Origin of the sequence: Corynebacterium sp. HMSC14H10 (assembly GCF_001807105.1) — a bacterium.
Taxonomy (GTDB): Bacteria; Actinomycetota; Actinomycetes; order Mycobacteriales; family Mycobacteriaceae; genus Corynebacterium; species Corynebacterium jeikeium_D.
The window spans coordinates 10,589-68,259 of the sequence record NZ_KV787412.1 but is presented as its reverse complement, the minus strand read 5'-3'; the positions used below and the strand labels follow the sequence as shown (position 1 = coordinate 68,259).

The window sequence follows — 57,671 nt, the reverse complement described above, 5'->3', positions numbered from 1 at the left end:
TGGCCTCGTGGACGCCCTGCTCTTCATTGACTTCATCGTGGTAGTTGATGAAACCAAGGTTTGCGCGGTACCACTCAATAGCGGCATCAAAATCCGGGACTGCGACGCCGACGTGATCGACAGCGACTACGTACTTATGGGGAACGGGAATCTGTGTCTCACTCATAGTTTCCAGGGTACTCGCTATTATCGGCGGCATGATTGTCGCATTTTCTGTTGCCCCCACTTTCTCCGATCCCGAGCAGGGAATGGCGGAGGCGGTTGCTGAAGCCGTGCGTGTTGTGCGCGAATCCGGCCTGCCCAACGAGACCAATGCCATGTTCACCCTAGTTGAAGGCGAATGGGATGAGGTGATGGATGTCATTAAGCGAGCTACGGAAGCAGTCAGCCGTGTCAGTCCGCGTACTTCTCTGGTCATCAAAGCGGACATTCGCAACGGATATACCGGGCAGCTGCGTGCGAAAGTGGATGCGGTCGAGGATGCGCTGAAAGCCACCGACTAGTCTCTTGTTCGGATTGGACACGTAGGCTCTACATAGGTCTTTACATAGGCTTTACGACGACACTGGAGAGGAACCCCTTTGACGATGCCAGCTGGACATGGTCACGCACATGGCCATTCTCATGGTCACTCGCATGGAGCACACGGTCACCGCGAGTGCTCGACTCCGCCGCCACCACCCGGCACGGTTGATTTGGAGCAGCTCCACCAGCGCGCCGAAGCCGAACGTAAGCGCCGAGAGGAGATCGAGCGGGCAACCAGTGATCAGGGAAATGGGCTTCCTCCTGTAGTTGAGATTGTCCCGCAGACCCTTGAGGCAGAAGTCGTTCTGCGCTCGGAGCAGGTCCCGGTTATTGTCTTGATCGGCATGGCTGGAGCAGCTGATTCGTTGCGTCTTCGGGCTGAGCTAGAAGGCATGGCCCGTGAGGCTAATTTGAACTGGATCCTGGCGTGGGCAGATGCTGAGGAGCATCCGCAGCTGGCCCAGGCATTCGGTGTGCAGGCAGTGCCGACAGTCACGGCTGTGGCTATGGGCAGTCCCATTGGCATGTTTGTCGGCGAGAAAACCAGGGATTGGCTGGAGCAGTGGCTGGCGCAGGTTATGAAGGCCACTCGGGGTCGTCTCAAGGGGTTGCCGGCGGGAACTCGTATGGCTGGGGAGGGCAGCGGGCCGGAGGCTCCGGAGCCGACTGACTTCTTCGGCAATCCCGTACCCACCGATGACCCGCGTTTGGAGCAGGCTGAAGAGTTGCTCGAGGAGGGCGATTTCGACGGAGCGTTGGAGCTGTATGACGCTATGCTGCAGTCCGAGCCCGCAAATCAGGGGCTGAAGCGCGCTCACGCGAATGTGTCCTTCTTCGCCCGCGCTGCCAAAATCGATCGCAGCGCAGATCCAATTGCAAAGGCCGACGCTGCGCCGAAGGACGTCGCGCTCGCCCTCGATGCCGCGGATGTCACGATGCTTGTCGACGATCCAGCGAAGGCGCTCGATCGTTTGTTGAAGTTGCTCCCGCAGGTGTTTGGCGATGACCGTGAGGCCATCAAGTCGCGTCTACTAGAGCTGCTTGTGCTATTCGATACCGCAGATCCAGTGGCATTGGATGCACGCCGGAGGATGGCTAGCGCACTGTACTAGGAGTACTGGACTAGGGGCACTGTACTAGGAGCCTGGAAAGCGCTCAGGCTCCTAGCTTGAAGCGTCGGTGTATGGCCAGTCATCCGGAGCCATGAAGTAGTAGACGCTGCCCATTACAGCGGCCATAAACGCCATTAGCAACAGGAAAAGTGTTGCTTTCATTGCCACATGACGCTCCGCATACCAGGCGTAAAAGGCGTCCAATTTTGCTGCCAACCAGATGTTCAGGCGACGTGTCGGCGGATGCACCAACGAGAGAATTCCCAGTGCAACAAAGATGCAGAGCCATCCGGGAGCAGGAGTTGGCAAAATGATAATGCCAACAATGAGCAATACGAAGCCTGCGACGAGAAGAACCGGGGAGAGTACCGGCCCATACCAGGTGTTGCGCATATGGGCATGGCGAATCTGCATGCGGTCCATCAAGCGATGTACCTTTTCCTTCATTGCGATTCACTTCCTCCGATTTTCGGTGCCGTGCGCTATTTCTAGCAGCGGTCTCGGACGAGGCATCGTTGAAGCATTAAGCATCAAATGTGCAGCTCAACTGCCTGGGTGCACCGTTGGACATTGATTCTTTTAATCATGTCTATATTTAATCCATTGTTGCACAAAAGCTGCGCCCCAGTGCAACGAGATTTTTCGGAAGGTGGTAATCTTCCAACAGTTCTCAGTGGTTTACAGCAGTTACCACTGCATCTCATCCACCTGTTCACCTCAGACAGTTCATACTGCGCTAGGTGCCTTTGGTCTTCAGTTTTCTGCAGCCAGGAGTTTTGCATGCGACTTCGCCCCAAAGCCCTTCGCGCTACTTCCGCCTCGGTCATTGTTGCGCTTTCGGCCTCGACTCTGTTGGCGGGGTGCACCATCGATGTCCCAAGCACCACCGGGTCCAAGGCCACCACTGCTACCACAAAACCTAATGCTCCAGATAACGGTTGGGATGCTTCCGAGGAAGTCACCTGGTCTGATGCACAGGACGTCCTCGATACTGCGGCTAAGAGTTTCTCCGACAACTATGGCATTGATTTAGGTGTCTATTTGCGTGTCATTGACGGTCCATACAAAGGGCTCACGGCGTCGGTAGGCGAGGATACGAAGGAGTACTCCGCATCGACCATCAAGGCTCCGTTAGTGGTTACTGCGCTGAAGAAATTCGGCGATGACCTAGACAAGACGGTGACGGTCGATTGGGACAATGGTGTTGGCGGAAGCGTGATTGGCCCTGGCCAATACACGCTCGACGGGCTGTTGCAGTACGTGATGCGGTATTCGGACAACACCGCGGCGAATGGGTTGATTGACGCTGTCGGTGGTTTCGACGAGGTCAACAAAACCATCAAGGAAGCCGGTGTTGATGACAAGCGCTACCACCTGGGCAACAAGTTCAACATCCCCAATCCCAGCGGTGATCGGTCCTGGTTTACTCCCTCTCAAGCTGCGCTGTTCATGGCACGTCTCCAGGAAGTGGCCGATGGCACCTCAAAGCACAACTTCATTACCAAGGACACGGCACAAACTGCATTGACCTACCTCACTTACGGTGGTTCGCAGAAGTTTGTGATGTACGTCGGCTCCGCAGTCCAGAAGACCGGTGACACTGCCGAGGGCGTTAATGACCACGGTATTTTGTACACCGCAGCCGGCCCCATCGCTTACGCCATTACGACGCGCTTTGATGAGGTGCCGCTCAATGAGCTTACCGACGGCCTGCTCGGCCAGCTGGGTTCCCAAATAGCCCAGCTTCTGCCGGATTACAATCGCCTTGGTAAGGATGGCAAGCCACTGACTGCTAAGCAGGCTGCGACGTGGAGCGCGGATGAGGATGGCGACGGCATTCCTGATCGTATCGGAACCGACAGCATGGATGGATCCGGGTACATCGATGATTCAGATTCTGCGAATTACAACGAATCTTTGGAACCTGACTGGTTCAATCCGTTCCGTGGATAGGACCTGGATACGCTCCCCAAAACAAAATTGCCCGTGAGTCAGGTTTTCAGGCTGAAACTCAGATCACTGAAAACCGTGCAGCACGGGCAATTCCTATGTGATTGTCTTTTGTTTGGCTGGATTCGGGACTAGCCCTGCCACTTCAGCCAAACGGCGGTGTTGGCCGGCAGCACCAAATCAATCGAGTGAGCCTGGCCGTTCCAACCGTGCTCGACCGCGGTCACAGTACCGTTTTCACCGTAGCCGGAGCCCTCGTAACGCGATGCGTTTGTGTTCAGAATCTCCGTCCATTGGCCACCGCGCGGTACGCCAATCTTGTAGATTTCCTGCGTGGTTCCCGACAGGTTATAGACGCAGGCGACGACCGAGTCATCGGTGCCGTAACGGACAAAGGACACAACATTGTTTGTGGAATCATCCGCGTTAATCCACTGGAAGCCCTCTGGGCGGTCATCCTGGGTGTAGAACGCTGGGTTTTCCTTGTAGATGGCGTTGATGTCCTTAACCAGCAGCTGAATGCCGCGGTGGAATTCGCCGCTCCAACCTTCGAGGTTGTCCCAAGCCACGGACTCATCGTGGTTCCACTCGTGGTTCTGGCCAAGATCCTGACCCTGGAATAGAAGCTGCTTGCCCGGGTGCGCCCACATGAAGGTCAGGAAAGTACGTAGGCCTGCGGCCTTATCCCAATCGCCGCCCGGCATGCGCTCCCACAGCGAGCCCTTGCCGTGCACGACCTCGTCGTGGCTAATCGGCAGAATGAACTCTTCCGAGTAGGCGTAGACCATAGCGAAGGTGAGCTCATGGTGGTGGTAGGAGCGGTAAATCGGCTCCTTGCTGAAGTACTCCAGCGTGTCATTCATCCAGCCCATGTTCCACTTCATAGAGAAGCCCAAGCCACCGTGCTCGGTAGGTGCGGTCACACCCGGCCAAGAAGTAGATTCTTCGGCCACGGTGAGGAAGCCCGGGTTGTGCTTGTGTACCGTGGCGTTGAATTCCTGCAGGAACTGAACAGCATCGAGGTTTTCACGGCCACCGTACTGGTTCGGCAGCCACTCGCCTTCATTGCGGGAGTAGTCCAGGTACAGCATGGAAGCCACTGCGTCGACGCGCAGACCGTCGATGTGGAACTCTTCTGCCCAGTACAGTGCGTTGGCGTAGAGGAAGTTGCGTACCTCGTTGCGGCCGAAGTCGAAAACGTAGGTGCCCCAGTCGCGCTGCTCGCCGCGGCGCCAGTCCGGGTGCTCGTAGCAAGCCGTGCCATCGAAGCGGGCAAGTGCGAACTCGTCCTTCGGGAAGTGCCCCGGAACCCAGTCCATGATGACACCGATGCCAGCGGCGTGGAAGGCATCAACTAGACCGCGGAACTGATCTGGGGTGCCGAAGCGGCTGGTCGGAGCGTAGTAGCCGGAAACCTGATAACCCCAGGAACCGGTGAACGGGTGCTCACATACTGGCATGAACTCCACATGGGTGTAGCCCATGTCGACCACGTAACGCACCAGCTTCTCCGCCATAACCTCGTAGCTCAGGCCCTGCTTCCAGGAACCCAAGTGGACCTCGTAGATAGAGATGGGCTCTTCGGTCCAGTCTGTGTTGGCGCGCTTTTCCATCCACGCTTGGTCGCTCCAGGCGTAGTCGGAGGTCGCAACAATCGACCCGGTAGCCGGTGGGAGCTCAGCAGCACGCGCCATCGGGTCGGCCTTATCGCGACGCTGTCCCTCCGGTGTCGTGATGGCGAACTTGTAGACTTCGCCCTCACCCACACCCGGGATGAACAGCTCCCAGATACCTGCGCCACCCATAGAGCGCATTGGGTACTGCGCGCCGTTCCACATACAGAAGTCACCGACCACGGCGACGCCGCGTGCGTTCGGAGCCCAGACCGTAAACGAGGTGCCTTCGACCGTACCCAGCTCTGTGTCGTAACTGCGAAGGTGAGCACCGAGAACCTTCCACAGTTCCTCATGACGTCCCTCGCCGATTAGGTGTAGGTCACCAGCGCCGATAGTGGGGAGGAAACGGTAGCCGTCGGCACGCTCTACGGTCTCGCCGGAGTCCCACGTAATGCGCAGACGGTAGTCGAAGTCATCGCCGCCGGGGACGAGGGCGGTGAAGAAACCGTCGCCCAGGTTCTCCGCTTCAAACTCGCCGCGCGTGCTGACGACAGTAACTGCCTGAGCGCCGAAGACCCTCGTGCGAATAACCGTGTCACCGTCCACGACGTGTGCGCCGTAGATGCTGTGCGGATCGTGATGGGTGCAGTAGCGCAGGCGATCCATATCGCCGGAATCAATTGCGAGGCGGGGATCTGTGTGGGCTCCCATGGAAGGTCCTTCCGAAGCGTTTCTAGGTAGGTGAATGTGAAGTTGTTGAGTTAAGTTTTAAAGAAATAGAGGGAGGTAGGGGACAGTGGGCTGCTAACTCACCCGCCAGCCTAACGACGAATCGTTGCGACAGTGGTCAGGTCAGCGGCCCACTAACCCCGAAAGTTCCCAGCAAGCGTTCTAGCCCTCGTAGTCGGGGACGTCGCGCCAAGCCAACTTGTGGCGGAGCTTGACATCGATTTCCGGCAGCTTGATGATGTGCGCAACGTTTTCCCACGGTGCCAGGCGGACGTAGTTGTCCTTGCCCCAGTTGAACTGGTTGCCGGTAATCAGGTCAGTGACATCCATGCGGTCGTGGTTGCGGAGCCCGATGCAATCCATGTCGAGGTGCACGGTAGCTTCCTGGGCATTCCACGGATCGAGGTTGAGAACAACGAGGATGGCATCGCCGGTGACCGGATCGAGCTTCGAGTAAGCCAGCAGGTTGTCATTGTCGATGTCGTGGAAGTGCAAGTTGCGCAGCTGCTGCAGAGCAGGGTGCTCCCGACGAATCTTGTTCAGCGTGGCAATGAACGGCTCCAGCGAGTTGCCGGTGGCCAGTGCCTGGTCGTAATCGCGGCTGCGGAGCTGGTACTTCTCGCTGTCGAGGTACTCCTCGGAGCCCTCCTTGACCGGAACGTTTTCAAACAGCTCGAAGCCGGAGTACATGCCCCACAGCGGAGACAGGGTTGAAGCCAGCGCGGCGCGGATGGCGAAGGCGCCACGGCCGCCCTTGACCAGGAAGTCATGCAGAATATCGGGGGTATTGACCCATAGGGATGGGCGAGCGATGTCCGCATGGCGGGTAATCTCCTCGCCGAATTCGGTCAGCTCTTCCTTCGTAGTCTTCCACGGGAAGTAGATGTAGGACTGAGTGAAGCCAGCCTTGGCCAGGCCGTAGAGGCGGGCCGGGGCGGTGAAGGCCTCGGCGAGGAAGATGACCTCCGGGTTGGTTTCGTGAACGGTTTCAATCAGCCATTCCCAGAAGTTGCCCGGCTTGGTGTGGGGGTTATCCACGCGGAAGACCTTGACTCCACGCTTGACCCAAAACTTCACTACACGCAGAACCTCTGCGTACAGGCCCTTGGCATCGTTGTCGAAATTCAGCGGGTAGATGTCCTGGTACTTCTTCGGCGGATTCTCGGCGTAGGCAATGGTGCCGTCCGGCAGCACGGTGAACCACTCCGGGTGAGCCTTAGCCCAGGGGTGGTCCGGTGCACACTGGAGCGCTAGGTCGATAGCGACCTCGAGGTCGCGCTCCTTAGCAGCCTTGATGAATTCCTTGAAGTCCTTTTCGTCACCGAGGCTCGGGTGGATGGCGTCGTGGCCACCTTCTGCGGAGCCGATAGCCCACGGAGATCCGACATCGCCCGGTTCCGGGGTCAGGGTGTTGTTGCGACCCTTGCGATTGATTTCACCGATTGGGTGAATCGGGGGCAGATAGACCGTGTCGAAGCCCATGCGCTGAGCGCGATCAAGCTGTGCAACCGCAGTCTTGAATGTGCCGTGCAGCAGCTCGCCATTTTCGCCGTAACCACCGTTGGAACGGGGGAAGAACTCATACCAAGAGGAGTACAGGGCTTCGCGGCGGTCAACCTTGATCTTGCGGGTCTTTCCGCGGGTCAAAAGGTCGCGCACCGGGTGCGCCTGCAAAATGGCGCGGGTTTCGTCGGAAAGCGCGGCTGCAATGCGGGCGCGAAGATCGCCGTCGCCGCGCAGACCTGCGGCGATGGAGCGTAGGTGGTTGCGGTGGATAGCAGCGGCACCAGCGGCGGCGCGGTCGAAGAGAGCGGCGCCAATTTCTAGATCATTAGCGAGTTCAGCTTCGCTCTGACCCGCCTCGAACTTCTTGGTGATAGCGTTGCGCCACGTTGCCATCGGGTCGGACCAGGCATCAATGCGAATGGTCCACAGCCCGGGAACGTCTGGGACGAAGGTGGCGTTGACCTGATTTGGATCATGGTCAGAAAAGTGCATTGGAATGCGCTGTGAGCGGGAAGCAAAAGCTGATTCCTTCGGTCCCTTGACGTTGAGCGTGGCGTTCATCGCGTCATGGCCTTCTCGCCAAATGACGGCAAAGGTTGGGACGACTTCACCCACTACGGCCTTCGATGGAGTTGCACCACCGTTGATTTGAGGACGGATGTCATCAATACCGATTCGACCAGTCATAAAAGACGTTCTCCTAATTGTCGGCGAGCTAGGTGAAAATCGAAGCAAAACCATCTCGAGTGAACTCGATTTGCTCTCTACCGAGGATAGATGAGAATGTCCAAGCGCACATTTGGGCAAAGTTAGGGCACCATGGATGTGTGGCTGAATTGGAAGAAGACTTTAACGAAGATTTGCTACTCGACTTTCGCGACGTAAACCTCATCCGTGGTGGCCGTACGCTGGTCGGGCCGGTCGATTGGCAAGTAGAACTTGACGAGCGCTGGGTCATCATGGGGCCGAACGGTGCAGGCAAAACTTCTTTGATGCGCATTGCTGCAGCGGAGGAATTCCCGTCTTCAGGGGTGGCCCATGTGATGGGCGAGCAGATTGGGCGCACCGACATGCGTGATTTGCGCACCATGATTGGTTTGACATCATCGTCGATTGCTCACCGCATTCCCAATGACGAAAAGGTCGCGGACCTTGTTATTTCCGCCAGTTACTCCGTCCTGGGGCGCTGGCGTGAGACCTATGAAGAGATGGATTTCGAACAGCTCTCCGAGATTCTCGAGCGCATGGGCGCTGAGCATCTTGCAGACCGCACCTGGGGCACTCTCAGCGAGGGAGAGCGCAAGCGCGTACTCATCGCACGAGCCATGATGGTCAACCCCGAATTGCTGCTTCTCGACGAGCCGGGAGCCGGGCTCGACCTGGGCGGTCGCGAGGACCTGGTCGGTTACTTAGGCGAACTCGCACTCGACCCGGATGCGCCGGCGATGGTGATGATTACGCACCACCCGGAAGAAATTCCGTACGGCTTCACCCATGCGATGCTCCTCGACGAAGGCAATGTCATCGCACAGGGGCTTATTGACGACGTCCTGACCAGCGAGAACCTGACCAGGGCTTTCCACCAGGAAATCGTCGTCGATCGCATCGATGATCGCTACTTTGCGCGCCGGGCACGGCCTGCTGGAAAGCACCGGAAGAAGTAGACGCTCATGGCGGTTCCGACACCTGAAACCCCGAATACGCCCGCGTCGCCGAAACTGGCAGCGACCGTGTTGCTGCTCCGCGACACCCACTGCGGGCTCGAGGTCTACGTTCAAGAACGCGTATCCTCAATGCGCTTTGCGGCCAACATGACCGTGTTTCCTGGCGGTGGAGTAGACCGGCGTGATTTCCCAGCTGTCGCGAATGAGGTCATGGCCGTGACCGGACCGTCGGAAGCCGACCCCGAGTCGCGGATCGCGCAGGCTTTTAACGTCGGTCGCGCGCGGGCGCACGCGCTCACCTGCGCGGCCGTGCGTGAGACCTTTGAGGAAACAGGCACTCTGCTGGTTCGCGATGCTGGCGGTGAGATTGTCGCAGATGGCCACCGCTTCCACCGTCAGCGACGACAGTTGGAAGCCCACGAGTTGTCGTTGACGGATTTCCTTAGCAATGAAAATCTGGCGCTCGATGCCGAACTCGTCAGTCCTTGGGCTAACTGGGTGACACCCGAATCCAACCCCATTCGCTACGACACCTATTTCTTCCTCGCCGCGCTTCCCGACGGTCAAAGGGCCGACGGTGACACCTCTGAGGCATCATCTTCAGGCTGGTTCCGCCCGACTACGATTTTGGATGGATGGCGCCGTGGGCTACTTGGCCTCATGCCTCCGACCTGGGCGCAACTGACTCGCTTGGACGGTGTCAGTACTGTGGCGGAGGCTCTCGAGGCGGCCAGAAACACTCCGGTGCGACGCACCAGTAGTGACTTCCTCGGGGAACCTTTTATGGATGAGTACTTTGCCGTTGCCACCCACATGGGGCATTTGCGCAAAGGTATGAACCGTTAGCCGACTACTCAACCCCCGTTAACCGGCTGATCCCTAGTTGGAAGGAGATAACGAGTGTCCCTGTCCGCTGCAGAGGTGGCCGCTGTTGCTGCTCACCCGAAGTGGCTAGATGAGGCCGACCAGCTCGCGCTCACTAAAAAGTCTCTGATTGCAGACTCCGCGCATCTACGCCAACACTGTGGCGAGTTTGGTCGCGCGGTCATTGAGGTCGCGGCAGCTCGGCGTTCGGCGGTCAGCAAACTGCCAGGGGACTGGATCTTCTCTTCCGAAGCAGCGCAACAGGCCACGCCCTTTGTCGTCGCGATGGCTCGCGCCCGTAGGCTTGCGCATCTCGGTGTCGAAGCAGTGGCCGATGTGACCTGCTCCATCGGTACTGAAGTGGCAGCAATTGACCACCTGGGCCTGACCGTTGTCGGGTCTGATCTCGACCTTGCACGGCTGGCCATGGCGCGGCATAACGTCGGCAAGAACATTTTCGCGCAGGCCGATGCTTTGCAACCGGCCTTTGACGCACCCGTCATTGTCGCTGACCCTGCACGCCGCTCCGGGGGCCGCAGGATCACCAACCCGGAGGACTTGCTCCCGTCGCTGCCGGCGCTCATAGCCGCCTGGCCCGACAAAGAACTAGCTATCAAATGTGCGCCGGGCCTCGACTTCAGCGAGTGGAGCGGGGAAGTGGCTGTCACTTCGGTGGACGGTGCGGTCAAGGAGGCGTGTCTATATACGCCGGGGCTGGCCGGAGTTACCGATGGGCAATCCGTAACGCGATCGGCGATGGTTATCCAGACCGTCGATAAGCACAGGCCGTTAGAGTTGTCGGCGGTGGACGTGCAGACCTACGACGACACCATGCCTGACGACGTCGATGTGCGCGCTGCCGGCCGGTACATCATTGATCCGGATGGGGCGATTGTGCGCGCCGGGCTGGTGCGGCATTTTGCGGCGGCGCATGGGCTCTGGCAGCTCGATGAGCGGATTGCGCACGTCAGTGGCGATGTTTTGCCGCAGGGGATTGCCGGGTTCGAAGTTATTGAGCAAGTGGGGTTGAAGCAGGTTCGCAAGGCACTGGCAGCGTTGGATTGCGGATCGGTGGAGATTCTCGTGCGCGGGGTAGACGCCAACCCCGACGCGTTGCGCAAGCAGTGGAAACTTAAGGGCTCCAGGGCATTGGCGGTGGTTGTCACGCGCATCGGACGGAGCGCGACGGCGTTTATCTGTCAGCCCCGGGAGATCGGTTAAGGACCGCTTTACGACGGAAAACTGGTGGGGGTAGCCCGTTGGGGATCGGTGTTTGCTGTCGGCGAATACTGCGGAGATAGCTGCAGTTGATTGCGTACTATTAACGTCTGACATGCGGAAATAGCATGTTGGCGGGCGGGCTGTGCTCGTGGTGTAGAAAAAAAATTAAAAAAATAACGACATTGTTATCTGGATCACCTTCGCATTGGCGATAGGTTCTGTTATCTTCAACACAGACGACCTAGAGCGTGGCCTGGTTCACTTTATTGTGAGGCGGCTTGCGAAGTAAGGTCAGATAAACGTTCACCAGTAATCAACCAGTAAGGACGACAGAAAAATGCCGAACATCGTGGTTCTGGTCAAGCAGGTTCCGGACACCTGGTCCGAGCGTAAGCTCACCGATGACAAGTTTGTCCTCGATCGTGAGTCTGCAGACGCAGTTCTCGACGAAATTAATGAGAACGCTGTTGAGGCTGCCCTGCAGCTGAAGGAAGAGCACGGCGGAAACGTTACCGTCGCAACTGTTGGCCCGGATCGTGCCATCGAGGCACTGCGCAAGGCTCTGTCCATGGGTGCAGACGACGCCGTCATTCTTTCGGACGACGCACTTGAAGGTTCCGACGCTGTTCAGACCGCATGGGCTCTGTCCAACGTCATTGACACCCTCGAAGATGTTGACCTCATCGTCACCGGTAACGCCTCCACCGACGGTGGCACCGCTTCCGTCCCGGCTATCCTCGGTGTCTACCGCGACCTTCCGGTTCTGACTCACCTGCGTTCCGTCGCTATCGACGGTGACTCCATCACCGGTGAGCGCGAGGTCGAAGACGGCATCTACCAGCTCAAGGCATCCCTGCCGGCAGTCGTTTCCGTCACTGAGAAGGCTAATAGCCCGCGCTTCGCATCCTTCAAGGGCATCATGGCCGCTAAGAAGAAGCCGGTCACCGAGCTGACTCTGGACGATGTTGCTGCTGAGGCAGAGCAGGTTGGTCTCGAAAACGCTGCTACCGGTGTCACTGGCTCCACTCCGAAGCCGGCTAAGACCGCTGGTGAGCGCATTAACGATGAGGGAGACGGCGGCGCCAAGCTGGCCGAGTACCTCAAGGCCCAGAAGTTCATCTAAGGCGCTTGACGCGAATAGAAGACAAATAGAGATACAAGTAGGAGAAAGATCACTATGACCGACGTCCTCGTTCTCGTCGAGCACGCAAATGGCGAGCTGAAGAACACCACCGCTGAACTGCTGACCGCTGCTTCCGCATTCGGCACCCCGGCCGCAGTTGTCGTGGGTACCCCGGGTACCGCTGCTGGCTTCGCAGACACCCTGGCCTCCTACGGCGCTGGCGAGATTCTCGCTGCTGAGTCCGACGATGCCGACAAGTACCTGATCACCCCTGAGGTTGACGTTCTCGTCGGCCTGGCCTCCGAGCGTGAGGTTCCGGTGCTGGTTTCCGCTTCCGCAACCGGCAAGGAAATCGCTGGCCGCGTCGCTGCGCTGACCGGTTCCGGTCTGCTGTCCGACGTTGTTGCTATCAACGATGACGCTTCCGTTAAGTACTCCATCTTCGGTGGCGAGTACATCGTCGACGGTGTCGGCTACGGCGCATCCCCGGTCTACGCTCTGCGTCCGGGCTCCGTTGACCCGGAGGAGAAGTCCGGTTCCGCTGACGTTACCGAGATTGCATTCCCAGAGATCGGCAACAACGCTGTCGAGATCGTTTCCTTCGCACCGGCTGAGGGCGGCGACCGTCCGGAGCTGACCGAGGCTAAGCTGGTTGTTTCCGGTGGCCGCGGTGTCGCATCCGAGGATGGCTTCAAGAACGTTGTTGAGCCGCTGGCAGACGTTCTCGGCGCAGCTGTTGGTGCTTCCCGTGCTGCTGTTGACGCTGGCTACTACCCGGGTCAGTTCCAGGTTGGCCAGACCGGTAAGACCGTTTCCCCGGACCTCTACGTTGCTCTGGGTATTTCCGGTGCTATCCAGCACAAGGCAGGTATGCAGACCTCCAAGACCATCGTTGTGGTCAACAAGGACGAAGAGGCTCCGCTGTTCGAGATTGCTGACTTCGGTGTCGTCGGTGACCTGTTCGACGTTGTCCCGCAGGCTATCGAGAACCTGAAGTAATACGCACTTGCCTTAAGGCTGCTAGTTGCGTAAGGCTGCTGGCCGAGAGTCAACTCGGCTAGCAACTACCCGCTCGGGGTGGGCACAGATTTCCTGTCTGTTCCCGCCCCGAGCATTTTTTGGTCCTACTCATCTGTTCGTGCAGACAGTGAGGTTTAACTATGGCGGATAGTGAGCATAAGGCGCACGCAGCGTTATACTGCCTGCATGCTTAATGACCACATCGTTGCCGCTCCGGACGAGAAGAGTGAAATGAAGTCTGCTGCGAAGACCCGTTACTTTGTGGATCATGCCGCGACTACACCATTGCGCCCAGAAGCGCGCACGGCAATGGTCGAGAACCTAGGTCTGGCCAACCCCTCGGGGCAGTACGCCACCGCACGCATTGCGAAAAAGGTTCTGGAAGAGTCCCGAGAAGAAATTGCAGAGCTGCTCAGTGCCGATCCCATCGAGGTAGTTTTTACTTCCGGTGGAACTGAGGCCGACAATCTAGCGATTTCAGGCCTGTACTTCAAGGCCTCTGGCTCGGACATTGTGGTTCCACCAATCGAGCACGATGCAGTGTTGAAGACATGCCACCATCTGGAAAAGGAACACTGGGCCAAGATTGTTGAGGCTCCTGTAGGTGCTGATGGTCGCGTTGACATGGTGCAGTTCCCGGAGATGAGTCGGCAGAACACCGCGCTGGTGACGTGCATGTGGGCGAACAATGAGACCGGCACCATCCAGCCGGTGGAGGAGATTGCCAAGCGGGCGAAGGATGCTCGCGTGCCTTTCCATATCGATGCTGTGCAGGCAGCCGGACATCTGCCCATTGATTTCCACGCAAGTGGCGCCACTACAATGGCCATCTCCGCGCACAAGTTCGGCGGTCCCCGTGGGATTGGGGCGCTGCTTGTTCGTCGTGAAGCGAAACTTACCCCGCATAACAACGGCGGCGGGCAGGAACGCGGACTGCGTTCGGGCACGCAGGACGTGGCGTCGGCGGCGGGCATGGCGGCAGGACTGCGCGCGGCGGTGGACACGATGGCGGCGGACGATGAGCGAATCCGCGGTCTGACGCAGCAGCTCATCAGGGCAATCATGCACATCGACGGTGCGATTATCCACACCAGCGAGCTCGCTTTGCCGGGGCATGTCTACGCCAGCTTCCCGGGCGCGGAGGCCGATAGTTTGATCATGCTGTTCGATGCGGCGGGAATTGACTGTTCTACGGGATCGGCATGTAGCGCGGGCGTTAATCGTCCCTCGCACGTGCTGATGGCGATGGGCGTTTCGGAGCCGGAAGCGCGGTCGTCGATTCGTTTTACGCTGGGGTACACCTCGACGCAGGCGGATGTCGACGCCGTCATTTCGGCGCTGCCGGAAACGGTCGAGCGGGCGCGGCGTGCTGGCATGGCTTAGTTTTTGCCCCGTGGTGGTACGGTGACACGTGCACAAAATCTAGAGGGGAAAGGTTGCAACGCAATGCGAGTTCTTGCAGCAATGAGCGGTGGTGTGGATTCGTCCGTGGCTGCGGCGCGTGCATTGGCCGCAGGTCACGAGGTCGTCGGCGTGCACTTGGCGCTGTCGAAAGATCCGCAGTCCGTTCGCGCCGGATCCCGCGGCTGCTGTTCGCTAGAGGACTCCGGCGATGCCCGCCGCGTCTGCGATGAGCTGGGCATTCCTTTCTACGTCTGGGATTTCTCCGAGCGCTTCAAGGAAGAGGTCATGGATGACTTCTACGACTCCTACGAGCGCGGCGAGACGCCGAACCCATGCCTGCGCTGCAATGAACGCATCAAGTTCGCCGCTCTACTAGAGCGCGGCATCGCGCTCGGCTTCGACGCTGTGGTCACGGGGCACTACGCTTTGCTTGGCGACGACGGCCTGTTGCGCCGCGGCCGCGATGCGAAGAAGGACCAGTCCTATGTCCTGGGCGTGCTGGATCGCGAGCAGCTGCAGCGCTCGATGTTCCCGGTAGGAAACACCGAGAAGCCAGAGATTCGTGAAGAAGCCCGCGGGATGGGACTAGGCACTGCCAACAAGCCGGACTCTTACGACATCTGCTTCATCCCGGATGGCAATACCAAGGCGTTCCTGGGCGCGAAGATTGGCCGTCGCCCGGGCACCATTGTGGATAAGGAAACTGGCGACACCGTCGCTGAGCACGACGGTGTCTACGGTTTCACCATTGGTCAGCGCAAGGGGATTGGCCTGGCGGGGCCGATGCCGGATGGCAAGCCGCGCTATGTCACCGGCATTGATGCAGAGACCGGCACGGTGACAATCGGCACGGCTGCGGACTTGAATGTCAACGTGCTCGAGGCCGACCGTGCCATCTGGCTGGCCAACCCGGATGAAGTACTCGCTGCCTCGGAGGCCGGCAAGCTGCAGGTGCAGGTGCGTGCGCACGGTCGCCCCATCGACTGCCGTATTGAAGTGCTGGCAGGACCTGACGATGACATCACCGGACGCGGTGGCGCCTTCCGGCTGCGCCTGAGCGATCCGCTCCGTGGTGTCGCTCCTGGCCAGGCCGCTGTTTTGTACCACACTGACACTGCGGGCGACTACGTGCTGGGCTCCGGCACGATTGTCTCGACCGCCCGTGAAGAGGACTTGTCGTGACCTCCTTTGTCGGCCTTGGCCCGATGCCGGGCCGCAATCCACACGAGGCGGCAGAGATTGTCATTGGCGAATGCCTGGAAGGTCACCTCACGCTACCGACGTTGCCCGCCCGTGGGTTCGGCGCCGATGCCGTCGGTCGCACGGCCGCCCTCATGGCTGACCTCGTCGTCGACAGGGGAGCGCGCTCCTGGAAAGTCGCCGACCGTCGTGGTCGCGCGAGTGCCTTGGCCACTGATTATCTCCACCGAGACATCGACGCGTGCGAGGAAGCGTGGGGACGCACCCCGCAGAAAATTCGCCTGACCGCTCTCGGCCCATGGACGATGGCGACTTCGGTGGAAAATGCCGCAGGCCATCTCATCGCCGTTGACCGCGGCGCCGTGAAGTACTTCGCGCAGTCGCTGGCCGCGGGATTGGCTTCCCACATCGCCGATGTCCGTCGGCGTTTCGACAGCGACATCGAAGTACTTCTGGCAGAACCCGCACTCGGCGCAGTCGTACAGGGCAAAATCAAGGCCCCGTCCATGCTGATGGGCAACGCGGGTTATCTCCCCGCCCAGGGGCACCGCGAGATCGCGGAGATCTTCCTCGAAGTCACAGGGCCGCTGCGTGACGACGACATCGAAGTGACCATCGCGCTGTCGAGCCCCGATGGCCTGGCTGTTCAGGCCTTGGCGGATTCCGGTGCGGCCGGAGTGTGGCTACCTCGCAAAGAACTGACAACCACGCAGCAACTGGATTTTGCGGCTGCCGTGGTCGGTGCCGATATGTCCCTGGAGCTGGGTATTGTGCCAGTGACGGTCACGGAGCGAGAAGAGCACACGGGCGTCCCGGTGGCGACACCGGCTCGAGCACTCGCTGAGCAAGCAGCGCTGTTCTGGGATGAGCTGGGCTATTCGCGCCTACAGATTGCTGAGAGCCTGAATCTGGCGCCGATGGGCGGCTTTGCTGCCAGCTCCAATGGAGAAGCACAGGCGCAACTCGGCGCAGGCCGTAATGCCACGGAGCTTCTTCGTCGGGCAGCCGGTGACTTGGCTCGCGACGAATAGCGACCTTATTCCACCAGCGTATTGAGGTAATCGGCGAAGTAGGGAAGTGTGAATTCCACGTATCCCGTCGACGCTGACACAATCAGCTCGCGGTAAATCAGGTCATGGCGAAGCTGTGAGATGCCAGAGAGTTTGCGTCCCATGGTCTCTGCGATGGCGCTCGTGGCCACGGGCTTTCCATTGGGGGAGAGGCTCGCCATCGCTTTGAGAAAATCAATCTGGCGAGGTGGTACTTTTCGCAGGCTGGGCGCATGAACTTGCAGCCCGATGCGGCGGATTGATTCCGCTGCCGCATCCGAGACATGCTGAGCGGTAATGGTGTCCGAGTGGGCCAACCTGGCCTTAGCCCAAGCGACTGAGCCAATGGTCTGTATGAGATACGGGTAGCCGTGGCTGAGTTCAGCGGCCAGCTCGACGGCATCCTCAGTCATCGCACGTTCGCCGAGTTCTGCAGTTCTGCGAATGATGTCCTTGGTGGTCTCCACGTCCAATCGGCCCAGAGACACGCGCTCGGCACGGCGTAAGAATGTTGCGCCCTCTAGCTGGAGCAAGTCTTCGATACCGCTGGGCAGCCCGGCTGCGACAAAGGCAATCTCCGCATCGTCGCGATTTAGGTCCTGGATTGCATGGGCAATTTCGTTGAGCTGTGCGGGGTCTGCACTTTGAACCTCGTCGAGAGTGAGCAAGATGCCGGATCCCTGTGGCATGAGGAGAGCCGAGAGATCCTGAAGTTGGCTGAGCAGATTCCTGCCGGGCTCGGGCTGAGAAGTGCTGACTTCCGTCTTAAACCCGCCAATGCCGGCGATGGACAGGCCGGTGAGGTGACGGCCCTTGCCCGTCGGTGCACTGTCAATGGCACTGAAAGTGCGCGGAATGGTGACATCGGTGAGTTCAGAAATCATTTCAGAGCCGATGTGAGCACGCAGCACAATCCATCCCAGTTGCTTTGCTGCGGCTTCAAACTCGTTGAGAAGTACCGTCTTACCGATTCCGCGGGTACCGGAAATTAGCGCGGTTCGCCAGGGATTACCGGGGCCTTCCGCCAGAGCCAGCTCAAACGAGTCCAGCTCGACATCGCGCCCACCGATGATGGCCGGGGATCGGCCGAATGTGGGGTGGAAAGGATTGCGTGGGATGGAGATGGCCTTGTCGCCGCGAGTGGTCACGCATCAATCATAGCAATGGATAATCCACATCGGCTTGGATAACTTGGATATTCCGCCGAATTTTGGATATTCGATTTCCATTGGATAATCACAAAACTCTGGATATTGGGAGAGCCGGGGAGGGTGAGGGGGCCGCTGCTCAGTCCATCGGCCACCCGAAGGTGAAGTCCGACGTATCCTTACCTTTTTCGGTCAGGTACTGCTGCAGGTTCTTCTTGTACTGGTAGTACGCGACGGCCTGCAGCTCCATCAGCTCTTCTCCCGATTTTTCGGTTAGCTCCCGGTAGTGGCGCGCCATCACCCATGCGATGCGCGCAGCCGCCAGAGCATCTTCGGTGGCATCATGTGCCCCGTCCAGGCGCACCTGATAATGGCGGGAGACATCAGTCAATGTGCGTTTTTCACGACGTTCCGGATCAAAATAGTGGTCCAGCACAAAGGGGTCGACGACGAGGCCGTCAACGGTAAAACTGGGATCCTGCGAGCGCAGTACCGTCAGATCATAAGCCGCGTTATAGGCCACTACGGTCAGACCATCGCGCCAGGCAGCTCGAAGGCCGGCAATGGTATCCGCTAGCACTTCATCGTGCGGGCGCCCCTCCGCGCGAGCTTTTTCAGTGGTGATGCCATGCACATCAGACGCAGCTTGCGGAATTTCGACACCGGGATTAGCGAGCATGATGGTGGAATCTTTGCCCTGCTCAGTCAGTCGGACCAGTGCGGAAGTGACAATCTTGCAGGTGCGAGGATCCGTGCCGGTAGTCTCCAGATCAAACGCGAGCATGCGTCGCGGATCGAAATTATGCATGTCTCAACTGTAGCGGAGAGTGCGGATTCGCTGAGGGGCAGGAACAAGGTCAAGAGAATTTCCGTGTCCCCCGGCGCATCCGGGCAATGACATAGAATGAGCGACGTGACTTCCTCGACCGATGAGAACTCCGACCTGTCAACCTCCGATTTGTCTTCGTTTTCCAGCGCCCCCGCCTCCGAGCCGGCGCCGGCGGACGTCCGGGAGAAGTGGCAAGATCTAGCAACTCGCATTCGTGAAAACGCTGCGCTGTACTACACCGCGCAGCCGGTTATCTCCGATGCTGAGTACGACGAGATGTTCCGTCAACTGCAGCGGTTAGAGGAGCAGTGGCCCGATCTGGTGGTGCCGGACAGCCCCACCCAGCAGGTCGGCGCACAGGTCGAAGCGCCTGCCGACGGGGAAGTATTCGAGCCTGTTGAGCACCTCGAACGCCTCTACAGCTTGGACAATGTTTTCGATGAGCAGGAGTTGCGCGGCTGGCTGGCCCGCACCCCGGCCAGCACGTATCTGACCGAGCTGAAAATCGATGGCCTGTCTATCGACCTGGTCTATGAGAAGGGCCGCCTTGTCCGGGCGGCCACCCGCGGAGACGGCCGCGTGGGGGAGAACGTCACCGCCAATGCGCGCACTATCGAAGATATTCCGCATGAAATCAGTGGCGAGAACATTCCCGACGTGCTCGAGGTGCGTGGTGAGGTCTTTATCTCGTTGGAAGAGTTCGAACGCATCAATGCTGATCGCGTCGACGCAGGCCAGAAGCCGTTTGCCAACCCCCGTAACGCCGCCGCCGGTTCCCTGCGACAGAAGGATGTTGCAGAAGTGGCGAAGCGTCGCTTGTCCATGATTTGCCATGGAATTGGTCATATCGAGGGCTGGCGTCCACAGTCTCAGCACGAGGCCTATCGTGCCTTGGACGAGTGGGGTTTCCACGTGTCGCCGTATACAAAGCAGGTTCATTCCGCGGATGACGTCGTCAAGCAGATGCAGTACTGGGGCGAGCACCGTCACGATGCCATCCACGAGATGGACGGGCTTGTGGTCAAGGTTGACTCCCTTTCCGAGCAGCGCGCGCTGGGCGCGACCTCGCGGGCGCCGCGCTGGGCGATTGCCTACAAGTATCCGCCGGAAGAGGTCACGACTGATCTGCTGGACATTAGAGTCTCCATTGGACGAACTGGTCGTGCGACGCCATATGCCGTGATGAAGCCGGTTTTCGTGGCCGGGTCAACTGTCGAGATGGCGACGCTACACAACCCTTCTGAAGTGCACCGAAAGGGTGTGCTTATCGGGGACCGTGTGACTATCCGCAAGGCCGGTGACGTGATTCCAGAGGTGCTCGGTCCCGTGGCCGATCTCCGAGATGGTAGCGAGCGAAAGTATATTTATCCGACTCTCTGCCCGGAGTGCGGTACTCGTTTGGCTCCGGCAAAGGACAGCGATGCCGATTGGCGTTGCCCCAATACCCGCTACTGCCCAGGTCAGCTGCGTCGTCGAATTGAATTCCTCGCCTCCCGCTCCGGGTTTGATATCGAAAACCTGGGGGAGAGGGGCGCTGCCGATTTGATTCATCGCGGCGTGCTTGACGACGAGTCCCGCCTCTTCGACCTCACCGAGGAAGATTTGCTCGGCACTGAGGTCTACACTACGGCTTCGCGGAAAACCCTGAACGCCAATGGTAAGAAACTGTTGGCCAACATCGAGGCAGCTAAGGATAAAGAGCTGTGGCGCGTATTGGTCAGCCTGTCCATTCGTCATGTGGGCCCAACAGTGGCGCGGACCTTGGCACAGAAGTTCGGCTCGATGGAGGCGCTGCGCGCTGCGAGCCGCGAGGAGATTTCGGCCATCGATGGCATTGGCGAGATCATCGGCGATTCCGTGGCTGACTGGTTCGAGGTGGACTGGCACCGCGAGGTTGTCGAGCGCTGGGAAGCTGCCGGTGTGCGTATGGCCGATGAGGTCGCCGATCGTCCAGATCAGGTGCTAGAGGGATTGACCGTGGTAGTCACCGGCTCTTTGGAGGACTTCACTCGCGACAGCGCGAAGGAAGCCATTATCTCCCGTGGCGGTAAGGCCGCAGGGTCGGTGTCGAAGAAGACCGACTACGTGGTGGTTGGCGAAAACGCCGGTTCCAAGGCCACAAAGGCCGAGGAGCTGGGCTTGCCCATCCTCGACGAGGATGGGTTCAAGCGGTTGCTGGAAACCGGGCAGGCCTAGCTGGGGCTTGGCCCAGCCAGGATTTGGTCCAGCCGGGGCCTAAATCTTGGTCTCTTCCAGCTTCCAGACCTCATTGGCGTAATCGCGGATGGTGCGGTCGGAGGAGAAGCGGCCCGAACGGATGATGTTCAGGAAGCACTTCTTGGCCCATGCCAGCTCGTCGCGGTAGTCTTCCGCCATGCGGTCGCGGGTCTCGCGGTAGTCAGCGAAGTCGCCGAGGACGTAGTAAACATCGGCCGGCTCGTACCCGTTGGACTCCAGCAGCGAGAAGTGCAGGTCGTGGAACATTCCGCTGCCACCGTCAGAAAAAGTTCCGTCGACAAGCGAATCGACAGCGCGCTTGAGCCCCGGCACCGTTTCGTAAGTGCCACGCGGGCTGTAGGTGCGGCGCAGCTCCGGCAGTTCCTCTTCCAGCGCACCGAAGATGTAGGCGTTCTCTTCGCCGGCGGCGTCGACGATTTCGACGTTTGCGCCGTCCATGGTGCCCAACGTCAGTGCGCCGTTCATCATGAATTTCATGTTCGAGGTACCCGAAGCCTCCTTACCGGCAGTGGAAATCTGCTCGGAGACGTCGGTGGCCGGGATGATGTGCTCTGCCGGGGTGACGTTGTAATTCTCAACGAAAGCGACCTGCAGGCGACCGTCCATGTCCGGATCGTTATTGACCTTGTCCGCGATAGCGTTGATGAACTTAATGATGGCCTTCGCGCGAACGTAGCCTGGGGCGGCCTTGGCACCGAAGATGAACACGCGCGGTGGCACGTCCAGCGCTGGGTCTTCCTTGATGCGGTAGTAGAGATCGAGGATGTAGAGCGCGTTGAGAAGCTGGCGCTTGTACTCGTGCAGACGCTTAATCTGGGTATCGAAGATGGCGTCCGGGTTCACCGAAATACCCTGGCGGTGCTCCAGCCAGGTGGCGAAGTCCTTCTTGTTCTCGTGCTTGATGTCGAGAATCTCACGCAACACGGCCTCGTCGTCAGCAAACTTTTCGAGCTCAGCGAGCTTGTCCAAGTCAGTGACCCAGGCGTCCGAACCCGACAGGCGAGTCAGCAGTGCCGACAGGCGCGGGTTGCACTGGTTGAGCCAGCGGCGCGGGGTGACGCCATTGGTCTTGTTGTTGAAGCGCTCCGGCCAGATATCGTGCCAGTCCTTCAACGTTTCGCGCTTAATGATCTCCGTGTGCAGGGCAGCAACACCGTTGATGGAGTACGCGGCGTAGCAGGCGATCCACGCCATGTGGATGCGACCGTGAGAAATCGGCGCCATGTAGTCAATCTTGCCCTGGTCGAAGCCGCGCTCCGCCAGGTCTTCGCGGAAGCGGCGGTCAATCTCGCGGGTGATCTCCAGAACGCGGCCGAAGAGACGGTCAAAAATGGAGTATTCCCAGGTCTCCAACGCTTCTGCCAGAACGGTGTGGTTGGTGTAGGCGAAGGTGTTGGACACGACGTTCCAGGCGTCGTCCCAGCTCATATCGTGCTCATCCAGGAGCAGACGCATCAGCTCTGGGATAGCGAGCACCGGGTGGGTGTCATTGAGCTGAATGGAGTTGTACTTGTGGAAATCGCGCAGGTCCTCGCCGTGATTCTCGATGTAAGAATCGATCATCGTCTGCAGCGAAGCGGAGACGAAGAAGTACTGCTGGCGGACACGCAGGACCTTGCCGTCATAGGTCGAGTCATTCGGGTAGAGCACGCGGCACAGGTCATGGACGCGCTCCCGTTCGACAATGGCGTCGGTGAAGCGCTGCGAGTTGAAGGCGTCATAGTCGAACTCACGCATCGGCTCCGAGTGCCACAGTCGCAGCGTGCCGACGTTATCGGTGCCGTAGCCGGTAATTGGCATGTCATATGGAACAGCGCGCACCACCAAGTCATCAAAGGTGACAATCTTGGACAGTTCCTCGCGACGAATGACGAAGGGGTAGCCCTCTTCCATCCACGGGTCCGGGTGCTCATCCTGGAAGCCATCTTCGAAGGTCTGCTTGAACAGACCGTAGCGGTAGAGGATGCCATAACCGGTCACCGGCAGATTCTGCGTGGCACAGGAATCCAGGAAGCAGGCGGCCAGACGACCCAGGCCACCGTTACCGAGAGCGGCGTCATGTTCGGCCTCGAGCACGTCTGTCAGATTCTTGCCGTACTTTTTCACGGCAGCAGAGGCCTCATCCACCAGACCTGCATTGAGCAGGTTATTCAGCAGGGCGCGACCCATGAGGAACTCGGCGGAGAAGTAGTGCTGCTGGCGGGTAGCAGCGTATGCCTCTGTGGTGCGCTGCCAGTTGTCCGCTAGGTTATCGACAACAACCCGTGACAGACCGGACCAGAATTCCATCTCAGTGGACGACTGGGGGACACGGCCGGACTCGGCACGAATGTGGGATCCGACGAGGTCACTCAAGTTCGACATCAAAGAAGCTCCTTATTGACTGGTATCATTTCCAGACTTTACCGCTAAGCGTGAATCACTGCGCTCCATAGGGGAGGAGCCTTAGGGTAAGAGCTTCGAGCGGAAGGGAGCTGCCCTCAGAAGAGGGCAGCCCATTAGCCGCTGCTAGTCGATAATCGCGCCGACAATCGTGCCAATCCGTCCCAAGTGCTCAACCTCACTTGGTAGGAAGTCCGGCCCGCCGGGCCGGCCAATAACGAGAACGAGGCCCTTGCCCATCGGAGTGGCGGCAATGGAGGAGTCCATAACTGTCCAGTCCTCCGGCAGCCACGTTTCTTCGTCCGGATCGAGGTTTCGCGGCGAGTCAATTGGGGCTTCCGGCAGAGTCCGGCCGTTATCCTCTGGAGCAGCGGTAGAGGAAGCGCGACGTACCCAGCGGCCATCGCTCTGTTCGCCGAGGACGATAGCCCAGCCGGCAGTCATAGTCTGAGGCAGGCCGTCGACGACATCTCCGAGGGCACGATCTAAGTTTTTCGTGTGCTGCGAGAACTTGGCCAGCAGTGCAATCTGTCCGCGGCGGTCGACCGAGCCGGAGAAAGGCCTAATTGAATCGACTTCCACTCCGCTAATGGACTGAGCCGCTGTAATCAGTGTGTCTGGGAGCAGGCCCATGGGCAGGTCAACCACGATGTCGTCAACAACAACGCCATTAGCGCCGTAATCTACGACATCGACACTGCGAATATCACCTTCTACTTCGCCCAGGGCAGCCGCGACGTAGCCAAGTGCGCCTGGTTCGTCGGGAAGCTGGATGCGAAGGAGGTAACTCATGGCTGTGTGCACAACCTTTCGAATAATTGATAGTGATTGTTGCGGTGTAACTATAGAAGTAGTGATTTAGGCTACAGGGTAAACCTTTGAAATGTAAGACCCTGCGGACAACTGCTTGGCGACAACGACTACTGTTGGCAAGTACAGCCCGCTCGCGCGGTTCAAAATCAGTTTCAACTAAACTTCTGTGCACTAGCTTCGTACGAAGAAATGAAAGGGGTACTAGCGTGCCAGCTATCTCACGCGATGAGGTCGCCCGCCTAGCGCGATTGTCCCGTCTGGCTCTGACTGACGCGGAACTCGACGAGTTCGCCGGTCAGATCGACGGCATTATTAACCACGTCCAGGCCGTTCAAAAGGTGGCTGCGGATGACGTTGAACCGATGAGTCACCCCTCTTCGCTGTCCGGTGTGATGCGCGAGGACGTCGTCAAGCCGACGCTGACTGCGGAGCAGGCGCTGGACCAGGCGCCGTCGCAGGACCGCCAGCGCTTTGAAGTTCCCCAGATTCTTGGCGAGTAGGAGTACGTGGAAGAAATGACTGCAGCTAACCCGAATCTGCATGCCGCTGTTGCTGAGGACCCGATTCTGGGGCTGAGCGCTTTCGAGCTCGCACAGAAGATTCACGCTCGTGAGCTGACCTCGGTAGAGGTCACCCAGGCGTTCCTCGACCGTATCGCGGCAATTGATGAGGACATTCACGCATTCCTGCACGTCGGTGCCGAAGAGGCCCTGGCTGCAGCTCGCAAGGTCGATGAGTCGCTGGATGCTGGCGAGGAGCCGGCCTCCGCGCTGGCCGGTGTTCCGCTGGCGCTGAAGGATGTCTTCACTACCACCGATGCGCCGACCACCTGCGCTTCCAAGATGCTCGAGGGCTACATGAGCCCTTACGACGCAACGGTTACTGCCAAGCTGCGTGCAGCTGGCATCCCAATCCTGGGTAAGACCAACATGGATGAGTTCGCCATGGGCTCGTCGACTGAAAACTCCGCTTACGGCCCGACTCACAACCCGTGGGATGTTGAGCGCACCGCAGGCGGTTCCGGTGGTGGCTCTTCTGCAGCCCTGGCCTCCGGTATGGCTCCGCTGGCTATCGGTACTGACACCGGTGGCTCGATTCGTCAGCCAGCAGCTCTGACCGCAACGGTCGGTGTGAAGCCGACCTATGGCACGGTATCCCGCTACGGCCTGGTCGCTTGTGCCTCCTCGTTGGACCAGGGTGGCCCGACCGCGCGTACCGTTTTGGACACCGCGCTGCTGCACGAAATCATTGCTGGTCACGACGAGAATGACTCGACTTCCACGGAGCAGCCGATTGCCGATGTGGTTGCTGCTGCCAAGGAAGGTGCTACCGGTGACCTCACGGGGGTTAAGGTCGGCATCGTCAAGCAGTTCGACCGCACCGAGGGTTACCAGGCCGGCGTACTGGACAGCTTCCACGAGGCCGTCGACAAGCTTAAGGAAGCTGGCGCAGAGGTGGTCGAGGTCGATTGCCCGAACTTCGACCACGCACTGAGCGCGTACTACCTGATTCTGCCGTGTGAGGTCAGCTCCAACCTGGCTCGTTTCGACGGCATGCGTTACGGCCAGCGTGTTGGTGATGACGGTTCGCACTCGGCCGATGAGGTCATGGCTATGACCCGTGCCGCTGGTTTCGGCGATGAGGTTAAGCGACGCATCATCATTGGTACCTACGCGCTATCGGTCGGTTACTACGATGCCTACTACATCCAGGCACAGCGCGTCCGTACCCTGATTCAGCAGGACTTCGAGCGGGCCTTCGAACAGGTGGATGTCCTGATCTCGCCGACCACTCCGACCACTGCGTTTAAGTTGGGCGAGAAGGTTGACGACCCGCTGAGCATGTACATGTTCGACCTGTGTACTCTGCCGCTCAACCTGGCCGGCATGTGTGGCATGTCCGTGCCGTCGGGCCTGGCTGAAGACACGGGTCTGCCGGTAGGCCTGCAGATTATGGCTCCGCGCCACGGTGACGATCGTCTGTACAAGGTCGGCGCTGCCTACGAAAAGGTTCGCGGCTCGATTGCATAAAAGCGCTCAATAAGCGTTAGTCGGTTTTCTGCAACCGTCGTTTTCTCACTGAAGTGGGAGAGCGGCGGTTGTTGTCGTGTCACGGGAAGTTTCATACATGCGCAGGAACGCAAACATGGAGAGAGTCAGAATTAAAAACCCACCACGATTTATGCCTTGGATCTATGGGCTGGTCATTGTCATAGCCATTGCCGTCAGTCTGGTCGCTGCGGTGGTCTTCGGCTCGGCGGATATCACCTGGTCCACCACGACACAGGTCATTTCGCATCACATCTTCGGCACTGAGCTCGATGAATCTGTGCCCGCCAGTTCGGACACCATCGTCTGGAATCTCCGCGCTCCCCGGGGAATTCTCGCAGCGATTGTAGGGGCGGGGCTAGCTGTCTCCGGTGTGGCTATGCAGACATTGGTCCGTAACCCGTTGGCAGACCCATATCTGCTAGGTATTTCCGCCGGCGCCGGTGCCGGTGCGACCGCGGTGATTATCTTTGGTGCTTTCTCCGGTAGCCCCATCGCGCCGCTGACATTCGGTGCACTCCTCGGTGCAGTAATGGCCACCCTCGCGGTCGGTGCTTTCGCCACTGCAGGCGGTGGGCTGACTCCGCTGCGTTTGGTGCTCTCCGGCGTTGTGCTCTCCGCTGCGTTTTCCGCGCTGAGTAGCTTCATGGTCTTCGCTGGGCCAGACCCGAGGGCCGCGCAGTCCGTGATGTTTTGGATGCTGGGCTCTGTTGCCGGTGCGACATGGCTGAAGACGCTCTTCCCGCTCATTGTCCTCATCGCAGTACTGTTGTTTTTCCTGGTCAAAGCCCGTCATCTGGATGCGCTGGCAACTGGTGAGAGCACCGCAGCGGCCGTAGGTATTGATGTTTCTCGGCTACGCACACAGGTATTTGTGCTCCAGGCTGTCCTCGTTGGCACGCTCGTTGCGGTCTCTGGCGGCATCGGGTTTGTCGGCCTGGTGATTCCACACTTGACCCGCATCTTGGTAGGGGCCACGCACCGCGTTGTCCTACCGGTTGCTGCCCTCATGGGTGGACTGTTTCTCATCTGGGTGGACATCATCGCGCGCGTAGTGGGCGGAAGCCAGGAAATGCCGCTGGGAGTAGTCACGGGATTGGTTGGCGCACCACTTTTCCTCTACCTCATGAGCCGCTCGCACTACAGCTACGGAGGTGCTGAGTAAATGAGCGCTCTACAAAAATCTGTACTCGCCGCTAAAGATGTGCGCTGTGATATCGCTGGGCGCACGATTGTCAGCGGAGTCAACCTCAACTTCGGTGCAGAACCCATGACCGCCATCATTGGTGTTAACGGCGCGGGTAAATCCACGTTGCTGCGTGCGCTCGGTGGAATCACGAAACCGGCCACGGGCGAGGTCGAGATTAACGGCAAATCGATGAGCTCAATCAGCTCGAAGCACCGCGCCCGCGATTTGGCTTTCGTCGCGCAAAACGAGGTTCCACCCGCCGAAATGCGCGTGCGCGACTTTGTCTCCCTGGGGCGCTTGCCCTACCAGCGCCTTTTTGGTGGCAACACTGCCGAGGACAATTCCCACGTCGACCGTGCGCTGGAGCTCGTAGGTCTGGAAACGGTCGCGCAACGCCTGTGTGGGCAACTCTCGGGTGGGCAACGTCGTCGCGTGTGTCTGGCGCGTGCCATCGCCCAGGACTCGCCAATCATGCTTCTCGACGAGCCCACTAACCACCTCGACGTGCGCCATCAACAATCCGTCCTCCGCCTGGCCCGCTCCAGCGGAGCGTGTGTCATTGCCGCGATCCACGACTTGGATCTGGTGATGAACCACTTCGACCGCGTCATCGTGGTCGCGGACGGCGGTATCGCGGCCGACGGCATTCCCGCAGAAGTGCTTACCCGCGACTTTGTCGCCCAAATCTTTCAGGTTGAATCCTGTCAGCTCAATTCCCCCGCTGGCCGCCGCCACCTCGCAATCGATAGCGAGCTGGATGCTGCCACCATCAACTAGGAGTACTCCCTTGAATAACGCACATGCTTTCCGACGTCCCCTTCGTGCCTCAGCAGCTGGTATCGCTGTGGCTGCTCTGGCATTCGGAGCCGCCGCCTGTGGCTCTGATGAGGGAACGCAGGCCTCGTCGTCAGGCCTTACCCTCACCAACTGCGGTGAAGAAGTCAGCTACCCGGGTGTAGCTAAAAAGCTGCTGATTAATGACGGCAATATTGCTTCGCTGGCGCTGGCTGTCGGTGCTGCGGATGAGATCACAGCGGTGAGCTCTATGGCCTCGCATCTGCCGGTGTTGACCGCAGCTTATGGCGATGCAATTGCGCAGAAGCCAGAAGTTGCGAAGGAATACCCGAATCTGGAGCAGGTCATTGCGGCCGAACCGGATGTGATGCTGGCGGGCTGGGGCTATGGCTTTAGTGAAGACAAGGGCATTACCCCGGAATCGCTTTCCGAGCACGGTATCGGTGCCTACACCCTGACGGAATCTTGCCGTACTGGTGACGCAGCCTCGGCGGGCAAGGAAGGCAGTGGCGACCCGGGGCATACTCGTGGTCTGGTGGATCCGTGGGAAGCTGTCAAAATTGATTTGAAGAATATCGCTACCTTGACCGGACACGACGGTGAGGGCGACAAGGTTATTGCAGATATTGATAACCGACTGCAAGCCCTGGATGCCGCGCCAAAGGGAGATAAGAAGCCAGTGGGCTTCCTCTTTGATTCTGTCGGTGAAGCACCAATTACCTCGGGTTCCTTTGGCGCACCGCAGGGCATCCTGGAAAAGGCCGGTGCAATCAATGCGACCGAGTCGATTAAGGACACTTGGACTACGACCTCCTGGGAGCATGTCGCGGAGATGAATCCTGACTTCATCGCGCTTGTGGACTACCCAGGTCAGACCTTCGAAGAGAAAATCAAGGTTTTGCGCACGAATCCGGCAACGAAGGATCTCGAGGCGGTCAAGGAGAACCGCTTTATTAACCTGCCGATTGCATTGTGGACGGAGTCTCCGCTGAACGTCGATGCCGCAGAGTACGTGCGCAAGGCGCTCGAGGAATATGGTCTTGTGCCGGCGTCGGAGGTGACGACGAAGATGGAGCTACCGTCTGAGCTACCAGGGCAGGAGTACCTGCAGAAGTAGTTTCGACCAAGGCCGTCAAGCACGAACTGACTAACGCGACTAAGGTGGGCATCATGCGAATTGCGACCCTTACCTCCGGTGGAGATTGTCCCGGTCTGAATGCCGTTATCCGTGCAATTGTCCGTACCAGCTCGAGCGAGTACGGCTCAACCGTCGTCGGTTTTGAGGACGGTTGGATTGGTCTTATGGAAGACCGTAGGGTCCAGCTTTACGACGATGAGCGGATTGACCGTATGCTGCTGCGTGGCGGCACGATGCTGGGCACCGGCCGCGTGCATCCGGACATTCTCATGTCTAACCTCGACCGCATCAAGGAAAATCTCTCTGATGCGGGCATCGATGCCCTGATCCCAATCGGTGGCGAAGGTACGCTGAAGGCCGGCAAGTGGCTTTCGGACAATGGGGTGCCGGTCGTCGGTGTTCCGAAGACTATTGATAATGACGTCAACGGTACGGACTACACCTTCGGTTTCGACACGGCTGTGGCTGTTGCCACCGACGCGGTTGACCGTCTGCACACCACTGCGGAATCCCACCAGCGCGTCATGATTGTTGAGGTCATGGGTCGACACGTGGGCTGGATCGCTTTGCATGCGGGTATGGCCGGCGGTGCTCACCACATTGTCATTCCGGAAAAGCCATTCGACATCAACGAGATTGTGAAGTCGATGGAGCGCCGTTTCCAGATGGGTGAGAAGTACGGCATTATCGTCGTCGCTGAGGGCGCCACCCCGAAGCCGGGCACCATGGAGTACGAAGAGGGCGGTGTCGACCAGTTCGGCCACCAAACCTTCAACGGCATTGGTCAGGTTATTGGTGCGGAGATTAAGAAGCGCACCGGGTACGACGTTCGCACCACGGTGCTGGGTCACATTCAGCGTGGCGGTACGCCGACTGCGTACGACCGCGTGCTTGCTACCCGCTACGGTGTCCACGCCACCCGAGCAGTACACGAGGGGGACTTCGGCAAGATCGTCGCTCTGCACGGTGAGAACATCGAGCGTATCGACATCGACGATGCGGTTGCTGAGTTGAAGGTTGTGCCGGATGGCCGTTACCGCGCAGCTGCTGCGCTGTTTGGTTAAACGCGTCGGTTAAGCACGCGTTGCTAAACATTTAGGCACATCTTCGTAACAAAATAGGCATACTGCCCGAGCTGGTGTATCAATCACCAGCTCGGGCAGTATGCTTTGTAAGGTTCCGGTTTTTGAAAAATAGACTTATATTTAGGATTTTCTCGTTATGTGGAAAAGAGCCACAACAATCGCGATGGCCTTTGTCGGCCTAACTGTCGGTGCCGGATTCGCATCCGGCCAGGAAATGATGCAGTACTTCGTGGCATTTGGCACTAACGGCTTGTGGGGCGTGGTACTTGCCTCCGTCGTGATGATTGCCAGTGGCCTGGCAGTGCTGTCAATTGCCAGCTACTTGCAGGCTGATGAGCACTCCGAGGTCTTCGACGTAATCACCCGCAGTTGGGTTTCGAAGATTTTGGATATCGCCGTGATGATCACGCTGTTCTGTACCGGCTTCGTCATGTTCGCCGGTGCCGGTGCGAACTTGAACCAGCAGTTCGGACTTGAGGTGTGGATTGGCGCCGTCATCATGGTTGCCCTGACTTTGGGTGTAGGCATGCTGGATGCCGACAAGGTCAGCCGCGTGATTGGCATGATCACTCCATTCATTATCGTGTTCCTGCTTGGAGCCGGTATCTACACTTTGTTCACCACCGACACGTCGATGTCGGAGGCCGCGCAGTACACCAATGAACTGTCGACATCGCTGCCACACTGGTCTATTTCTGCCCTGAACTATGTCGGTTTCTGTGTGATGGTGGCCGTATCGATGTCGATTGTCATCGGCGGTAGCTACCTGAACCCGCGTGAAGCTGGCATCGGTGGTCTCATGGGCGGGAGCATCTATGCAGGTCTGCTGACGCTGGTGACCTTTGCCCTCTTCTTCAAGGTCAAGGATGTTGGCCACGAAGATATGCCGACCCTGGCAATCGTCAATGACATCCACCCGGTCCTGGGTACCGTGATGGCAATCATCATCTACGCCATGATTTTCAACACGGCCATTGGCATGTTCTACGCGCTGGGCCGCCGCCTAACACGCAATACCCCGCAGCGTTTCCGCCTGGTATTCATCGTGACGGTGCTGATTGGTTTTGGCCTAAGTTTCTTTGGGTTCAAGGCCCTGGTTGGCTCCATCTACCCGGCCCTTGGCTACGTCGGTATCGCTCTTATCGTGATTCTGTGTGGTGCGTACCTGGCTGGACGTAACAAGCTGATGGAGGAGTCGAAGCGTCGCGGCCGTATCCGTAAGCTCGCACGCCGGAAGATGCACCCGAACAAGAAGTTCACCACCGCCGATCAGAAGAAGCTCGACCGCGCTTTGGCCAACTCCAACATTTCCAACGTCGATCTTCAGGAGAGCGTCCGCGACGACATCGTCGAGGAACTGGTCAGCGACGATAATGTTGAATTCACCGAGGATGACGCCGAGCGCATCGTAGAAAAGGATAATGAGCGCCTGGAGAAACTTTCCGAAATCGAGGAAGCCTCCGATGATGACAATCCTCGCGAGACCGCGAGGGACTCCTTCCCAGGCGAGGCCACAGCCACTGCGCCGAAGAAGCTTGCCGGACAGACTAAGAATGCATTCAAGCGCGTGGCTCACCCTAAGCCGAAGAAAGAAAAGTAACTAGCGCGACTAGGCAGCTCGAAAATTTAGGCAGCTCGAAAATAGAAGGCATCGCACCGGTAGGGAAGGGCGATGCCTTCTTCGTATGTGTGCCCCAAGTGTTCGTGGAGATACCAATGCAAGTTCGCCTCCACCTTGGCGCGAGTGGCGGGCTTGGAACGAAGCCAATAGGAACGGGTTCGTGCCAGCAGCACGATGTCCTCGATGGTCAGTGTCTGCTCCCAGGCCAGACGCACCTCATCGACTAGCTCCAGCTCCGGGCCAACCTCGGGGTAGAAGCCGGGACGCAACACGTCGCCGGCGTGCATTATGCGGCTGAGCCGATGCACCCACGGTACGGAAACATCCAAGGTGTTCCACACCAACATAGCCACGCTATCCGCGCGTAGCACCCGAGTGAGTTCTTTACTTGCAGCTGTCGGGTCCACCCAGTGCCATGTCTGCGCACATGTTGCTACATCGACGCTGTTGGACTCCAGTCCCGTGCGCTCCGCAGTGCCTTCCAGGCATTCCGCCGCTGGCACATTGTGCATCAGTGCTTGCCGCATCGCGGTGGAGGGATCGAGTGCCAGCAGGGTGGCATCGCGGTAGACGTCGGCAAGCGAGGCGGTGAGCTTCCCAGTGCCGGCGCCGATATCGGCGACTACCTGTGGGTGCGGTGCGAGACGGGTAAGCGCTTCGATGACGGTTGGAGGATATCCGGGGCGCACGCGGTGGTAGCCCGTGGCTCCGTCGGCGCTTTCCTGCAGGTCGTTGTCGAAAGTAGCGCCTGCGCGGTGGCGGTCAGCGGCGTCGCGGAACGTTGGCGTATCGCGTGCTGACGTCGGTGGAATCGGTGGGTGTTCGTTAACTCCGGGCACGACTTATACCCTAGGGCACGCCTGCGGGGCCATCGCTAGTAGACTCTACAAACATGACCGCTGCATACGCTGATGACTTGATGGACTTTGATGAGGTCCTCGAACGTTTTGACCCGGTAATGGGCATGGAGGTTCACGTCGAGCTCTCGACGAATACCAAGATGTTCTCCTCCTCCTCGGCGCACTTTGGTGCCGAGCCGAATAGCAACGTCGATCCCTGCAGCCTCGGCCTACCTGGCGCGCTGCCTGTGGTTAACCGTCAGGGCGTTGAGTGGGCCATCAAGATTGGCCTGGCGCTGAACTGCGAGATTGCTGAGTCCTCCCGCTTCGCGCGCAAGAACTACTTCTACCCGGACCAGCCGAAGAACTACCAGATTTCGCAGTACGACGAACCAATCGCCTACGACGGATATCTTGACGTTCAGCTTGACGACGGCACGGAGTTCCGTGTCGAAATCGAGCGCGCTCACATGGAAGAAGACACCGGCAAGCTGACGCACTTGGGCGGTGCCGATGGTCGTATTCACGGCGCCACGCGTTCGCTGGTGGACTGCAACCGCGCAGGTATTCCGCTGATTGAGATCGTTACTAAGCCAATTCTCGGTGCAGGGGAGCGTGCCCCAGAGGTTGCTCGTGCGTACGTTTCTGCGCTGCGTGACCTGGTGAAGTCCCTCGGTGTCTCCGATGCCCGCATGGACCAGGGCTCGATGCGTGTGGACTCCAACGTTTCCCTGCGCCCAATCGGCCAGGAGGAGTTCGGCACTCGTACCGAGACTAAGAACATCAACTCCCTGAAGTCGGTTGAACAGGCTGTTCGCTACGAGATGCAGCGCCAGGCTGCTGCGATTACTAATGGCGAGGAGATCGTTCAGGAAACCCGCCACTACCAGGAGACCGACGGCACGACCTCCAAGGGCCGCCCGAAGGAATCGCAGTCGGATTACCGCTACTTCAACGACCCGGATCTGCCACCTGTGATTGCGCCGCGTGAGTGGGTGGAGGAAATCCGCGCAACTCTGCCGGAGCTGCCGTGGGTGCGTCGTGCCCGTATTCAGGAAGAGTGGGGTCTGAAGGACGAGGAAATGCGCGACCTGGTTAACGCCGGCGCTCTCGACCTGATTGTCGACACCGTTGAGGCTGGTGCCGGCCCGGCTGAGGCTCGTTCCTGGTGGGTCGCTTACCTGGCGCAGAAGGCCAACGAGGCAGGCGTGGAGCTGGCTGAGCTCGCGATTACCCCGGCACAGGTTGCACGTGTGATTGCACTGATTGAAGAGGGCAAGCTGACCAACAAGCTGGCCCGTAAGGCCGTTGACGGCGTGCTCGCAGGCGAGGGCGATGTTGATGAGGTCGTTGCTGCCCGTGGCCTGGAGGTCGTTCGCGACGACGGTGCTATTGAGAAGGCCGTCGACGATGCACTGGCTGCTAACCCGGACATCGTCGAGAAGTACCGAGCTGGCAACAAGAAGGTCGTCGGTGCCATCGTGGGGCAGGTCATGAAGGCCACCCGCGGCAAGGCAGACCCGGCTCAGGTCAACCAGCTGATTGCGAAGAAGCTGAGCTAGCCTCCCTGAAAGCTAATCCGGGGAACCGCCGGCGGCACCATCGCTCGGCAGTCTGACGACGCGCTCGTCGGACTCCGACGGTTGTGCCCCGGCGGTTTTGTTGGTCGTGGCACCCCAAACTTCAATACCCTGATTTGCTGCGACAGCCGCTACATACGAGATGTGGCCGAAGTCGCCGTCGACAAGCACTTCAGGGGAACCCTTGACCTCCCACGCCGCGTCGGGCCCACTTGACTTCGGACCCACCGGCATGGAGATGACCTTCTGCGCGTCTGGGATGGCAATGACCACGCGGTCACCCATCACTGCGCATCCACCGATGGAATCGTTCAGGTCCACACCGCCGAGGGGATTAATCACAGGGCCGGTGAGCTGAACCAGCTGTGGGGTGCCGTCGAGAATGGCGGTTGCCAACGGCGGCATTCCGTCCGGACCATGGCAGAACTGCTGAAACTCAATGCCTGGATCTCCCACGAGCAATTTGCGCGGGGACAGGGTGTCCGAAGTTCGGTCAAAATAGATTCCGAGAATGCCGGGCTCGCTGAGGTCCGGAAGTTCGCGCACATCAGCGGTGCTGCCCTCCACGAGGGTGACGCGCGCAATGGTGTCGTCGTTACGCAAAACAAAGACCTGACGGTCCTCTTCAACCGAGGGACTGGGCAGCAGTTGTTTTGCAGGGGCGCCGAGCCGTGCGACCTCACGCGGTGTCTTACCCGGTGCGACAACGGTGAGTGCACCGTCGTCGGTGGCGACGAGAGCCTCCCCAGGGCCGGTTGAGGCTAGCGCGGTGGTAAGCGGTAGGCAGGCCGCGAGAGTGACATCGTCGAGGTCGCAGGGACCTTTGTCTTTGGCTTTGCTTTCCGTGGTTGGGACCGGGGTAGAGGGCAAATCAGGGGAGGAAAACTTCGGCATGGCAATGCCTGTCGGTTCCGACTTGTCTTCAGTAAACGGTGACTCAAGCGCGCTCGAGGCACTCATGCAGCCGGAAAGAGAGACCATCCCGACGACACCAGCGGCGAGCGCAGCACGACGACGCCGCCCGCGAGCGCGAGCCTGTGCACTGCTGGTGTGGACGAGGTGGAATCCCATAGGCATACACAATACAGCCTCGTTTCCCGGCCACGCCTGCGACCAAAAGTGAGGCAGTAGTTTTAATGTGGACGATGTGAGCGACTCAGAGAAGTACCCGAACGACCGCGCCCTCGAGAATGTGGAGGACGGATTCGATGACGATCTCGACGTCCCGACCTACCGCAAGCTCGCTGAGCCAATGAACGAAGAAACAAACCGTGACGACAGCGACAACACCGCAACGCAGATTTTTCCGGGTGTGCCGGAAAAGCGCGTAGAGGAGGAGTCGGAGGCGGAGGTAGACCAAGAAAACCTGCCGCCGGAAGCCGAGACCGATAGCGGTGCTGAAGCCGAGGTGGAAACCGAGTCTGAAACAGAAACAGTGACTGAGCCGAGCCCCGAGCCGGAGCCTGAAGTTCAGGAAGCCCCGAAGAAGCGCTACGACGCCTACGCCGCTGCAGGCCGCACGGCACCTCAGGTGATTAGCCCTGCCGGTAAGCCTTCGCCGCGGGATGAACAGGCCGAAACTGAATTGGCACCCGCGGCCGATAAAGAGTCGGAGGTAGCCCCGGAGTCGGAGGCGACCGAAATCTTTGAGCAGCCGGCCCGTAGCGAGCGCGTTGATTCAGATGAGGATTTCAGTCAGCCGACGCAGGCCTTCTCGGCTTCTGAAGCGGCAGCAGCGTCCGCAGCGGGAGCTACTGCAAATAAGTCGGAAGCACAGCCAGTATTCGACGATGAGGCGGAGCCGACCTATGACTCTTCACGCAATTCCGCTGCTGAGACTCAGTATTTCGATGAATCGGATTTCGCTGAACCGGCTGCGTCCCGCGATACCGCTGGTGCAGCTGGCGCCGCTGGTGTTGCAGGAGCAGGCGTAGGAGCCGCCGGGGCAACTGCTGCTACGACTACCGCCGCTGCTGACGACGATGAAGACACGGACTTCTACGACGACAACGAACCGGAGTTCCGTCGCGGTACCACTGACTTCGGCCTCCTGCTGCTGCGTCTTGGATTGGGCGCGCTACTGCTGGTCCATGGTCTGACAACGCTGCTCGGCTGGGGCAACTCCGGTGGCACCACTGCGCTGGAGACACAGTTTAGCCAGAACAACTTTGCCCTCGGCCCTGTAATGGCCACTGCCATCCCAACGGTTCAGCTCATCGCGGGTGCCCTGCTCATCTTAGGGCTTGCGACACCGCTGGCCGCAGCATTGGCGCTGGCATTGTCCGCCTACCTCAGCATGTTTGATGTGGCTACCTCTGCCAATGGCGTGAATATCGTCGGCCAGGATTCCAGCAACCTCCAACTACAGCTGTTGATGACCGCCATGGCGCTTGGCTTGCAGTTCACCGGCCCGGGCCGCATCGGCATCGACTTCGGACGCGGCTGGGCTCGTCGACCACTGGCATCGTCGTGGATCTTCGGAATTCTGTCCATCGCCGCAGCAATTGGCCTGTGGTGGCTGACGACCGGCACGCTGCCGTTTGTTGGCTAAGGCGGCTCGCAGCTGCACAAACAGTCGAGCGACCTAAACTAGGTTCTCGGTTAGGGCCGGGGTACAATGCCCCCTATGCCAAAGTCGAGACACGTACTAAAGACCACCCTCGCGGTGGTCTTTTTCATGTCTTCGATAGGCGCTACAACGTCGATTCACTCACCTTCGACAGCCGCTGCCGGCGAGCACAATGAGGTTGCAGCCTCCGTCTCGTCGGCAAGCGTCTGGCCGACACATCAGGTGAGTCTGCCACGCATGAACCTCAACGCCGGAGGGTTGATTGAGACTGACCCGCGCACGCAAATGGCGGTGAGCTACGAGCCGGTGGGCGTGGGGTACAGCAGCCAGGCATCGCAACGCCCGCTGCCGGCGCTATCCCTGATTAAGTTGTATATCGGTCAGTATGTGCTCGAACACGGCACTGCCGACGATGCCGAGCGCGTCGAAAAGATGATTTCGCGTTCCGACGACGATTTGGCCGCCGACTTTTACCGGAAGTACCCGGAATCGGTCGATTCCATTGCGACCGAGTACGGCCTGTTCAACACTTCCGGCGGAGAAAAGTGGGGAGTATCGAGGACCACCGCGGAAGATGTGGTGTCTTTTATTTCCCAGCTTCGTCTGAAGCATCCTAATTCTGAGGTGCTCGAGGCGATGCGACACTGGTCGCCGATTGCTGCCGATGGCTATCGACAGAATTTTGGTCTTGCCGGCCTGCCCGGTTCTGAAGGCGCGAAGATGGGCTGGTCCAACCGGCGTTCGTGGCACTCTTCCGTTGTTTTTGGCCCCGGATATGTAATGGCGGCCATTACCGAGGGTGGCAAAAATGCACACACCGAGGACGTCGCTGAGGGGATTGCCGACGTCGAGTGCCGGGATTTGGTGAAGCCCACGCGGAAGACTGGGCGCAAAGCTACCCTAGAAACGCCAAAGGCCCGTGCGGTAAGCACAGGCCTTTAAGCGGGTTTGATCTAGCTAGTCGACAATGCGGACCGCGCCCTTATCCGCACTGGACGCCATCTTGGCGTATGCGCGCAGCGCCTTGGACACCTTGCGCGGACGCGGCTTGTGCGGAGTAAACGGCTTGTCGCGCTTGAGCTCCTCATCGCGGCGAGCGGCCAGCTCCTCGTCGGACACCTGAATTTCGAGGCGTCGTTCAGCGACATCGATGTACACCGGGTCGCCGTTGCGGACGAGACCGATTGCACCGCCGGCAGCGGCCTCCGGGGAAACGTGGCCGATAGACAGTCCGGAGGAACCGCCGGAGAAGCGACCATCGGTGACCAGTGCACAGACCTTACCCAGGCCAGCGCCCTTGATGAATGCGGTCGGGTGCAGCATCTCCTGCATGCCCGGGCCGCCGGAAGGACCCTCGTAGATGACAAAGAGAACTTCGCCCGGCTGCAAGGTGCGGTTCAAGATGACCGAGACAGCCTCTTCCTGGCTCTCTACGACGCGAGCGGTGCCTTCGAAGTGGAACTGATCCTCGCCGATACCGGCGGTCTTCAGGATAGCGCCGTCCTCGGCGATGTTGCCGCGCAGGACACACAGACCGCCTTCCTTCGTGTAGGCGTGGTCGAAGTCGCGGATGCAGCCATTTTCGGAGTCCGTATCCAGGCTCTCCCAACGGTTGGATGTGGAGAACGGCTCGGTGGTGCGCACGCCGCCAGGGGCTGCGTGGAACAGTTCAATCGCTTCGTCAGTGGCCTTGCCGCCGCGGATATCCCAGTTGTCCAGGTGCTCCTCCAGAGATGGGGAGTGAACGGAGCGGACATTCATTTGCAGCAGGCCCGCGCGGCGCAGTTCGCCGAGGATGGCTGGAATACCACCGGCGCGGTGGACGTCCTCCATGTAGTAGTCCGAGTTCGGTGCCACCTTGGACAGACAAGGCACGCGGCGCGAAATCGCGTCGATGTCAGAGAGATTGAAGTCGATCTCGCCCTCCTGGGCGGCAGCGAGAATATGCAGCACCGTGTTGGTGGAACCGCCCATGGCAACGTCGAGCGTCATTGCGTTGACAAAGGCATCGCGGTTGGCGATGTTGCGCGGCAGCACGGACTCGTCACCATCGTGGTAGTAGCTCTTCGCCAAGTCCACAATCAGTTCACCGGCGCGGGTGAACAAATCGCGACGGGCCTGCTGAGTCGCCAAGGTAGAACCGTTGCCCGGCAGGGACAGGCCGAGGGCCTCGGTCAGGCAGTTCATCGAGTTTGCGGTGAACATACCCGAGCACGATCCGCAGGTCGGGCACGCCGAGCGCTCGATGTCGAGCAGATTCTTGTCATCGACCTTGTCGTTCGCGGATGCAGAAATAGCCGAGATGAGGTCAGAGCCGGGCTTGACGACGCCATCGATAACAACCGAAGATCCCGATTCCATCGGCCCGCCGGAAACGAAGACCACCGGGATATTCAGACGCAGAGCCGCATTGAGCATGCCCGGCGTGATCTTGTCACAGTTGGAAATACAGACCAATGCGTCAGCGGTGTGAGCGTTGACCATGTACTCCACAGAGTCAGCAATAATCTCACGGGACGGCAGCGAGTAGAGCATGCCGTCGTGCCCCATCGCAATTCCGTCATCGACAGCAATGGTGTTGAACTCACGGGGGACACCGCCTGCTGCGGTCACAGCTTCTGCGACGATGTCGCCAACGTCCTTCAGGTGCACGTGCCCCGGAACGAACTGAGTGTAAGAGTTTGCAATTGCGATAATCGGCTTGCCGAAGTCGCTATCGGTCATGCCAGTTGCGCGCCATAGGGAACGCGCACCTGCAGCATTACGGCCGGCAGTGGTGACTTTAGAGCGAAGGGGAATCATGGGGGCTGCCCTTCCTAGATAGGGTGCAAGGTAATTAATTATCCATATTAATCACAAAAAGCCCCTAATGTCTCATTTCGTGGTCACTAGTGTCCGCATAATGAGATTTAGGGGCTTTGTGGACTGCTTATATGTTACTCGGCAGTGGTGTCACTTTTAGGCTTGGCACCTTTGGCTTTAGCGCTTTTAGCCTTGGCATCGGCCTCAACCTCACTGACCTTCTTCATTACCGAGTAGCCATCGCGGTCGAAAACCTCGACCTTGTCATTTTCCGCCATGCGAGCCGAAGCAATCGGATCTGGAATCAGACCGCCGGTGGCTTCCTTCAACTCCGGTAGCGAATTAAAAGAGATGGCCGGCAGGGCGATGCGCTCATCGGACTTGGTCACTGCAAAGGCGCGACCGCCCTTGTTGAAGAAGATGCCCGCAAATTCGCTCCAGGGCACCGAGCGGCGCTTGGCCAATAGGTACACCGCGGTGATACCGCGTGGTCCCACAGTGGTGCGTACTCGGAAAATCCAAAGCGTATAAATCAACGGTGCCAGGAAGGTAACGGCCAGCCACGGGGCAAAACCGGTGGCAATTACACACAGCACGAGCATGAACGCAACGATGAACAGATGCGTCTTCTGTGGGCGAAATCGCTGCGTCGCAATTTTTGGCTGTGGAGTCGAGTCAGTCATGGCCTTTGATTGTAGCGGGTAGTTCGGATTCGCCAATGCACGGTGGGCGGTTGCGCGTTATTGCGTATCAGCGGAGTTCGGTTCCGCGTTGTTAGTGGAGTCTGTCGACTGTGATCCGCCAGTGTTCTCGTTGTCGGTGTTGCTCTGAGTAGAGTCTGGCTCGGTGGAGGTGGCGGTCGAAGGTGCGCGGTTCTGCGTGCTCTGAGGCTGCTGTGAAGTCTCGGACGGCTGATTCTGTGATGTCTGAGTCTGCTGTGAAGTCTCGGTGGGCTGCACACTCTGTGTGGTACTAGTCGGCTGGTTCGATGACTGCGGAACCGACGACTCTTCCGAGTCCTCTTCCTGTGTCGTTACCCGATCGCTCCACCTGCTCGGTGCCAACCATCCAGATGGGCCGTCCTCAGTTTCGACTGTCATCAGGTTCAAAATGAAGAGGATCAGTAAGGCTACCAAGAGCACAATCGTCGAAACGCGAGCGCGTCCACCTGCGGAGAGGATTCGACGAACCTTCTGGCGCGTCGTGAGTGTCTTCCAGTCAGGGTGGCTAGCCAGTTTGCGGATGACATTGTTGCTTCCGCTGTCTTCCTGCTCGCGTCGGGCATCATCGAGGTTGGCACCTGCATGTGGCAGGTCGGATCGCTCGTTCCCGACTTGCTTGTCGACGGTCTGAGTTTCCATCAGCTTGGTTTCTGCGGTATCCGGCTGGACAGTAGTGTTCGCTACCGCTTCGACAATTTCGGTTGGAGCACTGTCGCCGTCGTCAAGCTGTTGTTTTTTCTCTTGCTTAGCATCGGCCTGTCTAAGCTGTTCGATCATCGTGTCATCACGGACGTGGCCGGTGATTTCTTCGGCGGGGGCAAACGGAGTCTGTTGGGCGCGCTCGCCGTAGTCATCCCACCAAGTGTCGATGACTGCGGCGCGGATGGCGCGCTCGATGAGCCATTGGTCGCCCGGTTTGCAGTCGACAATCAAGCGCATAGTGACGGTCCACGGCAGGCCCATAACCGTTGGCGGGTTGAGTTCCGTGGAGGACTGCAGCTTGATCTCGGAGAGAACTGCGTCCTTGACGGAGTCCAGTGTGATTGCACGCTTGGCGGCGGCGACAGTGCGCTCTTCCAAATCCTTAATGGAGCCACCGGCGGTCATCGGTACGGGAACTTCAACGACAGCACGGGACCACTGTGAGGAGTAGTTGATACACATACGTGCCTCGGAGTTCGGAACGATGATTTCCTCGCCGTTAAGGGTTCGGATGGTGGTGGCGCGCAATGTCATATTGACCACGTCACCCTGCACGGTCCCCGAAGGGGCGTGGAACTCAACCCAGTCGCCAATGCCGTACTGCTTCTCGGCAATGATGAACAGTCCGCCAAGGAAGTCGGCGATGACTCCCTGTGCGCCAAAACCAACAGCGGCGGAAACGACCGTCGCGGGGATAGCGGCGGCGGTCAGTGAGATTCCGAATTTCGACAGAATCGCGATGATTAAGACGAAGTATGCAATGACTTCGACGATGTAAACCACAGCGCCAATCAGTGCGCGCCGTCCCTTGGACTGCTCCTCTGAAGAGGAGATGTTTCCGTCCGCAATTGCCAGAACGAAACGTCGGATACGGGGAACAAGAATTAGCAGAATGGCCAGACATGCGATGGCAAGGCCGTTATTGGCCACCCATTGCCATGTCCGTAACAACATGTATTGCAAGAATTCCATGCCATCCACCGTAGGTCGTTCGCCTTAATATGCGCTGAGTTTAAAGGTAAAGAATTATGCATAAAGACGAGCTTTGGACTTGGGGCTTGCGGGGCTCGGGCGTGTAGGGCTTGGGTGTGCAGGCTTGGGTGTCCCCGGGGTCGTGGTCGGGGAGTTTCTGGGTAGAGTGATTCCCAAAGTTGGGGCGGGGTTCTCGTTGGAATCGGGTGGGTGCTCGGGGTGTGATACGGATGGCGTGTCCAATTGACGGGATTGACTTCTCACTATGTGGACGTTAGGGTTGTAGCCAACGCCACATTCGTAGCTTCTTTGCGTGAATGTGTGTTGAGTAGTTGCCCACCATGATCCAGGAGCGAAATCGTGAACGCGCACGAGCAGCACACCCCATCGCCCGCCCAATTCGCGGCTAAGGCGCGCACCAGCGCCCCCGAGCGAATTTCTGGTGCACAAGCCATTGTCCGATCCCTTGAAGAGCTTGGTGTCGAGGTAGCCTTCGGTATTCCCGGTGGTGCAGTGCTTCCGCTCTACGATCCGATTTATGACTCGGAGAAGCTTCGTCACGTCCTGGTGCGCCACGAGCAGGGAGCTGGCCACGCTGCCACTGGTTACGCGCAGGTTTCCGGCAAGGTTGGTGTCTGTATCGCGACTTCCGGCCCGGGTGCTACTAACCTGGTGACCCCGCTCGCGGATGCTCAGATGGACTCCGTTCCGGTTGTCGCTATCACTGGTCAGGTCGGTCGCCCGCTGCTGGGTACTGACGCTTTCCAGGAGGCTGACATCCGCGGTGTGACCATGCCGATTACGAAGCACAACTTCATGGTCACCGAAGCTGAGGACATCCCGCGCGCGCTCGCTGAGGCATTCCACCTGGCTTCTTCTGGTCGTCCAGGTCCGGTTCTGGTCGATGTCCCGAAGGACCTCCAGAACACGATGATCGACTTCACCTGGCCGCCGGAGATTAACCTGCCGGGTTACCGCCCGGTGACAACTCCGCACCAGCGTCAGATTGACGAAGCCGCTGAGATGATTGCTGCGGCAAAGCGTCCGGTGCTCTACATCGGTGGTGGCGTCATCAAAGCCGATGCTTCCAAGGAGCTGGTCGAGTTCGCCGAGCAGACTGGGGTTCCGGTCGTGACCACGCTGATGGCTCGCGGCGCATTCCCGGACTCGCACCCGCTGCACATGGGTATGCCGGGCATGCACGGCAAGGTGTCAGCCGTCGCTGCTCTGCAGAAGTCCGACCTGCTCATCACTATTGGCGCGCGTTTCGACGACCGTGTTACCGGTGATCTGAATTCCTTCGCGCCGAACGCGAAGGTAATCCACGCCGACATTGACCCGGCAGAGATTGGCAAGCTCCGCGAAGTTGATGTTCCCATCGTCGGCGATGCCCGCGAGGTCCTTGCCGCACTTAGCGAGTCCTACACCAAGCTCGGTCTTAGTCGCCCGCAGATTGCCGACTGGCTGAAGCTTCTCGACGGTCTCCGCGACGAGTTCCCCCTCGGGTGGGAAGAGCCCGCTGATGGTGCAATCGCTCCGCAGTTTGTAATTCAGACTCTGTCCGACATCGTTGGTCCAGAGGCCATCTATGCCGCTGGCGTCGGCCAGCACCAGATGTGGGCAGCGCAGTTCGTCCAGTACGAGAACCCGCGCACCTGGCTTAACTCCGGTGGTGCCGGCACGATGGGCTACTCAATCCCGGCTGCGATGGGTGCCAAGGCGGCTGCTCCAGAAAAGGAAGTCTGGGCCATCGACGGTGATGGTTGCTTCCAGATGACCAATCAAGAGCTGACCACCTGTGCAATGGAAGGTTTTCCCATCAAGGTTGCCTTGATTAACAACGGTAATCTGGGCATGGTTCGTCAGTGGCAGACGCTGTTCTACGATCAGCGCTACTCCAACACCAAGCTGCGCCCGGAGGATAACTCCTACCTGCCGGACTTCGTCCAGCTCTCCGAGGGGCTTGGCTGCGTGGCGATCCGCGTGACCAAGAAGGAAGATGTCGCGGCGGCGATTAAGAAGGCACGCGAGATTAATGACCGACCGGTGGTTATTGACTTCATTGTCGGTGAGGATGCTCAGGTGTGGCCGATGGTGGCAGCTGGCAAGTCCAATGATGAGGTCGAATACGCCCGCGGTCTGCGCCCGCTGTTCAACGATGAGAATTCAGCAGCTGAGGCCCCGGCTGACATCCACGGCACTGTTGTGGACAACTCCGAGGACGCCGCGAAGCAGCCCGACGCTAACCACCCGTCCATGAAGACCCGCTAATCGGGATCCGAAGCAACAGGAAGTGAGTCCCAAAATGGCTGAACTGCACACTCTATCCGTGTTGACCCTCGATGAGCCGGGTATTCTGGTCCGCATTGCGGGCATGTTCACCCGCCGAGGTTTCAGCATCCAGTCGATTACCTCGGGTGAAACTGAGACCGAGGGAGTCAACCGAATCACCGTCGTGGTTGAGACGGAGACGCTGCCGATCGAACAGATCACTAAGCAGCTGAACAAGCTGGTGCCCGTGCTGAAAGTGGTCCGCCAGCCCCCAGAGACCATGGTGTCGCGCGGACTGCTGATGGTGAAGGTTTCCTGCGACAACACCAATCGTCCGCAGGTAGTCGATGCCGCCAATCTCTTCCGTGCCCGTGTGGTGGACGTTTCTCAAGAGTCTGTCATCATTGAGGCGACGGGTGAGCGCTCGAAGCTTGTAGCCCTGCTGGAGGTCCTCGAGCCGTTTGGTATCCGTGAGCTCATTCAGTCCGGTACCGTCGCAATGGCACGTGGGCCGAAGCCGATGCTCCAGGCCCGCTAACAACTAAACGCTAAGATTTTTAACGAATCCGATTCGAAAAGAGGCTAACTTTAATGGCTATTGAACTGCTGTACGACGACGATGCTGATCTGTCCATCATCCAGGGACGTAAGGTCGCAATCCTGGGCTACGGTTCCCAGGGCCACGCTCACGCTCAGAACCTGCGCGAGTCCGGTGTCGAGGTTGTTATCGGTCTGCGTGAAGGTTCCAAGTCCGCTGTGAAAGCCCAGGAAGCTGGCTTCGAGGTTAAGTCCAACGCAGATGCCGCTGCATGGGCAGACGTCATTATGGTGCTGGTTCCGGACACCACCCAGGCAAAGGTTTACAGCGAGGACATCGAGCCGAACCTGAAGGACGGCGACGCGCTGTTCTTCGGCCACGGTCTGAACATCCACTTCGACCTCATCAAGCCGGCTGACAACATCACCGTCGGTATGGTTGCTCCGAAGGGCCCGGGTCACCTGGTTCGTCGTCAGTTTGTCGATGGCAAGGGCGTTCCGTGCCTGATTGCTGTTGACCAGGATCCGAAGGGCGAGGGCCGCGACCTGGCTCTGTCCTACGCTGCAGCTATCGGTGGCGCCCGCGCTGGCGTTATCCCGACCACCTTCGAGGCAGAGACTGTGACTGACCTCTTCGGTGAGCAGGCTGTTCTTTGTGGCGGCACCGAGGAACTGGTCAAGGTCGGTTTCGAAGTTCTGGTTGAAGCTGGCTACGAGCCGGAGATGGCATACTTCGAGTGCCTGCACGAGCTGAAGCTGATTGTTGACCTGATGTTCGAGGGCGGTATTGCCAACATGAACTACTCGGTCTCCGACACCGCTGAGTTCGGTGGCTACCTGTCTGGCCCGCGCGTTATTACCGCTGATACCAAGCAGCACATGCGCGAGATTCTGTCTGACATTCAGGACGGCACCTTCACCAAGCGCCTGATTGCCAACGTCGAGGGCGGCAACAAGGAGCTCGAGGACCTGCGCGCTTCCTACAACAACCACCAGATTGAAGAGGTCGGCTCCAAGCTGCGCGACCTGATGAGCTGGGTTAAGGTCGACGCTCGCGCTGAGACTGCCTAAGTTTGTTGCTTAAGCGAATCCCTCGCTTGTTCGCGAAGTAGGGCTTCATCACTGAGCTTCACCGCCGTGATGAGGCCCTTTTCGTATCTCTCTTACTAGTTTTCTTTCACTGAACCGTGTGGGGTAGACGTGTGGAATAAACGTCTGAGCTAAAAGCAACTACTGCCAAACGGGTGTAGCCCCAGTCCTATCCGGGGTTCTAATCTGGGTTGAAAGGTCTCCCTCAACAAAGACGTTCGATAGTCTAATCGTTGAAATCAAATCATTTCACGGAGGTAAATGTGCGAGTATCCGCAATGACGCGGCGCGTGACGGCAACCGTTGCCCTGACGGTCAGCCTGGCGTTGGGGTCAAGCGCCTTGGTCGCGTGTGGAAATTCCGACAGCGCTGTTTCCACGAAGAAGGTGGACGCTGAATCGACGGTGCTTAGCGACGACATCGCAGCGTCGGAAAGTCTGATCGACAGTTCGGAAGCGGTTGTCGTTTCCTCGGCTGGCTCTGCTGAGCAGCGTAGGGCGGCAGGCATCGCGGTTGCTGCTGGTCTGCCGATGCTAGTGGCTGGTTCTGCCGAAGATGCGGAAGATGACACTACTGCCAAGAGCCCGAAGAAGGATGCTCGTGGCCGTGATACTGGCGCCGATATCGCCGATGTGGAAAAAGAGATTGACCGCCTGGGCGCAAAGACAGTCCTTACTGTGGGGGCAGTTGACCTGACTGGCGAAGAGGGCCGTCAGATCATTGCCGATCCGGGTACGACCGATGGCCTTAAGGAGCTCGTCGGTACCGAGTTTAAGGTTCTCAAGGAGACGGAGTCGAAGCCGACTCGCGCTGTCGTTGAGATGGATCCGGAGAAGCCAACTGTCGTCGAGGGCGATGCAACGAAGGATGGGGCAGCCAACCAGGAGGCTCAGGATCGCGCCAGCGATGGGCAGGACGACAAGGGACAGGAGAGCGTCACCCTGCCGAAGGGATCTCCGAAGGAGGTCAAGGACAAATTGGCACTGGCCGCACCGGGTACCGGTTTGGCCTCCATTGCTACGGCCCGTGCCGCTGGCCTGAAGGTCAGTTGGTTGCCGGTGGGCGACGCGCGTGCTACCTCTGAGTCGATTTCCGCTGCTCGCGACGGCGAGTCCCTGATTGCTCTGGGTAAGGTTTTCGGCGATAAGGACAAGTTTGATCAGTCCATCGAGCTTGCCAAAGATGACAAGGTCAAGGAGCTGCCAGGTGGAGGCACACTGCTGTTCCCCGGCCGTCATCTGATTGCAACGTATGGTCACCCAGGTGTCGCTCCATTGGGCGTGATGGGCGAGGATGATCCGGAGGATGCCGTCGCACGTGCGAAGGACTACGTCAAGCAGTACGAGAAGTTCGCTGATGACCCGGTACTGCCGGCCTTCGAGATTATCGCTTCGGTCGCGCAGGCTGACCCAGGTCCACGCGGTGACTACTCCGAGCCGGCTCCGGTTGAGACTCTGAAGCCGTACGTCGAGGCAATGACCAAGGCCGGCGGCTACGTCATCATCGACCTGCAGCCGGGTAGTGCGGACTTCCTGGACCAGGCCAAGTTCTACGAAGAACTGCTGAAGATGCCAAACGTCGGTCTGGCGCTGGATCCGGAGTGGAAGATGGAACCGGGGCAGGTTCCGGCGACCCAGGTTGGTCACGTTAAGGCTGAAGAAGTCAACCGCGTTGCTGATTGGCTGGCTGAGCTGACTCGTAAGAACAACCTTCCGCAGAAGATGCTGATGCTGCACCAGTTCCAGCTACAGATGATTCGCGACCGCGAGACGCTGGATCTGTCGCACCCGGAGCTCGCATTCGTTCTGCATGCCGACGGCCATGGCACCGCGCAGGAGAAGTTTGAGACCTGGAACGTCATGCTGCAGGATTTGCAGCCGGAGATTTTCGAGGCGTGGAAGAACTTCATCGACGAGGATCAGCCGATGTTTACTCCTGAGGAGACCATGAACATCGAGCCGCGTCCGTGGTTGGTTACGTACCAGTAGGTTATAGACCAGCAGAAATAAAAATATAACGCGAAATATTTGCCGACTTGAATGTCGGGGGCAACGGCGCTTACTCCCTAAACAAAGGGTAGTAAGCGCCGTTTTGCTTAGGTAAGTCCCCCCGTGTCTCACCCCCAGAGTTTATGATGAGACGTAATGCGCGTGCACGCTTTAGTAGTTTTCTTAAGTGACACCGCACATACTGCATAAACTTTTCGAGACAAACCAGGAGATGCTTGTGAGCCAGAACGCTCGCCCCGTTGTCCTCATCGCCGACAAGCTGGCACAGTCCACTGTGGACGCATTGGGGGATTCCGTTGAGGTCCGTTGGGTAGATGGCCCGAACCGCGCTGAGCTCCTGGCTGCGGTTGGTGATGCTGACGCACTTCTCGTCCGCTCCGCTACCACCGTGGATCAGGAAGTCCTCGAGGCTGCTCCGAATCTGAAGATTGTCGGCCGCGCCGGCGTTGGCCTGGATAACGTCGACATCGATACCGCTACCAAGCGCGGCGTCATGGTTGTCAACGCTCCGACCTCTAATATTCACTCTGCATGTGAGCACGCAATCGCACTGCTGCTGGCCACCGCTCGCCAGCTGCCGGCTGCGGACGCGTCCCTGCGTGAGGGGGAGTGGAAGCGCTCTTCCTTCAAGGGTGTCGAAATCTTCGGCAAGACCGTCGGTATCGTCGGTTTCGGTCACATCGGCCAGCTGTTTGCGCAGCGTCTCGCTGCTTTCGAGACCAACATCATTGCGTACGATCCGTACGCGAACCCGGCCCGTGCTGCTCAGCTCGGTGTTGAGCTGGTTGAGCTGGAAGACCTGATGGCTCGCGCTGATTTCGTGACCATCCACCTGCCGAAGACCAAGGAAACCGCTGGCATGTTCGATGCTGAGCTCCTGGGCAAGGCCAAGAAGGGCCAGATCATCATCAACGCTGCCCGCGGCGGTCTCGTCGACGAGCAGGCGCTTGCCGACGCGATCAAGGCAGGCAACATCCGCGGTGCTGGCTTCGACGTATACGCGACCGAGCCGTGCACGGATTCCCCGCTGTTTGGTCTGCCGGAAACTGTTTGTGCTCCGCACCTGGGTGCCTCCACCGTTGAGGCTCAGGACCGTGCGGGTACCGATGTCGCTAAGTCCGTGCTGCTGGCACTGGCTGGCGAGTTCGTCCCGGATGCTGTCAACGTTTCCGGTGGCGCTGTCGGTGAAGAGGTGACCCTGTGGCTCGAGCTGGCTCGTGAGCTGGGGCTGGTTGCTGGCGGTCTGCTCGAGGGCGCTCCGGCCGCTGTTGAGGTCACCGCTCGCGGTGAGCTGCACACTGAGGACGTTAACGTTCTGGGTATGGCAGCAATCCGTGGACTGTTCTCCCTCATGGTGGAAGAGCCGGTCACTTTCGTCAACGCTCCGCGTATCGCAGAAGAGCGTGGTGTGACCTTCACTGTCGAGACCGAGCCGGAGTCCGTCTCCCACCGCTCCGTTCTCGAAGTCAAGGTCATCGGTGCTGATGGCTCCACCGCTACCGTCGTTGGTGCTCTCACTGGCCTGAACCGCGTCGAGAAGATTGTCCGTATCAATGGCCGCGGCATCGACATGCGCGCTCAGGGCCGTAACCTCTTCCTGCTGTACAAGGACGTTCCGGGCGCTCTGGGTCGCGTTGCTACCACTCTGGGTGAGTCCGGCATCAACATCGAGGCTGCTGCTCTGTCTCCGCAGGAAGCAGATCAGACTGCCATCCTGGTGCTGCGCGTTTCCAAGGAGGTTCCGGAGGAGCTCGTCGAAAAGATTACCGAGGAGATCTCCGCTACCCACGCTCTGCAGCTTGAGCTGGACTAGTTCTGAGCGCCTAGACGTTTTAGAGCTAGTCTCTAGCGCAGCTTCTACTGCATGAAAAAATCCCCTCCGCATGGAGGGGATTTTTGTTTCCCAGCTGATCTATGCAGCCGTAGCCCTACTGCCTAGCCCTTCATCGAGCCCTTCTCAATCATGTTGACGTGGAAGTCGAAAGCAGTACGCAGATCGTGCGGGGTAGACATGCCCGGAGCGGTCTTCAGCGCGCGCTCGTAGTACTCCTCCAGCAGTGGCTGGTACTCCGGGTGTGCAACGGAAATCAACTTCGCCACGCGGTCACGTGGTGCCAGGCCACGCAGGTCAGCGAATCCACGCTCGGTGATGATGACCATGGCGTCGTGCTCGGTGTGGTCAATGTGCGAAGCGAACGGAACGATAGTCGAAATCGCACCGTCCTTCGCCAGCGACGGCGAGATGAACGAAGAAACGAAGGCGTTACGGGTGAAGTCACCGGAACCACCGATGCCGTTCATCATTCGGGAGCCGTTGATGTGGGTGGAGTTGACGTTGCCGTAGATGTCGGCCTCAATCATGCCGTTGGTGGCGATCAGGCCGACGCGACGGACAACCTCCGGGTGGTTAGAAATCTGCTGCGGGCGCAGAATGATGTTCTCGCGGTAGCGAGCAGCCTCGTTGTTCATACGCTCGGCAGCTTCCGGAGACAGGGAGAAGGAGGTAGCCGAAGCGACGGTCATCTTACCTGCGTCAATCAGGTCAATCATGCCGTCCTGAATAACCTCGGTGTAGGCCTTGATGTTCTCAAACTTGGAGTCCAACAGACCCGCCATCACGGCGTTCGGAACGTTACCGACGCCCGACTGCATGATGTACTGGTCGTAAGCCAGGCGACCCGCGCGAACTTCGCCCTCGAGGAAGTCGAGGAAGTGGCCGGCAATGGCCTTCGAGGTCTCATCCAACGGCTTGAACGGGGAGTTGCGGTCCGGCGCGTTGGTCTCGACAACTGCGACAACCTTGTCCAGGTTGATGTCGATGTAAGGGGTGCCAATGCGGTCACCCGGAGCGTTGATCGGCACCGGCGTGCGGTTAGGCAGGTGCTGAATGCGGTAGATGTCGTGCATGCCCTCGAGTTCCTCGGACTGCCACGAGTTGACCTCAATGATGATCTTGTCAGCGTTGTCCATCCACTCGACGTTGTTGCCAACGCTTGACGACGGAACGAGGTGTCCATCTTCCGTAATACGAGTGACCTCAACAATTGCGGCGTCAATCGGCAGGAAGCCCTGCTCGATGTACAGCGCGGAGTGGGAGAGATGGATGTCCTGGTACTTCGCCTTGCCCGAGTTGATGGACTTACGCAGTGCCGGATCGCCCTGGTACGGCATGCGGTAGCGGATGATGTCAGCTTCTGCCATCACGCCGTCACAGTCCGGGGCAGTGGAAGCGCCAGTGTAGATGTCGACAGCGAACTCTTCACCCTTGGCGTGGAGTTCCTTGCCGCGGTTTGCCAGCGCAGTCGGCAGAGCCTTCGGGTAGCCAGCACCGGTGAAGCCAGAGATGCCGAGGGCATCACCATGATTGATAAACTGTGCAGCCTCGTCGGCGGTCATTACCTTGCCGCGCAAACCGGCATGTGCGATGCGATCAGACATGTCATCTCCTAGATAGACTGTTCGACTTTAGTTTTGTCGCCTAACCTAGCATGCGCTAACAGTGTGTTGCCACACCCGCAGGTTGAGAAGTGATTTATGACACTCTGATCGCTTCAGCGGGTCGTTTATCGGCGCTCTTCCAGGGGCTTTGTTACAGCAATTCCCGCACTTCTTCGTCGGTCAGCATGGCATCCTCGAACGCTTGCAGTGTGGCCTCTGGGTTAAATTTCACACCGATGAGTACGACCTCATTGGATGGTGGGACATCGGTCTGCGCCCACATGACGGCAGGGGTGATTTTCAGGTTCGGCCCCGCCTGACTCCACACGTGGGCGACTTCGAGGCGGTCGGAAATCCAGCAGTGCCCCTTGGATCGTACGAGCCCCTTTGTGCCGCGGAGAGCCTTGATTAGTCGTTCGCGGTCGAAGGGTCGATTGCCTCGGAAAACAACCGAAGAAATGCCGTATTCTTCAGTCTCCGGCGTGTGGGGATTCGCAAGTTCTTCTGCATATCCGTGGAAAGTGGCCGCGGTACCTTCGTCGTAAAGCGATGCGTCGAGAATGGCAGAGGTGGCGATTTCGCCGTTAGTCACGCGGACGATGCGTGCGCGGGGGTTCATTGCGCGGATCGTTTCCTCGGTACCGCCGGTGAGCTTTTCGCCGGCGAGGTCGGATTTGGTGATGAGGATGAGATCGGCGAATTCCACCTGGTCGACGAGGAGGTCGGCGACCGTGCGTTCGTCGTCAGGCAGCGCGCGCCCCTGGCGGAGACTGTCGAGGAATGTAGAGGCGTCGACGAGCGTGACCATCGTGTCGATGGGGGCGATGTCGGCGAGACGGCGGCCGTCGTCGAATTCCCACTCGAAGGTAGCGGCGACTGGCATGGGTTCGGAGATACCGGTGGATTCGATGACGATGTGTTCGAATTTGCCGCTGCGCGCGAGCTTGCCGACGTTTTCCACGAGGTCATCTCGCAGCGTGCAGCAGATGCAGCCGTTGGACATTTCGATGAAACGGTCCTCGCCGCGCTCGAGATATGTGCCCTGCTCGATGAGGGCGGCGTCGACGTTGACTTCCGAGAAGTCGTTGACGATGACCGCGATTTTGCGCCCCTGTGAGTTTGCCAGGAGGTTGTTCAGGAGGGTGGTCTTGCCGGCGCCCAGGAATCCGGACAGGACGGTGACGGGAGTGGTCTCGGTGGTGCTATCAGAAAATTCGGTAGAAGTCACCCGACAAGATTAACGTACTGAAAATGATTATCAATAACTACTGTGTGAATTGGGCTAGGCAAGGGGTTGTAAATGTGTCGTATGGCTGATTGTTGGCCAGTTGTGACGTAGGGCATAAAACGGTGTTGTAGTCGGTTTTAGTGTCGCGTGAAGTGTGCCTAAAATGGGGGCGCTTTCGGGCATCTGAATGAATGTCGCTAACCGCTTCGTTGATAGGGTTGGGGGTGTGCTTTGGTGTTCGAAGCACTACCCCCGATAGTCGCGTTGGGGGATATAGAAAGGTGAATTCATGTCAGATCGTATTGCCCATGCTGGTCTCAAATCCAAGGTGATGACCGCGCAGGAGGCGGCGCAGTTCATCAACCACGGAGACATGGTGGGCTTTGCCGGATTTACCGGTGCTGGCTACCCGAAGGTTGTCCCGCCGGCTCTCGCTGAGCGCATCGAGGCCGCTCACGAGCGTGGCGACGAGTTTAAGATTAAGGTCTTGACCGGCGCGTCTACCGCTCCGGAACTTGATGGTGCGCTGGCGAAGGCCAATGGTGTTGAGTGGCGTATGCCGTACCAGTCCGACCCGGGAATGCGTAACCGTATCAATGCAGGCGATGCCTTCTATAGTGATATTCACCTGTCGCACTCTGGCCCGATGACTGAGCAGGGCTTCTTTGGTCCGGTCAATGTTGCCGTGGTCGAAGCTGTTCGCATTAAGGCCGATGGCTCCCTGATTCTTTCCTCTTCGGTTGGTAACAGCATTTCTTACCTCAATGCTGCAGAGAAGATCATTATTGAGGTCAACTCCTGGCAGTCCGAGGACCTCGAGGGTATGCACGACATCTACAGTGTCGGCCTGCCTCCGAACCGTAAGGAGATTCCGATTGTGAACCCGGGGGACCGCATCGGCACTCCGGATGTTCAGATCGATGTCGATAAGGTTGTCGCTGTCGTCGAGACGAACGCCGAGGACCGTAACTCGCCGTTCAAGCCGCTGGACGATGACTCCAAGGCTATTGCTGGCTACCTGCTCGACTTCCTCGATGGCGAGGTCAAGGCCGGTCGTCTGCCGGAGAACCTGCTGCCGATGCAGTCGGGTGTCGGTAACATTCCGAACGCCGTTCTCGCAGGTCTGCTCGACTCCAAGTATGAGAACCTGACCTCCTTCACTGAGGTTATCCAGGACGGCATGGTCGACCTGATGGATGCTGGCAAGCTGACCGTGGCTTCCGGTACTGCATTCTCGCTGTCTCCTGAATATGCAGCTCGTATGAACGAGAATGCTGCTGACTACCGCGAGAAGATCGTTCTGCGGCCGCAGGACATCTCCAATAACCCGGGTCTGGTCCGCCGCATGGGGCTGATTACCACCAACGGCATGATTGAGGCTGACATCTACGGCAACGTCAACTCCACTCACGTGGCTGGCTCCCGCATGATGAACGGCATTGGCGGTTCCGGTGACTTCACCCGAAACGCCTACATCTCTACGTTCGTGTCCCCGTCGCTGGCTAAGAATGGCGACATTTCCGCAATCGTGCCGATGGTCTCTCACGTTGACCACACTGAGCATGACGTGATGGTCATCATCACTGAGCAGGGTCTGGCTGACCTCCGTGGGCTGGCGCCGCGTCAGCGTTCCCGTGTTGTCATTGAGAAGTGTGCGCACCCGATGTACAAGGAGGCGCTGCTCGAATACGTTGAGCGTGCTGAGAGGGCCACCCCGTACCTGCATACTCCGCATGACCTGGGTACTTCTTATGACTTCCACCGTCGTTTCCTCGAAAACGGTTCCATGAAGCCGGTCGACTAGGTTTCTAGTGCGGTTCCCGCTTTACGACGAAGTTTGCGTCGTAGGGCGGGATTTTCTTTCGGCTTTAGTTCGAAATAGTGTTCGAATAATGTGGAGATTTTTGGGGTGCGCAGCGGTTTGAATCCGGGGTGGGGGATATGGTGTGGGCGAATTGATAAAGAACTGTTCGTTAGGGGACCTCGTTAGGGAGGGGACAGTGCAATGTCAGAGTTGGAATCGTGTGGGGAATTTCGGTTCAGCCATGAGGTGAGGGCTCATTCGCTCGCTGAAGTGATGCGCGAGATTAATCGTCTGCAGATGGTTATCGCTCAGCGGGTCGCACCACCAGATGATGGCGATGTCGAAGCTCATTTGGCTTATTGGTCGGTGGTGCTTGGAATCTCACGCGCCGAAGTGAACAAATATATGGAAATTGGCTACATGCTTGGACGTATGCCGCAACTAGCGGAAATGTGTCAGGAGCGCGGGCATTTGTCGATGAGGCATTTAGCAATGCTTGGTAAACATACCCGACCTGTAGCCGATGACAAGGTTGACGCAGTGGAGTCGGGTCTCGTGGACGTCGTTAAGCCTAGGCGCGACGGGGAGGCACTCCGTGGCGTGCGTGCGATGGCAACGCGGGTGCAGCGAGTGATTGGTGAGTGTGCTCCGGAAGTGCGGCCACGTGATGTGGATGTCGCTGGGTTGCAGGCTGATAGGGTCCTGGCCCGGAATGTGGAGGCGACCGTAGATGCTGCAATTGATGCGGCGGCATACCGGGTCGAGGTGGATGGAGAGTCGGCGGATAATCCCGTGGAGTCGGAGGAGGTACGGGAGGTTCAAGCTGCGGCTCTCGACTACTTCGGCGATCGTATGACGGCTAAGGAGTTTATCGCAGTTGATGAACATGGTGACGCTGGAGTTACGACACTGACTACTGTCCTCGAGCGGCATCATGCAGTGGAAGCCCTTGCAATTATCGACGCAGTGGCTAAGAAGATGAAAGTGAGTCGCGCGGCAGCTTTCATGCATGCGTTACGCGGTACTTGTGAGGTGGAGGTGAATCTGGAACTCTTCCGAGTGCTCTCTCCCGGGGAGGATGGCGAACCGGAAAACACTCCAGTGTGGCTCGCTGGCGCAGGTTGGCTTTCTTCGCTGGTGGCCGAGTCTTGGCTGAAGCGGGTATCGGCATTGCGGGTGCTGGGGGATAGTGTGGTTGAGGGGTATCGGCCCTCTGAGTCTCAGCGTGCATTCGTGCGCGCCCGTGATGGTGTGTGTAGTTTTCCTGGTTGCGATGTCCCTGCGGAAAAGTGCGATATCGACCATATTGTGGAATTTGATCACAGCCTTTCCGGTGGTGAGCGGCAAAAGGAAGGGGTCACGCACACAGATAATCTCCATTGTCTCTGTCGAAGGCACCACAACCTCAAAACTGCCGGTATGTGGCGAGTTGTTCGAGGTGATGATGGGATCGAAGCTTGGACGTTCCTCTCTTGTGATGAAGGGCCGTTTGCGCAGTCGGAAAAAGAGCACACCGGGCATGGTCGGTATACCTTTGCCTCGCAGACAGAAAAGAAGACTGCTGCGCTATCTGAACACAATGAAAAGCGTCGCAAATTGCATGACAGTCTCCGCGGCCTAGTGGATAAGGTGCGGCGGGATATCGAAAAGGAGAGAGCAGTAGGCGGGGTGGATTGTGAAAACGATGGAGCTGATAAAAACCGTGGAGATAGTGACGGGGGTGAGCGCTAGGTTCTGCTACACTCATTTGTGTCCATATAGTGAGAAGGGTATCTCAAAAAATGACTGAGGCAGGAAAGCTGAAGATCGCCGTCATCCCGGGTGATGGCATCGGCACGGAAGTTACGGCAGAGGCACTGAAGGTGCTCAAGGCTGCTATCGGCGAGTTCGACACCACCGAGTACGACCTCGGCTCGCGTCGCTACTTGCGCAATGGCGAACTGCTTACCGACGCCGATCTCGACTCCCTGCGTGAGCACGACGCTATTCTGCTCGGTGCTATCGGTGACCCGGCGAACGTTCCTCCGGGTGTTCTCGAGCGCGGCCTGTTGCTGAAGATGCGCTTCGCGCTGGATCACCACGTCAACCTGCGTCCTTCCAAGCTCTTCCCGGGTGTCGAGTCACCGCTGAAGAACCCGGGCGAAATTGATTTCGTGGTCGTCCGCGAGGGAACCGAAGGTGCTTACACCGGTAACGGCGGTGCGATTCGCGTCGGCACGCCACACGAGGTTGCCAACGAGACCTCCGTCAATACCCGCTTCGGTGCTGAGCGCGTTGTTCGCTACGCCTTCGAGCTGGCTATGACCCGTCGTAAGAAGCTGACCCTTGTCCACAAGACCAATGTGTTGGTGCACGGTGGCGGTATGTGGCAGCGCACGGTCGATGAGGTCGCTAAGGAATACCCAGAGGTAGATGTCGATTACTCGCACATCGACGCTGCGACGATCTACCTCGTCACTAATCCTTCGCGTTTCGACGTCATCGTCACCGACAACCTCTTCGGCGACATCATTACTGATGAGGCTGGTGCAGTGTCGGGCGGTATCGGCCTGGCGGCGTCCGGCAACATTGACGCCTCTAATACCAACCCGTCCATGTTTGAGCCCGTTCACGGCTCCGCTCCCGACATTGCTGGCAAGGGGATCGCTGACCCGACCGCAGCCATTCTGTCGGGTGCCATGATGCTGCGCCACCTGGGTCGTGAGGAAGACGCTCAGCGCATCGAGGCTGCTGTGGAAGCTGACATGGCTACTCGCGGTAGTGGCCCGATCAAGACCGCTGAGGTTGGCGACCGCATTGCTGCTGCTTTGAAGTAGCGCAGTAAAAAATAGGGGGGGGGG

The 57,671-nt window shown here is 58.7% G+C and carries 45 protein-coding genes (1 of these 45 cut by a window edge); 30 read left to right on the top strand and 15 right to left on the bottom strand.

The features are described from left to right. Positions 1-166: the 5' portion of a methylmalonyl-CoA epimerase gene (gene mce, locus HMPREF3135_RS02745; protein WP_005509354.1), read on the bottom strand. It extends 287 nt beyond the left edge of the window; 166 of the gene's 453 nt are visible here — the first part of the coding sequence; it begins with the start codon at positions 164-166; the stop codon falls past the left edge of the window. Positions 167-197: 31 nt separating this feature from the next. Here mce and HMPREF3135_RS02740 point away from each other — a divergent pair, with 31 nt between their 5' ends. Both HMPREF3135_RS02740 and HMPREF3135_RS02735 read left to right on the top strand, forming a co-directional pair. After that, positions 198-503: a thiamine-binding protein gene (locus tag HMPREF3135_RS02740; RefSeq protein WP_049172056.1), complete on the top strand. Its 306-nt coding sequence runs from the start codon at positions 198-200 to the stop codon at positions 501-503. Positions 504-587: 84 nt separating this feature from the next. Next, complete coding sequence (locus tag HMPREF3135_RS02735; protein WP_049172058.1) at positions 588-1,637, top strand: co-chaperone YbbN; 1,050 nt, start codon at positions 588-590, stop codon at positions 1,635-1,637. A 51-nt stretch (positions 1,638-1,688) separates the two neighbouring features. Here HMPREF3135_RS02735 and HMPREF3135_RS02730 read toward each other — a convergent pair whose 3' ends face one another. Then, positions 1,689-2,084 (bottom strand): TIGR02611 family protein, encoded by a 396-nt coding sequence (locus tag HMPREF3135_RS02730; RefSeq protein ID WP_016422463.1) that lies wholly within the window; start codon positions 2,082-2,084, stop codon positions 1,689-1,691. 333 nt (positions 2,085-2,417) lie between these two features. Between HMPREF3135_RS02730 and HMPREF3135_RS02725 the strand changes: the two genes are divergently transcribed. Further along, a complete protein-coding gene (locus HMPREF3135_RS02725; protein WP_049190092.1) occupies positions 2,418-3,590 on the top strand; it encodes a serine hydrolase in 1,173 nt (390 codons plus the stop codon). 128 nt (positions 3,591-3,718) lie between these two features. Here the strand turns inward: HMPREF3135_RS02725 and glgB are convergent, their stop codons facing one another. Beyond that, complete coding sequence (glgB, locus tag HMPREF3135_RS02720) at positions 3,719-5,914, bottom strand: 1,4-alpha-glucan branching protein GlgB (RefSeq protein ID WP_049172061.1); 2,196 nt, start codon at positions 5,912-5,914, stop codon at positions 3,719-3,721. A 180-nt stretch (positions 5,915-6,094) separates the two neighbouring features. Continuing rightward, entirely contained in the window at positions 6,095-8,125 is a 2,031-nt protein-coding gene (locus tag HMPREF3135_RS02715) for an alpha-1,4-glucan--maltose-1-phosphate maltosyltransferase (RefSeq protein ID WP_049194095.1), read from the bottom strand. Between the two features lie 140 nt (positions 8,126-8,265). Between HMPREF3135_RS02715 and HMPREF3135_RS02710 the strand changes: the two genes are divergently transcribed. The 8 genes from HMPREF3135_RS02710 (at position 8,266) to HMPREF3135_RS02675 (ending at position 16,965) form a co-directional block, all read left to right on the top strand. Continuing rightward, complete coding sequence (locus tag HMPREF3135_RS02710) at positions 8,266-9,102, top strand: ABC transporter ATP-binding protein (protein WP_049194094.1); 837 nt, start codon at positions 8,266-8,268, stop codon at positions 9,100-9,102. Between the two features lie 6 nt (positions 9,103-9,108). Beyond that, complete coding sequence (locus tag HMPREF3135_RS02705; RefSeq protein ID WP_049194093.1) at positions 9,109-9,948, top strand: NUDIX hydrolase; 840 nt, start codon at positions 9,109-9,111, stop codon at positions 9,946-9,948. Between the two features lie 54 nt (positions 9,949-10,002). Then, entirely contained in the window at positions 10,003-11,187 is a 1,185-nt protein-coding gene (locus HMPREF3135_RS02700) for a THUMP-like domain-containing protein (protein WP_049194092.1), read from the top strand. Between the two features lie 337 nt (positions 11,188-11,524). After that, positions 11,525-12,310: an electron transfer flavoprotein subunit beta/FixA family protein gene (locus HMPREF3135_RS02695; RefSeq protein WP_049194091.1), complete on the top strand. Its 786-nt coding sequence runs from the start codon at positions 11,525-11,527 to the stop codon at positions 12,308-12,310. Between the two features lie 54 nt (positions 12,311-12,364). Further along, on the top strand, positions 12,365-13,309 hold the full coding sequence (locus HMPREF3135_RS02690) for an electron transfer flavoprotein subunit alpha/FixB family protein (protein ID WP_016422471.1): 945 nt from the start codon (positions 12,365-12,367) through the stop codon (positions 13,307-13,309). A 207-nt stretch (positions 13,310-13,516) separates the two neighbouring features. After that, positions 13,517-14,713 carry a cysteine desulfurase family protein gene (locus HMPREF3135_RS02685; protein WP_101738709.1) on the top strand — a complete coding sequence of 399 codons (1,197 nt, stop codon included), beginning with the start codon at positions 13,517-13,519 and terminating at the stop codon, positions 14,711-14,713. A gap of 63 nt (positions 14,714-14,776) precedes the next feature. Beyond that, a complete protein-coding gene (mnmA, locus tag HMPREF3135_RS02680) occupies positions 14,777-15,916 on the top strand; it encodes a tRNA 2-thiouridine(34) synthase MnmA (protein ID WP_070437874.1) in 1,140 nt (379 codons plus the stop codon). Beyond that, complete coding sequence (locus tag HMPREF3135_RS02675; protein ID WP_070437870.1) at positions 15,913-16,965, top strand: uroporphyrinogen decarboxylase/cobalamine-independent methonine synthase family protein; 1,053 nt, start codon at positions 15,913-15,915, stop codon at positions 16,963-16,965. The genes mnmA and HMPREF3135_RS02675 overlap by 4 nt, the downstream gene beginning before the upstream one ends. A gap of 5 nt (positions 16,966-16,970) precedes the next feature. Here HMPREF3135_RS02675 and HMPREF3135_RS02670 read toward each other — a convergent pair whose 3' ends face one another. Next, positions 16,971-18,131, bottom strand: a complete 1,161-nt coding sequence (locus tag HMPREF3135_RS02670) for an ATP-binding protein (protein ID WP_049190099.1) — start codon at positions 18,129-18,131, stop codon at positions 16,971-16,973. A gap of 139 nt (positions 18,132-18,270) precedes the next feature. Then, positions 18,271-18,939 carry a 3'-5' exonuclease gene (locus HMPREF3135_RS02665; protein ID WP_049194088.1) on the bottom strand — a complete coding sequence of 223 codons (669 nt, stop codon included), beginning with the start codon at positions 18,937-18,939 and terminating at the stop codon, positions 18,271-18,273. A 96-nt stretch (positions 18,940-19,035) separates the two neighbouring features. Here HMPREF3135_RS02665 and ligA point away from each other — a divergent pair, with 96 nt between their 5' ends. After that, on the top strand, positions 19,036-21,156 hold the full coding sequence (gene ligA / locus HMPREF3135_RS02660; RefSeq protein WP_141739569.1) for an NAD-dependent DNA ligase LigA: 2,121 nt from the start codon (positions 19,036-19,038) through the stop codon (positions 21,154-21,156). 39 nt (positions 21,157-21,195) lie between these two features. Here ligA and HMPREF3135_RS02655 read toward each other — a convergent pair whose 3' ends face one another. Then, complete coding sequence (locus HMPREF3135_RS02655) at positions 21,196-23,562, bottom strand: glycogen/starch/alpha-glucan phosphorylase (RefSeq protein ID WP_049194086.1); 2,367 nt, start codon at positions 23,560-23,562, stop codon at positions 21,196-21,198. Between the two features lie 144 nt (positions 23,563-23,706). Next, the gene (locus HMPREF3135_RS02650; RefSeq protein ID WP_048735304.1) at positions 23,707-24,372 is read right to left on the bottom strand and encodes an ACT domain-containing protein; all 666 of its coding nucleotides are present in this window, start codon (positions 24,370-24,372) and stop codon (positions 23,707-23,709) included. A 227-nt stretch (positions 24,373-24,599) separates the two neighbouring features. Here HMPREF3135_RS02650 and gatC point away from each other — a divergent pair, with 227 nt between their 5' ends. The 7 genes from gatC (at position 24,600) to HMPREF3135_RS02615 (ending at position 32,248) form a co-directional block, all read left to right on the top strand. Further along, entirely contained in the window at positions 24,600-24,893 is a 294-nt protein-coding gene (gene gatC, locus HMPREF3135_RS02645; RefSeq protein WP_049194084.1) for an Asp-tRNA(Asn)/Glu-tRNA(Gln) amidotransferase subunit GatC, read from the top strand. Positions 24,894-24,908: 15 nt separating this feature from the next. After that, the gene (gene gatA, locus HMPREF3135_RS02640; RefSeq protein WP_049181171.1) at positions 24,909-26,423 is read left to right on the top strand and encodes an Asp-tRNA(Asn)/Glu-tRNA(Gln) amidotransferase subunit GatA; all 1,515 of its coding nucleotides are present in this window, start codon (positions 24,909-24,911) and stop codon (positions 26,421-26,423) included. A gap of 151 nt (positions 26,424-26,574) precedes the next feature. Further along, positions 26,575-27,606 (top strand): FecCD family ABC transporter permease, encoded by a 1,032-nt coding sequence (locus HMPREF3135_RS02635; RefSeq protein WP_049190104.1) that lies wholly within the window; start codon positions 26,575-26,577, stop codon positions 27,604-27,606. Continuing rightward, positions 27,607-28,407 (top strand): ABC transporter ATP-binding protein, encoded by an 801-nt coding sequence (locus tag HMPREF3135_RS02630; protein WP_049194082.1) that lies wholly within the window; start codon positions 27,607-27,609, stop codon positions 28,405-28,407. 10 nt (positions 28,408-28,417) lie between these two features. Continuing rightward, a complete protein-coding gene (locus HMPREF3135_RS02625) occupies positions 28,418-29,542 on the top strand; it encodes an ABC transporter substrate-binding protein (protein WP_049172092.1) in 1,125 nt (374 codons plus the stop codon). A 53-nt stretch (positions 29,543-29,595) separates the two neighbouring features. Continuing rightward, the gene (locus tag HMPREF3135_RS02620) at positions 29,596-30,627 is read left to right on the top strand and encodes an ATP-dependent 6-phosphofructokinase (protein WP_038628534.1); all 1,032 of its coding nucleotides are present in this window, start codon (positions 29,596-29,598) and stop codon (positions 30,625-30,627) included. 157 nt (positions 30,628-30,784) lie between these two features. Further along, positions 30,785-32,248 carry a membrane protein gene (locus tag HMPREF3135_RS02615; RefSeq protein WP_049172094.1) on the top strand — a complete coding sequence of 488 codons (1,464 nt, stop codon included), beginning with the start codon at positions 30,785-30,787 and terminating at the stop codon, positions 32,246-32,248. Positions 32,249-32,274: 26 nt separating this feature from the next. Here HMPREF3135_RS02615 and HMPREF3135_RS02610 read toward each other — a convergent pair whose 3' ends face one another. Continuing rightward, entirely contained in the window at positions 32,275-33,108 is an 834-nt protein-coding gene (locus tag HMPREF3135_RS02610; RefSeq protein ID WP_049194081.1) for a class I SAM-dependent methyltransferase, read from the bottom strand. Positions 33,109-33,161: 53 nt separating this feature from the next. Between HMPREF3135_RS02610 and gatB the strand changes: the two genes are divergently transcribed. Continuing rightward, entirely contained in the window at positions 33,162-34,670 is a 1,509-nt protein-coding gene (gene gatB, locus HMPREF3135_RS02605) for an Asp-tRNA(Asn)/Glu-tRNA(Gln) amidotransferase subunit GatB (protein WP_016422487.1), read from the top strand. 12 nt (positions 34,671-34,682) lie between these two features. On the opposite strand, the gene HMPREF3135_RS02600 is transcribed toward gatB, so the two are convergent. Next, positions 34,683-35,759 carry a glucose dehydrogenase gene (locus HMPREF3135_RS02600; protein ID WP_224783716.1) on the bottom strand — a complete coding sequence of 359 codons (1,077 nt, stop codon included), beginning with the start codon at positions 35,757-35,759 and terminating at the stop codon, positions 34,683-34,685. Positions 35,760-35,835: 76 nt separating this feature from the next. On the opposite strand from HMPREF3135_RS02600, the gene HMPREF3135_RS02595 reads away from it, so the two are divergent. Both HMPREF3135_RS02595 and HMPREF3135_RS02590 read left to right on the top strand, forming a co-directional pair. Continuing rightward, positions 35,836-37,239 carry a DoxX family membrane protein gene (locus tag HMPREF3135_RS02595; RefSeq protein WP_224784247.1) on the top strand — a complete coding sequence of 468 codons (1,404 nt, stop codon included), beginning with the start codon at positions 35,836-35,838 and terminating at the stop codon, positions 37,237-37,239. 75 nt (positions 37,240-37,314) lie between these two features. Continuing rightward, on the top strand, positions 37,315-38,199 hold the full coding sequence (locus HMPREF3135_RS02590) for a hypothetical protein (protein ID WP_224784246.1): 885 nt from the start codon (positions 37,315-37,317) through the stop codon (positions 38,197-38,199). Between the two features lie 15 nt (positions 38,200-38,214). Here HMPREF3135_RS02590 and ilvD read toward each other — a convergent pair whose 3' ends face one another. The 3 genes from ilvD to HMPREF3135_RS02575 form a co-directional block, all read right to left on the bottom strand. Beyond that, positions 38,215-40,059 (bottom strand): dihydroxy-acid dehydratase, encoded by a 1,845-nt coding sequence (gene ilvD / locus HMPREF3135_RS02585; protein ID WP_070437867.1) that lies wholly within the window; start codon positions 40,057-40,059, stop codon positions 38,215-38,217. 134 nt (positions 40,060-40,193) lie between these two features. Next, positions 40,194-40,742 (bottom strand): PH domain-containing protein, encoded by a 549-nt coding sequence (locus HMPREF3135_RS02580; RefSeq protein ID WP_070437865.1) that lies wholly within the window; start codon positions 40,740-40,742, stop codon positions 40,194-40,196. Between the two features lie 57 nt (positions 40,743-40,799). Continuing rightward, a complete protein-coding gene (locus HMPREF3135_RS02575) occupies positions 40,800-42,455 on the bottom strand; it encodes a mechanosensitive ion channel family protein (RefSeq protein WP_070438009.1) in 1,656 nt (551 codons plus the stop codon). A gap of 360 nt (positions 42,456-42,815) precedes the next feature. Between HMPREF3135_RS02575 and HMPREF3135_RS02570 the strand changes: the two genes are divergently transcribed. The 5 genes from HMPREF3135_RS02570 (at position 42,816) to serA (ending at position 50,174) form a co-directional block, all read left to right on the top strand. Further along, positions 42,816-44,726, top strand: coding sequence for an acetolactate synthase large subunit (locus HMPREF3135_RS02570; RefSeq protein WP_049172103.1), 1,911 nt, complete (start codon positions 42,816-42,818; stop codon positions 44,724-44,726). Between the two features lie 34 nt (positions 44,727-44,760). Continuing rightward, positions 44,761-45,264 (top strand): acetolactate synthase small subunit, encoded by a 504-nt coding sequence (ilvN, locus tag HMPREF3135_RS02565; protein WP_048735338.1) that lies wholly within the window; start codon positions 44,761-44,763, stop codon positions 45,262-45,264. A gap of 53 nt (positions 45,265-45,317) precedes the next feature. Next, positions 45,318-46,334: a ketol-acid reductoisomerase gene (gene ilvC, locus HMPREF3135_RS02560; RefSeq protein ID WP_038628558.1), complete on the top strand. Its 1,017-nt coding sequence runs from the start codon at positions 45,318-45,320 to the stop codon at positions 46,332-46,334. 281 nt (positions 46,335-46,615) lie between these two features. Next, on the top strand, positions 46,616-48,340 hold the full coding sequence (locus tag HMPREF3135_RS02555) for a hypothetical protein (protein WP_049190122.1): 1,725 nt from the start codon (positions 46,616-46,618) through the stop codon (positions 48,338-48,340). A 238-nt stretch (positions 48,341-48,578) separates the two neighbouring features. Continuing rightward, positions 48,579-50,174 carry a phosphoglycerate dehydrogenase gene (serA, locus tag HMPREF3135_RS02550; RefSeq protein ID WP_070438005.1) on the top strand — a complete coding sequence of 532 codons (1,596 nt, stop codon included), beginning with the start codon at positions 48,579-48,581 and terminating at the stop codon, positions 50,172-50,174. Positions 50,175-50,296: 122 nt separating this feature from the next. On the opposite strand, the gene HMPREF3135_RS02545 is transcribed toward serA, so the two are convergent. Together HMPREF3135_RS02545 and HMPREF3135_RS02540 are read right to left on the bottom strand one after the other, a co-directional pair. Next, positions 50,297-51,799: an acetyl-CoA hydrolase/transferase family protein gene (locus HMPREF3135_RS02545; RefSeq protein ID WP_049172105.1), complete on the bottom strand. Its 1,503-nt coding sequence runs from the start codon at positions 51,797-51,799 to the stop codon at positions 50,297-50,299. A 151-nt stretch (positions 51,800-51,950) separates the two neighbouring features. Next, on the bottom strand, positions 51,951-53,027 hold the full coding sequence (locus HMPREF3135_RS02540) for a GTP-binding protein (RefSeq protein WP_049172106.1): 1,077 nt from the start codon (positions 53,025-53,027) through the stop codon (positions 51,951-51,953). Between the two features lie 289 nt (positions 53,028-53,316). Between HMPREF3135_RS02540 and HMPREF3135_RS02535 the strand changes: the two genes are divergently transcribed. The 3 genes from HMPREF3135_RS02535 to HMPREF3135_RS02525 all read left to right on the top strand — a co-directional run bounded on the left by HMPREF3135_RS02535 (position 53,317) and on the right by HMPREF3135_RS02525 (position 57,647). Continuing rightward, entirely contained in the window at positions 53,317-54,831 is a 1,515-nt protein-coding gene (locus tag HMPREF3135_RS02535; RefSeq protein ID WP_070437862.1) for an acetyl-CoA hydrolase/transferase family protein, read from the top strand. Positions 54,832-55,032: 201 nt separating this feature from the next. Further along, on the top strand, positions 55,033-56,562 hold the full coding sequence (locus HMPREF3135_RS02530) for an HNH endonuclease signature motif containing protein (protein WP_070437859.1): 1,530 nt from the start codon (positions 55,033-55,035) through the stop codon (positions 56,560-56,562). Positions 56,563-56,630: 68 nt separating this feature from the next. Then, complete coding sequence (locus HMPREF3135_RS02525; RefSeq protein WP_101687711.1) at positions 56,631-57,647, top strand: 3-isopropylmalate dehydrogenase; 1,017 nt, start codon at positions 56,631-56,633, stop codon at positions 57,645-57,647. Positions 57,648-57,671: the final 24 nt, after the last annotated feature.

What these genes read in the sequence shown, in the direction of transcription:
- HMPREF3135_RS02715 (WP_049194095.1), bottom strand. Translation starts at nt 8,125, where the DNA reads ATGACTGGTCGAATCGGTATTGATGACATCCGTCCTCAAATCAACGGT.
- HMPREF3135_RS02690 (WP_016422471.1), top strand. Translation starts at nt 12,365, where the DNA reads ATGACCGACGTCCTCGTTCTCGTCGAGCACGCAAATGGCGAGCTGAAG.
- HMPREF3135_RS02705 (WP_049194093.1), top strand. Translation starts at nt 9,109, where the DNA reads ATGGCGGTTCCGACACCTGAAACCCCGAATACGCCCGCGTCGCCGAAA.
- HMPREF3135_RS02530 (WP_070437859.1), top strand. Translation starts at nt 55,033, where the DNA reads ATGTCAGAGTTGGAATCGTGTGGGGAATTTCGGTTCAGCCATGAGGTG.
- HMPREF3135_RS02695 (WP_049194091.1), top strand. Translation starts at nt 11,525, where the DNA reads ATGCCGAACATCGTGGTTCTGGTCAAGCAGGTTCCGGACACCTGGTCC.
- HMPREF3135_RS02590 (WP_224784246.1), top strand. Translation starts at nt 37,315, where the DNA reads ATGCCAAAGTCGAGACACGTACTAAAGACCACCCTCGCGGTGGTCTTT.
- HMPREF3135_RS02685 (WP_101738709.1), top strand. Translation starts at nt 13,517, where the DNA reads ATGCTTAATGACCACATCGTTGCCGCTCCGGACGAGAAGAGTGAAATG.
- mnmA (WP_070437874.1), top strand. Translation starts at nt 14,777, where the DNA reads ATGCGAGTTCTTGCAGCAATGAGCGGTGGTGTGGATTCGTCCGTGGCT.
- gatB (WP_016422487.1), top strand. Translation starts at nt 33,162, where the DNA reads ATGACCGCTGCATACGCTGATGACTTGATGGACTTTGATGAGGTCCTC.
- ilvC (WP_038628558.1), top strand. Translation starts at nt 45,318, where the DNA reads ATGGCTATTGAACTGCTGTACGACGACGATGCTGATCTGTCCATCATC.
- ligA (WP_141739569.1), top strand. Translation starts at nt 19,036, where the DNA reads ATGAGCGACGTGACTTCCTCGACCGATGAGAACTCCGACCTGTCAACC.
- HMPREF3135_RS02730 (WP_016422463.1), bottom strand. Translation starts at nt 2,084, where the DNA reads ATGAAGGAAAAGGTACATCGCTTGATGGACCGCATGCAGATTCGCCAT.
- HMPREF3135_RS02635 (WP_049190104.1), top strand. Translation starts at nt 26,575, where the DNA reads ATGCCTTGGATCTATGGGCTGGTCATTGTCATAGCCATTGCCGTCAGT.
- HMPREF3135_RS02620 (WP_038628534.1), top strand. Translation starts at nt 29,596, where the DNA reads ATGCGAATTGCGACCCTTACCTCCGGTGGAGATTGTCCCGGTCTGAAT.
- HMPREF3135_RS02740 (WP_049172056.1), top strand. Translation starts at nt 198, where the DNA reads ATGATTGTCGCATTTTCTGTTGCCCCCACTTTCTCCGATCCCGAGCAG.
- HMPREF3135_RS02655 (WP_049194086.1), bottom strand. Translation starts at nt 23,562, where the DNA reads ATGTCGAACTTGAGTGACCTCGTCGGATCCCACATTCGTGCCGAGTCC.
- HMPREF3135_RS02580 (WP_070437865.1), bottom strand. Translation starts at nt 40,742, where the DNA reads ATGACTGACTCGACTCCACAGCCAAAAATTGCGACGCAGCGATTTCGC.
- HMPREF3135_RS02545 (WP_049172105.1), bottom strand. Translation starts at nt 51,799, where the DNA reads ATGTCTGATCGCATCGCACATGCCGGTTTGCGCGGCAAGGTAATGACC.
- glgB (WP_049172061.1), bottom strand. Translation starts at nt 5,914, where the DNA reads ATGGGAGCCCACACAGATCCCCGCCTCGCAATTGATTCCGGCGATATG.
- HMPREF3135_RS02615 (WP_049172094.1), top strand. Translation starts at nt 30,785, where the DNA reads ATGTGGAAAAGAGCCACAACAATCGCGATGGCCTTTGTCGGCCTAACT.
- HMPREF3135_RS02575 (WP_070438009.1), bottom strand. Translation starts at nt 42,455, where the DNA reads ATGGAATTCTTGCAATACATGTTGTTACGGACATGGCAATGGGTGGCC.
- gatA (WP_049181171.1), top strand. Translation starts at nt 24,909, where the DNA reads ATGACTGCAGCTAACCCGAATCTGCATGCCGCTGTTGCTGAGGACCCG.
- HMPREF3135_RS02725 (WP_049190092.1), top strand. Translation starts at nt 2,418, where the DNA reads ATGCGACTTCGCCCCAAAGCCCTTCGCGCTACTTCCGCCTCGGTCATT.
- ilvD (WP_070437867.1), bottom strand. Translation starts at nt 40,059, where the DNA reads ATGATTCCCCTTCGCTCTAAAGTCACCACTGCCGGCCGTAATGCTGCA.
- HMPREF3135_RS02735 (WP_049172058.1), top strand. Translation starts at nt 588, where the DNA reads ATGCCAGCTGGACATGGTCACGCACATGGCCATTCTCATGGTCACTCG.
- HMPREF3135_RS02630 (WP_049194082.1), top strand. Translation starts at nt 27,607, where the DNA reads ATGAGCGCTCTACAAAAATCTGTACTCGCCGCTAAAGATGTGCGCTGT.
- HMPREF3135_RS02650 (WP_048735304.1), bottom strand. Translation starts at nt 24,372, where the DNA reads ATGAGTTACCTCCTTCGCATCCAGCTTCCCGACGAACCAGGCGCACTT.
- HMPREF3135_RS02600 (WP_224783716.1), bottom strand. Translation starts at nt 35,759, where the DNA reads ATGGGATTCCACCTCGTCCACACCAGCAGTGCACAGGCTCGCGCTCGC.
- ilvN (WP_048735338.1), top strand. Translation starts at nt 44,761, where the DNA reads ATGGCTGAACTGCACACTCTATCCGTGTTGACCCTCGATGAGCCGGGT.
- HMPREF3135_RS02665 (WP_049194088.1), bottom strand. Translation starts at nt 18,939, where the DNA reads ATGCATAATTTCGATCCGCGACGCATGCTCGCGTTTGATCTGGAGACT.
- HMPREF3135_RS02535 (WP_070437862.1), top strand. Translation starts at nt 53,317, where the DNA reads ATGTCAGATCGTATTGCCCATGCTGGTCTCAAATCCAAGGTGATGACC.